The sequence below is a fragment of the Halomonas daqiaonensis genome (genome assembly GCF_900109725.1).
GTDB classification, from domain to species: Bacteria; Pseudomonadota; Gammaproteobacteria; order Pseudomonadales; family Halomonadaceae; genus Halomonas; species Halomonas daqiaonensis.
This window is the reverse complement of sequence record NZ_FOBC01000005.1, coordinates 154233-210736: the sequence shown is the minus strand read 5'-3', so window position 1 is coordinate 210736 and position 56504 is coordinate 154233. Positions and strand designations below refer to the sequence as shown.

At 65.0% G+C, this 56504-nt stretch carries 50 protein-coding genes (2 of these 50 cut by a window edge); 27 read left to right on the top strand and 23 right to left on the bottom strand.

Going from position 1 to position 56504, the window contains the following annotated elements; translation table 11 throughout:
- From sdhA to BMY30_RS05885, 8 genes are all read left to right on the top strand, one after another.
- Positions 1-347 carry the 3' portion of a succinate dehydrogenase flavoprotein subunit gene (gene sdhA / locus BMY30_RS05925; RefSeq protein ID WP_089711553.1) on the top strand. The gene continues 1426 nt to the left of window position 1, outside the view, so only the last 347 of its 1773 coding nucleotides appear in the window; the start codon falls outside the window, past its left edge; its stop codon occupies positions 345-347.
- A gap of 12 nt (positions 348-359) precedes the next feature.
- Positions 360-1070: a succinate dehydrogenase iron-sulfur subunit gene (locus BMY30_RS05920; RefSeq protein ID WP_089711551.1), complete on the top strand. Its 711-nt coding sequence runs from the start codon at positions 360-362 to the stop codon at positions 1068-1070.
- A 222-nt stretch (positions 1071-1292) separates the two neighbouring features.
- A complete protein-coding gene (locus BMY30_RS05910; protein ID WP_089711548.1) occupies positions 1293-4121 on the top strand; it encodes a 2-oxoglutarate dehydrogenase E1 component in 2829 nt (942 codons plus the stop codon).
- A gap of 39 nt (positions 4122-4160) precedes the next feature.
- Positions 4161-5786, top strand: a complete 1626-nt coding sequence (gene odhB / locus BMY30_RS05905) for a 2-oxoglutarate dehydrogenase complex dihydrolipoyllysine-residue succinyltransferase (RefSeq protein WP_089711546.1) — start codon at positions 4161-4163, stop codon at positions 5784-5786.
- A gap of 49 nt (positions 5787-5835) precedes the next feature.
- Positions 5836-7272 (top strand): dihydrolipoyl dehydrogenase, encoded by a 1437-nt coding sequence (gene lpdA, locus BMY30_RS05900; protein WP_089711544.1) that lies wholly within the window; start codon positions 5836-5838, stop codon positions 7270-7272.
- A 139-nt stretch (positions 7273-7411) separates the two neighbouring features.
- Complete coding sequence (gene sucC / locus BMY30_RS05895) at positions 7412-8578, top strand: ADP-forming succinate--CoA ligase subunit beta (RefSeq protein WP_089711542.1); 1167 nt, start codon at positions 7412-7414, stop codon at positions 8576-8578.
- Positions 8578-9450: a succinate--CoA ligase subunit alpha gene (gene sucD / locus BMY30_RS05890; protein ID WP_089711540.1), complete on the top strand. Its 873-nt coding sequence runs from the start codon at positions 8578-8580 to the stop codon at positions 9448-9450. Before sucC ends, sucD begins: the two co-directional genes overlap by 1 nt.
- 93 nt (positions 9451-9543) lie before the next feature.
- Entirely contained in the window at positions 9544-10434 is an 891-nt protein-coding gene (locus BMY30_RS05885; RefSeq protein ID WP_089711538.1) for an urea carboxylase-associated family protein, read from the top strand.
- A 68-nt stretch (positions 10435-10502) separates the two neighbouring features.
- Here BMY30_RS05885 and BMY30_RS05880 read toward each other — a convergent pair whose 3' ends face one another.
- The 5 genes from BMY30_RS05880 to BMY30_RS05860 form a co-directional block, all read right to left on the bottom strand.
- Positions 10503-12443, bottom strand: a complete 1941-nt coding sequence (locus tag BMY30_RS05880; protein WP_089711536.1) for an exoribonuclease II — start codon at positions 12441-12443, stop codon at positions 10503-10505.
- A gap of 191 nt (positions 12444-12634) precedes the next feature.
- Positions 12635-13075: a universal stress protein gene (locus tag BMY30_RS05875; RefSeq protein ID WP_089711534.1), complete on the bottom strand. Its 441-nt coding sequence runs from the start codon at positions 13073-13075 to the stop codon at positions 12635-12637.
- A gap of 80 nt (positions 13076-13155) precedes the next feature.
- A complete protein-coding gene (locus BMY30_RS05870; protein WP_089711532.1) occupies positions 13156-14226 on the bottom strand; it encodes a YcjF family protein in 1071 nt (356 codons plus the stop codon).
- Positions 14223-15617: a YcjX family GTP-binding protein gene (locus BMY30_RS05865; RefSeq protein WP_089711530.1), complete on the bottom strand. Its 1395-nt coding sequence runs from the start codon at positions 15615-15617 to the stop codon at positions 14223-14225. Before BMY30_RS05865 ends, BMY30_RS05870 begins: the two co-directional genes overlap by 4 nt.
- A gap of 272 nt (positions 15618-15889) precedes the next feature.
- Positions 15890-16108: a hypothetical protein gene (locus BMY30_RS05860; protein ID WP_089711528.1), complete on the bottom strand. Its 219-nt coding sequence runs from the start codon at positions 16106-16108 to the stop codon at positions 15890-15892.
- 87 nt (positions 16109-16195) lie between these two features.
- Between BMY30_RS05860 and BMY30_RS05855 the strand changes: the two genes are divergently transcribed.
- The 3 genes from BMY30_RS05855 to BMY30_RS05845 all read left to right on the top strand — a co-directional run bounded on the left by BMY30_RS05855 (position 16196) and on the right by BMY30_RS05845 (position 17394).
- The gene (locus BMY30_RS05855) at positions 16196-16744 is read left to right on the top strand and encodes a DUF924 family protein (protein ID WP_089711526.1); all 549 of its coding nucleotides are present in this window, start codon (positions 16196-16198) and stop codon (positions 16742-16744) included.
- Positions 16745-16827: 83 nt separating this feature from the next.
- Positions 16828-17070 (top strand): GlsB/YeaQ/YmgE family stress response membrane protein, encoded by a 243-nt coding sequence (locus tag BMY30_RS05850; protein ID WP_089711523.1) that lies wholly within the window; start codon positions 16828-16830, stop codon positions 17068-17070.
- 99 nt (positions 17071-17169) lie between these two features.
- On the top strand, positions 17170-17394 hold the full coding sequence (locus tag BMY30_RS05845) for a hypothetical protein (protein WP_089711521.1): 225 nt from the start codon (positions 17170-17172) through the stop codon (positions 17392-17394).
- On the opposite strand, the gene BMY30_RS05840 is transcribed toward BMY30_RS05845, so the two are convergent.
- A complete protein-coding gene (locus BMY30_RS05840; protein WP_089711519.1) occupies positions 17391-18005 on the bottom strand; it encodes a hypothetical protein in 615 nt (204 codons plus the stop codon). The genes BMY30_RS05845 and BMY30_RS05840 overlap by 4 nt on opposite strands.
- A gap of 249 nt (positions 18006-18254) precedes the next feature.
- Between BMY30_RS05840 and BMY30_RS05835 the strand changes: the two genes are divergently transcribed.
- Genes BMY30_RS05835 through BMY30_RS05810 form a run of 6 tightly spaced genes read left to right on the top strand, consistent with a single transcriptional unit; the run spans position 18255 to position 25040 of the window.
- On the top strand, positions 18255-19196 hold the full coding sequence (locus tag BMY30_RS05835; protein WP_089711517.1) for a TAXI family TRAP transporter solute-binding subunit: 942 nt from the start codon (positions 18255-18257) through the stop codon (positions 19194-19196).
- Positions 19193-20158 (top strand): TAXI family TRAP transporter solute-binding subunit, encoded by a 966-nt coding sequence (locus tag BMY30_RS05830; protein WP_089711515.1) that lies wholly within the window; start codon positions 19193-19195, stop codon positions 20156-20158. The genes BMY30_RS05835 and BMY30_RS05830 overlap by 4 nt, the downstream gene beginning before the upstream one ends.
- Positions 20159-20169: 11 nt before the next feature.
- Positions 20170-20559 (top strand): DUF1850 domain-containing protein, encoded by a 390-nt coding sequence (locus tag BMY30_RS05825; RefSeq protein ID WP_089711591.1) that lies wholly within the window; start codon positions 20170-20172, stop codon positions 20557-20559.
- A gap of 22 nt (positions 20560-20581) precedes the next feature.
- On the top strand, positions 20582-22189 hold the full coding sequence (locus BMY30_RS05820) for a HAMP domain-containing sensor histidine kinase (protein ID WP_089711514.1): 1608 nt from the start codon (positions 20582-20584) through the stop codon (positions 22187-22189).
- A complete protein-coding gene (locus tag BMY30_RS05815) occupies positions 22186-22572 on the top strand; it encodes a response regulator transcription factor (protein ID WP_089711510.1) in 387 nt (128 codons plus the stop codon). The genes BMY30_RS05820 and BMY30_RS05815 overlap by 4 nt, the downstream gene beginning before the upstream one ends.
- A complete protein-coding gene (locus BMY30_RS05810; RefSeq protein WP_089711508.1) occupies positions 22569-25040 on the top strand; it encodes a solute carrier family 23 protein in 2472 nt (823 codons plus the stop codon). The genes BMY30_RS05815 and BMY30_RS05810 overlap by 4 nt, the downstream gene beginning before the upstream one ends.
- Before the next feature lie 60 nt (positions 25041-25100).
- Here BMY30_RS05810 and gabT read toward each other — a convergent pair whose 3' ends face one another.
- Together gabT and BMY30_RS05800 are read right to left on the bottom strand one after the other, a co-directional pair.
- The gene (gene gabT / locus BMY30_RS05805) at positions 25101-26399 is read right to left on the bottom strand and encodes a 4-aminobutyrate--2-oxoglutarate transaminase (protein WP_089711506.1); all 1299 of its coding nucleotides are present in this window, start codon (positions 26397-26399) and stop codon (positions 25101-25103) included.
- Between the two features lie 34 nt (positions 26400-26433).
- On the bottom strand, positions 26434-27879 hold the full coding sequence (locus BMY30_RS05800; protein WP_089711505.1) for an NAD-dependent succinate-semialdehyde dehydrogenase: 1446 nt from the start codon (positions 27877-27879) through the stop codon (positions 26434-26436).
- A 207-nt stretch (positions 27880-28086) separates the two neighbouring features.
- Here BMY30_RS05800 and BMY30_RS05795 point away from each other — a divergent pair, with 207 nt between their 5' ends.
- The 3 genes from BMY30_RS05795 to BMY30_RS05785 all read left to right on the top strand — a co-directional run bounded on the left by BMY30_RS05795 (position 28087) and on the right by BMY30_RS05785 (position 32768).
- The gene (locus BMY30_RS05795; RefSeq protein WP_089711503.1) at positions 28087-30552 is read left to right on the top strand and encodes a DUF1266 domain-containing protein; all 2466 of its coding nucleotides are present in this window, start codon (positions 28087-28089) and stop codon (positions 30550-30552) included.
- Between the two features lie 219 nt (positions 30553-30771).
- A complete protein-coding gene (locus BMY30_RS05790) occupies positions 30772-31389 on the top strand; it encodes a C40 family peptidase (RefSeq protein WP_244516130.1) in 618 nt (205 codons plus the stop codon).
- A gap of 119 nt (positions 31390-31508) precedes the next feature.
- Positions 31509-32768 (top strand): MFS transporter, encoded by a 1260-nt coding sequence (locus BMY30_RS05785; RefSeq protein ID WP_089711501.1) that lies wholly within the window; start codon positions 31509-31511, stop codon positions 32766-32768.
- On the opposite strand, the gene msrA is transcribed toward BMY30_RS05785, so the two are convergent.
- Positions 32690-33322 carry a peptide-methionine (S)-S-oxide reductase MsrA gene (gene msrA, locus BMY30_RS05780; RefSeq protein WP_089711500.1) on the bottom strand — a complete coding sequence of 211 codons (633 nt, stop codon included), beginning with the start codon at positions 33320-33322 and terminating at the stop codon, positions 32690-32692. The genes BMY30_RS05785 and msrA overlap by 79 nt on opposite strands.
- A 182-nt stretch (positions 33323-33504) precedes the next feature.
- Here msrA and BMY30_RS05775 point away from each other — a divergent pair, with 182 nt between their 5' ends.
- Positions 33505-35697 (top strand): FAD-dependent oxidoreductase, encoded by a 2193-nt coding sequence (locus BMY30_RS05775; protein WP_089711498.1) that lies wholly within the window; start codon positions 33505-33507, stop codon positions 35695-35697.
- A 98-nt stretch (positions 35698-35795) separates the two neighbouring features.
- Here the strand turns inward: BMY30_RS05775 and BMY30_RS05770 are convergent, their stop codons facing one another.
- Complete coding sequence (locus BMY30_RS05770; RefSeq protein ID WP_089711496.1) at positions 35796-36278, bottom strand: FKBP-type peptidyl-prolyl cis-trans isomerase; 483 nt, start codon at positions 36276-36278, stop codon at positions 35796-35798.
- Between the two features lie 235 nt (positions 36279-36513).
- Between BMY30_RS05770 and BMY30_RS05765 the strand changes: the two genes are divergently transcribed.
- The gene (locus tag BMY30_RS05765; RefSeq protein ID WP_089711494.1) at positions 36514-36795 is read left to right on the top strand and encodes a hypothetical protein; all 282 of its coding nucleotides are present in this window, start codon (positions 36514-36516) and stop codon (positions 36793-36795) included.
- 157 nt (positions 36796-36952) lie between these two features.
- Here BMY30_RS05765 and BMY30_RS05760 read toward each other — a convergent pair whose 3' ends face one another.
- The 9 genes from BMY30_RS05760 to BMY30_RS05720 form a co-directional block, all read right to left on the bottom strand.
- Positions 36953-37420: an outer membrane lipoprotein gene (locus tag BMY30_RS05760; protein WP_089711492.1), complete on the bottom strand. Its 468-nt coding sequence runs from the start codon at positions 37418-37420 to the stop codon at positions 36953-36955.
- A gap of 215 nt (positions 37421-37635) precedes the next feature.
- Entirely contained in the window at positions 37636-39234 is a 1599-nt protein-coding gene (locus BMY30_RS05755; protein WP_089711490.1) for an isocitrate lyase, read from the bottom strand.
- A 385-nt stretch (positions 39235-39619) separates the two neighbouring features.
- Positions 39620-40051, bottom strand: a complete 432-nt coding sequence (locus BMY30_RS05750) for a GNAT family N-acetyltransferase (RefSeq protein ID WP_089711488.1) — start codon at positions 40049-40051, stop codon at positions 39620-39622.
- Positions 40052-40055: 4 nt separating this feature from the next.
- The gene (locus BMY30_RS05745; protein WP_089711486.1) at positions 40056-41234 is read right to left on the bottom strand and encodes a cupin domain-containing protein; all 1179 of its coding nucleotides are present in this window, start codon (positions 41232-41234) and stop codon (positions 40056-40058) included.
- Complete coding sequence (purB, locus tag BMY30_RS05740) at positions 41231-42595, bottom strand: adenylosuccinate lyase (RefSeq protein ID WP_089711587.1); 1365 nt, start codon at positions 42593-42595, stop codon at positions 41231-41233. The genes BMY30_RS05745 and purB overlap by 4 nt, the downstream gene beginning before the upstream one ends.
- Before the next feature lie 47 nt (positions 42596-42642).
- Positions 42643-43284 (bottom strand): high frequency lysogenization protein HflD, encoded by a 642-nt coding sequence (gene hflD, locus BMY30_RS05735; protein WP_089711485.1) that lies wholly within the window; start codon positions 43282-43284, stop codon positions 42643-42645.
- The gene (gene mnmA, locus BMY30_RS05730; RefSeq protein WP_089711482.1) at positions 43281-44393 is read right to left on the bottom strand and encodes a tRNA 2-thiouridine(34) synthase MnmA; all 1113 of its coding nucleotides are present in this window, start codon (positions 44391-44393) and stop codon (positions 43281-43283) included. The genes hflD and mnmA overlap by 4 nt, the downstream gene beginning before the upstream one ends.
- 151 nt (positions 44394-44544) lie before the next feature.
- Positions 44545-44994: an NUDIX domain-containing protein gene (locus BMY30_RS05725; RefSeq protein WP_089711480.1), complete on the bottom strand. Its 450-nt coding sequence runs from the start codon at positions 44992-44994 to the stop codon at positions 44545-44547.
- On the bottom strand, positions 44991-45605 hold the full coding sequence (locus BMY30_RS05720) for a pseudouridine synthase (RefSeq protein WP_089711478.1): 615 nt from the start codon (positions 45603-45605) through the stop codon (positions 44991-44993). Before BMY30_RS05720 ends, BMY30_RS05725 begins: the two co-directional genes overlap by 4 nt.
- A 118-nt stretch (positions 45606-45723) precedes the next feature.
- Here BMY30_RS05720 and icd point away from each other — a divergent pair, with 118 nt between their 5' ends.
- The 3 genes from icd (at position 45724) to clpA (ending at position 49950) form a co-directional block, all read left to right on the top strand.
- A complete protein-coding gene (gene icd / locus BMY30_RS05715; RefSeq protein ID WP_089711476.1) occupies positions 45724-46980 on the top strand; it encodes an NADP-dependent isocitrate dehydrogenase in 1257 nt (418 codons plus the stop codon).
- Between the two features lie 229 nt (positions 46981-47209).
- On the top strand, positions 47210-47536 hold the full coding sequence (clpS, locus tag BMY30_RS05710) for an ATP-dependent Clp protease adapter ClpS (protein WP_089711585.1): 327 nt from the start codon (positions 47210-47212) through the stop codon (positions 47534-47536).
- A gap of 137 nt (positions 47537-47673) precedes the next feature.
- The gene (gene clpA / locus BMY30_RS05705; protein ID WP_089711474.1) at positions 47674-49950 is read left to right on the top strand and encodes an ATP-dependent Clp protease ATP-binding subunit ClpA; all 2277 of its coding nucleotides are present in this window, start codon (positions 47674-47676) and stop codon (positions 49948-49950) included.
- Between the two features lie 147 nt (positions 49951-50097).
- Here the strand turns inward: clpA and infA are convergent, their stop codons facing one another.
- The 3 genes from infA to aat all read right to left on the bottom strand — a co-directional run bounded on the left by infA (position 50098) and on the right by aat (position 51955).
- Positions 50098-50316: a translation initiation factor IF-1 gene (infA, locus tag BMY30_RS05700; protein ID WP_040185975.1), complete on the bottom strand. Its 219-nt coding sequence runs from the start codon at positions 50314-50316 to the stop codon at positions 50098-50100.
- 134 nt (positions 50317-50450) lie between these two features.
- Entirely contained in the window at positions 50451-51188 is a 738-nt protein-coding gene (locus tag BMY30_RS05695; RefSeq protein ID WP_089711583.1) for an arginyltransferase, read from the bottom strand.
- A 32-nt stretch (positions 51189-51220) separates the two neighbouring features.
- A complete protein-coding gene (aat, locus tag BMY30_RS05690) occupies positions 51221-51955 on the bottom strand; it encodes a leucyl/phenylalanyl-tRNA--protein transferase (RefSeq protein ID WP_089711472.1) in 735 nt (244 codons plus the stop codon).
- A 151-nt stretch (positions 51956-52106) separates the two neighbouring features.
- Between aat and BMY30_RS05685 the strand changes: the two genes are divergently transcribed.
- Both BMY30_RS05685 and lolA read left to right on the top strand, forming a co-directional pair.
- Positions 52107-55121 (top strand): DNA translocase FtsK, encoded by a 3015-nt coding sequence (locus BMY30_RS05685; protein ID WP_244516129.1) that lies wholly within the window; start codon positions 52107-52109, stop codon positions 55119-55121.
- A 114-nt stretch (positions 55122-55235) separates the two neighbouring features.
- Entirely contained in the window at positions 55236-55865 is a 630-nt protein-coding gene (gene lolA / locus BMY30_RS05680; RefSeq protein WP_089711580.1) for an outer membrane lipoprotein periplasmic chaperone LolA, read from the top strand.
- 183 nt (positions 55866-56048) lie between these two features.
- Here the strand turns inward: lolA and BMY30_RS05675 are convergent, their stop codons facing one another.
- On the bottom strand, positions 56049-56504 hold the 3' portion of the coding sequence (locus BMY30_RS05675; protein WP_089711470.1) for a replication-associated recombination protein A. The gene runs 885 nt beyond the window's last position; 456 of the gene's 1341 nt are visible here — the last part of the coding sequence; the start codon falls outside the window, past its right edge; it ends in the stop codon at positions 56049-56051.

The following is a 56504-nucleotide window of genomic DNA, read 5'->3' as shown; positions in this document are numbered from 1 at the left end:
TCCGCGAAGAGAAGAACATGGTCGAGGGCGTCAAGCGCCTCGAGGAGCTGCGCGAGCGCATCGCCAATGCCTACCTGCCGGACAAGTCCAACACCTTCAACACTGCGCGCGTCGAGGCGCTGGAGCTGGATAACCTGATGGAAGTGGCCGAGGCCACCGCCATCGCGGCCCTGGAGCGCAAGGAAAGCCGTGGCGCGCATTCCCGCTACGACTACCCCGACCGCGACGACGTCAACTGGCTGAAGCACTCGCTCTACTTCCCGGCCGAGAAGCGACTGGGCAAGCGCGATGTGAACTTCGCACCCAAGACCGTCGACACGTTCGAGCCGAAAGTCCGCACCTATTAAGGGGGAGTCACGATGTCCAAGCTTCAGGTATCCCTATACCGCTACAACCCGGAAACCGACTCCGCGCCCTATATGCAGGAGTTCCAGGTCGACACCCAGGGCCGCGACCTGATGGTGCTCGACGTCCTGCATCTGGCCAAGGAACAGGACAATGGCCTGGCCTTTCGCCGCAGCTGTCGCGAGGGCGTGTGCGGCTCCGACGGCATGAACATGAACGGCAAGAACGGCCTGGCCTGTATCACTCCGCTCTCCGAAGTGGTGAAGAGCAACAAGCTGACCTTGCGTCCGCTGCCGGGCCTGCCGGTGATCCGCGACCTGGTGGTCGACATGGGGCTGTTCTACCAGCAGTACGAGCGCATCCAGCCGTACCTGCAGAACGACGAGCCGGCGCCGGCCATCGAGCGCCTGCAGTCGCCGGAGGAGCGTGACAAGCTCGACGGCCTCTATGAATGCATCCTGTGTGCCTGCTGCTCGACCGCCTGTCCCTCGTTCTGGTGGAACCCCGACAAGTTCGTCGGTCCGGCCGGCCTGCTGCAGTCCTACCGGTTCCTCGCCGACTCCCGGGATACGGCTACCCGCGACCGCCTGGCGGAGCTCGAGGACCCGTTCTCCGTGTTCCGTTGCCGCGGGATCATGAACTGCGTCGCTGTCTGCCCGAAGGGACTCAATCCGACGCGGGCGATCGGCAAGATTCGCGAGATGCTGCTGGCTGATGCCACTTAAATCGTGGCGTCCAGCTTGTTATCATGTTCCTGGCTCTCGGGCTGCGGCAAGAGGCCGCAGACGAGTCCGGTGCGGCGCATGATGCCTGGAGCCGGTGCCTTGGGCACCGGCTCTTGACCATGGAATTCACGATGCCCTCGCTCCGGCAGGGCATCAGCGATGTCGATGCGGTCGAGTCGTGTCGGCGCCGATACCACCCCATCAGTGCAGGGTGACCAAGCGATGCAACAAGGAATAATGGAGTTGATGTGGCGCTCCTCCCACGTGAGTGGAGGCAATGCCCACTATGTGGAAGCGCTCTACGAACAGTACCTCGATGATCCTTCCGCCGTTCCCGACGAATGGCGCCAGTACTTCGACCAGTTGCCGCGACCCGAGGGTGGGGCCAGCCACGATGTCCCCCTTGAGCCGATTCGCGAGCAGTTCTACCAGCTGGGTCGCCATCCGCGCACTGCCCGCGCCGTTGCCGACAGTGGCGAGAACAAGAAGCAGGTCAAGGTTCTCCAGCTGATCAATGCCTACCGCTTCCGCGGGCATCAGAAGGCCGATATCGACCCGCTCGGCCTGCGAAGCCCCTCTCCCGTTCCCGATCTCGACCTCTCCTTCCACCAGCTTTCGAAGGCCGACCTGGACACCGAGTTCCAGACCGGCTCCTTCTTCCTGGGCATGGACAAGGCGCCACTCAAGGAGATCGTCAGCGCTCTGGAGCAGACCTACTGCCGCTCCATCGGCTGCGAGATCATGCATATCGTCGACACCGAGGAGAAGCGCTGGCTGCAGCAGCGCTTCGAATCGGTGCGCTCGGCACCCAGTTTCAGCCCGGAGGTGCGCAAGCACGTACTGGAGCGGCTGACGGCCGCCGAGGGCCTGGAAAGTTACCTGGCCTCCAAGTACCCGGGGACCAAGCGCTTCGGCCTCGAGGGTGGCGAGGTCTTCATCCCGATGATGGATGAGCTGATCCAGCGTGCCGGCGGCTACGGCACCAAGGAAGTGGTGATCGGCATGGCCCACCGCGGTCGCCTCAACATGCTGGTCAATATTCTGGGCAAGAACCCCACGGATCTGATCGACGAGTTCGACGGCAAGAAGGTCATCGAGCGCGGTTCGGGTGACGTCAAGTACCACCAGGGTTTCAGCTCCAATGTCATGACACCGGGCGGCGAGGTGCACCTGGCACTGTCGTTCAACCCTTCCCATCTGGAGATCGTTGCCCCGGTGGTGGAGGGGTCGGTGCGGGCCCGTCAGGACCGCCGCGATGACCCGGTCGGCAACAAGGTGCTGCCGATCAACGTCCATGGCGACGCGGCCTTCGCCGGTCAGGGCGTGGTCATGGAGACCTTCCAGATGTCCCAGACCCGTGCCTACAAGACCGGCGGTACGGTGCATATCGTCATCAACAACCAGGTGGGGTTCACCACTTCCCACCCGGAAGACTCGCGCTCCACCGAGTACTGCACCGACATCGCCAAGATGGTCCAGGCGCCCATCTTCCACGTCAATGGCGACGATCCCGATGCCGTGCTGCATGCCACTCAGGTGGCTCTGGACTATCGCCAGCAGTTCAATCGCGACGTGGTCATCGATCTGGTTTGTTACCGCCGCCGCGGTCATAACGAGGCTGACGAGCCCTCCGGCACCCAGCCGATGATGTACAGCAAGATCAAGGACCACCCGTCCTCGAGGAGCCGCTACATCGAGCGGTTGGTCAGCGAAGGGCTGCTCACCGATGACGATGCCAAGGCCATGATGGAGAAGTACCGGGACGACCTCATGGCCGGCAATCACGTGGCCAACGCCTTGGTGCAGAAGCCCAACAAGTCGCTGTTCGTCGACTGGACCCCCTATCTGGGCCATGAGTGGACCGGCCATGCCGACACTACCGTGGACATGAAGCTGCTGCAGCGTCTTGCAGGGAAGATGTGCGAAGTCCCCGACGGGGTCGAGGTGCAGCGTCAGGTAGCCAAGATCTACGAGGATCGACGCAAGATGCAGGCTGGTGGCCTGGCGGCCAACTGGGGCTTCGCCGAGACCCTGGCCTACGCCACGCTTCTCGACGAAGGCCATCCGATACGCATCACCGGCCAGGATGTCGGTCGTGGCACCTTCTCCCATCGCCACGCGGTGGTGCACAACCAGAAGGATGGTAAGGCCTATGTGCCGCTTCAGCACATGGCCGACGGCCAGCCTCGCTTCACCATTCACGATTCCTTTCTCTCGGAAGAGGCGGTGCTGGCCTTCGAGTACGGCTACTCGACGACCGCTCCCAATGATCTGGTGATCTGGGAAGCCCAGTTCGGCGACTTCTTCAACGGTGCCCAGGTGGTGGTCGACCAGTTCATCTCCTCCGGCGAGACCAAGTGGGAGCGGCTGTGCGGGCTGACCATGCTGCTGCCCCATGGCTACGAAGGGCAGGGGCCCGAACACTCCTCGGCACGTCTCGAGCGCTTCCTGCAGATGTGTGCCGAGCACAACATGCAGGTCTGCGTGCCGACCACCCCGGCGCAGATATTCCATCTGCTGCGTCGCCAGGTGATCCGCTCGCTGAGGAAGCCACTGGTGGTAATGACGCCCAAGAGCTTGTTGCGCCACAAGTCGGCGATCTCGAGTCTCGAGGAGCTGGCCGATGGCAGCTTCCAGATGGTGCTGCCCGATCAGGGTAAGCTCGAGGTTGAGAAGGTCGAGCGCATCATCCTGTGCGCCGGCAAGGTCTACTATGACCTGGCCAACTGGCGTGAGGAGAACGCCCGCGAAGACACGGCGATCCTGCGCATCGAGCAGCTCTACCCCTTCCCCAAGGAAGAGCTGCTCGAGGCGGTCAAGGACTACGCCAACGTCACCGACGTGGTGTGGTGCCAGGAGGAGCCGCTCAACCAGGGCGCCTGGTATTCGAGTCAGCATCACATGCGGGCCGTGGCCGACATGCTGCATGACGGCCTGGGCGGCAAGCTCAAGTTTGCCGGTCGTCCGGCATCCGCGGCGCCCGCGGCGGGCTACATGTCCGTGCATACCGAACAGCAGCGCCAGCTGGTGGAAGACGCCTTCAACCTCTGAGGCGCCCACCGGGAAGAGAGAACAGACAAGGGAAACGACATGGCTACCGATATCAAGGCACCTACCTTTCCGGAATCCGTCGCCGAGGGCAGCGTGGCGGCCTGGCACAAGAAGCCCGGCGACAGCGTCGAGCGTGACGAGCTGATCGTCGAGATAGAGACCGACAAGGTAGTGCTCGAGGTTGTGGCTCCCGAAGCCGGCACCCTCAACGAGGTGCTGGTGGAAGAAGGCGACACCGTGGAATCCGAGCAGGTGCTGGGCAAGATCGGCGAGGGCAAGGCTTCCAGTGGCGACAAGCAGGACGCCAAGAAGGCCGACGAGAAGGATGACGCCAAGGCCGAGAAGGAGGATGACGCCAAGGCCAAGAAGGAGGATGACGCCAAGGCCAAGAAGGAGGATGGCGCCGAGTCCGAGAAGAAGGCCAAGCCGGCGGCCGGCGGCAAGAGCCACGAGGTCAAGGCACCGACCTTCCCCGAGTCGATCCAGGAAGGCACCGTGGCCAGCTGGAACAAGCAGGTCGGCGAAGCGGTCAAGCGCGATGAGGTGCTGGCCGAGATCGAGACCGACAAGGTCGTGCTCGAGGTCGTTGCCCCGGCCGACGGTGCGCTCTCCGAGGTCAAGGCCGAGGAGGGTAGCCAGGTCATTTCGGAGCAGGTGCTGGCGATCTTCACCGAAGGCGCCGGTGGCGATGGCGCTGCGGAGGTCGGTGAGGGCAAGGCCGCGGCCTCCGCCGATGACGGAGCGAGCGACGAGAAGGTAGGCGACAAGATCCTAGCACCGGCCGCGCGCAAGCTGGTGGCTGAGCATGACCTCGACGTGAATGCCATCGAGGGCACCGGCAAGGGTGGTCGCATTCTCAAGGAAGACGTGCAGCGAGCAGTGAAGGAAGGTTCCGCGAAGAAGTCGGCCAAGTCTGCCGGCGACGCTCAGGCTGCCGCAGCCGCGGCTCCGGCCGTGGAGGGCGAGCGCCCCGAGAAGCGCGTGCCGATGAGTCGCCTGCGCCAGACCATCGCCAAGCGCCTGGTCCAGGCCCAGCAGACCGCCGCCATGTTGACCACCTACAACGAGGTGGACATGGGGGCGGTGATGGATTTGCGCGCCCAGTACAAGGACACCTTCCTCAAGGCTCACGACACCAAGCTCGGCTTCATGGGCTTCTTCGTCAAGGCCGCCTCCGAGGCTCTCAAGCGCTTCCCGGACGTCAACGCCTCCATCGATGGAACCGACATCGTCTATCACGGCTACCAGGATATCGGTGTGGCGGTTTCCACCCCCCGTGGTCTGGTGGTGCCTGTTCTGCGTGATACCGACACCATGAAGATCGCCGACGTCGAGAAGAGCATCGTCGACTTCGGCAAGCGGGCCCGGGACGGCAAGTTGGGCATCGACGAGATGCAGGGGGGGACGTTTACCATCACCAACGGCGGCATCTTCGGCTCGCTGATGTCCACCCCGATCATCAACCCGCCGCAGACCGCGATCTTGGGCATGCACAAGATCCAGGAGCGCCCCATGGCGGTGAACGGCAAGGTCGAGATCCGTCCGATGATGTACTTGGCGGTCTCCTACGACCACCGCATGATCGATGGCAAGGATGCGGTCCAGTTCCTGGTCACCATCAAGGAGCTGCTCGAGGATCCGGCACGCCTGCTGCTGGACATCTGAGCCACGGGACACACTACGCTCTTCAGCGACAAGCAACGAAGGAGCCAATATGGCTGACAAGTTTGATGTGATCGTGATCGGTGCGGGCCCCGGGGGCTACGTTGCCGCCATCCGTGCCGCCCAGATGGGGCTGAAGGTTGCCTGCGTCGAGAAATGGATCGGCAAGGAAGGCAAGGTCGTTCACGGTGGTACCTGCCTGAACGTGGGCTGCATCCCCTCCAAGGCGCTGCTCGAGGCGTCCCACAAGTTCGTCGAGGCCCAGCACGACTTCGCCGACCTTGGCATAGAGACGGGCGACGTCAGCATGGACGTCAAGAAGATGATGGCCCGCAAGGACAAGATCGTTAAGAATCTGACCGGCGGCATTTCCGGTCTGTTCAAGGCCAATGGTGTCACGGCCATCGAGGGCACCGGCAAGGTGATCTCCTCCAAACAGGTCGAGGTGACCGACCAGGACGGCAAGGCGACCACCTATGACGCCGACAACATCGTCGTTGCAGCTGGCTCCGTGCCGGTAGAGATTCCCCCGACGCCGCTGAAGGAAGGCATGGTGGTCGATTCCACCGGTGCTCTGGAATTCCAGGAGACGCCGAAGCGTCTGGGCGTGATCGGCGCCGGTATCATCGGCCTCGAACTGGGCAGCGTGTGGAGCCGCCTGGGCAGTGAGGTCACCGTGCTCGAGGCCATGGACGACTTCCTGCCGATGGTCGATGGCGCCATCGCCAAGGAGACCCAGAAGCTGCTCAAGAAGCAGGGCCTGGATATTCGGCTGGGGGCAAGGGTCACCGGCTCCGAGATCAAGGGCGAAGAAGTGGTCGTCAAGTACTCCGACGCCAAGGGCGAGCAGGAAGCCACCTTCGACAAGTTGATCGTCTGTGTCGGTCGCAAGCCCTACACCAAGGGCGTGATTGCCGATGGCGTGGGCATCGAGACCGACGAGCGCGGCTTCATCCACGTCGACGATCAGTGCCGTACCAGCGTGCCGAGCGTCTATGCCATCGGTGATTGCGTGCGCGGCCCCATGCTAGCGCACAAGGCCTCGGAAGAAGGCATCATGGTTGCCGACATCATCGCCGGCCATAAGGCCGAGATGAACTACGATGCCATCCCCAACGTCGTCTATACCTTCCCGGAAGTGGCCTGGGTGGGCCTGACCGAGCAGGAGGCCAAGGCCAAGGGCATCGAGGTCAAGACGGGCTCCTTCCCCTTCGCCGCCAGCGGTCGTGCCATGGCCAACAATGCCACCGAGGGGCAGGCCAAGATTATCGCCGACGCGGAGACCGATCGCGTGCTGGGCGTGCATATCGTCGGCCAGCACGCCGGCGAGATGATCGCCCAGGGTGTGATTGCTCTGGAATTCGGCTCCAGCGCCGAGGACCTGGCGCTGACCTGCTATGCTCACCCGACCATGTCGGAAGCGGTGCACGAGGCAGCCCTGGCGGTGGAAGGCCATGCCATCCACATGGCCAACCGCAAGAAGAAGTAAGGACAACAAGCGCCACCGGCAGGTGGCGCATCGCTTCCGGCCAAGTATCGGAGGCGAACGGTGGTGACACGGCGATCGCTGCCCAGAGGCGGCGAGCCGTGTCATCGTTCGAGTCACATGCAACCAATGGCATGAATCGATGAACCTTCACGAGTATCAGAGCAAGCAGCTGTTTGCCGACTATGGCCTGCCGGTCTCCAAGGGCTTCGCCGTCGACACCCCCGAGGAGGCTGCGGAAGCCTGCAAGAAGATCGGTGGCGACAAGTGGGTGGTCAAGGCCCAGGTCCACGCCGGTGGGCGCGGCAAGGCCGGTGGCGTCAAGCTGATCAAGAGCCCGGAGGAGGCCCAGGCCTTCGCCGAATCCTGGCTGGGCAAGAACCTGGTGACCTTCCAGACCGACGAGAACGGTCAGCCGGTCACCAAGATCCTGGTCGAGACCTGCACCGATATCGCCAATGAGCTCTACCTCGGCGCCGTGGTCGATCGTGGCACACGGCGCGTGGTCTTCATGGCCTCCGTCGAGGGCGGTGTAGAAATCGAGAAGGTCGCGGAAGAGACGCCCGAGAAGATCCTCAAGGCCGAGATCGACCCGCTGGTCGGCGCGCAGCCGTTCCAGGCGCGCGAGCTCGCCTTCGCTCTGGGCCTCTCCGGCAACCAGGTGAAGCAGTTCACCAAGATCTTCCTGGGTCTGTCCAAGCTGTTCCATGACAAGGACCTGGCGCTTCTCGAGATCAACCCGCTGGTGGTGACCGACGACGGCAATCTCCATTGCCTCGATGCCAAGATCAATCTGGATGGCAACGCCCTGTATCGCCATCCGGACCTGCAGGCGATGCGTGACCCGTCTCAGGAAGACGAGCGCGAAGCCGAGGCGGCTGCCTGGGAACTCAACTATGTGGCCCTGGAAGGCAACATCGGCTGCATGGTCAATGGCGCCGGCCTGGCCATGGGCACCATGGACATCATCAAGCTCAACGGCGGCCAGCCGGCCAACTTCCTCGATGTGGGCGGCGGTGCCACCAAGGAACGCGTGGCCGAGGCCTTCAAGCTCATCCTCTCCGACGATTCCGTGAAGGCCGTCCTGGTCAATATCTTCGGCGGCATCGTGCGCTGCGACATGATCGCCGAGGGCATCATCGGTGCCGTCGAGCAGGTCGGTGTCAACGTGCCGGTGGTGGTGCGTCTGGAAGGTAACAACGCCGAGCTGGGTGCCGAGAAGCTGGCGTCCAGCGGTCTGAACATCATCGCTGCTACCAGTCTGACCGATGCGGCTCAGCAGGTCGTCAAGGCAGCGGAGGGCAAGTAATGAGCATCCTGATCGACAAGAACACCAAGGTCATCTGCCAGGGCTTCACCGGCGGCCAGGGTACCTTCCATTCCGAGCAGGCGATCGCCTACGGCACCCAGATGGTCGGCGGCGTGACCCCGGGCAAGGGCGGCCAGGAGCATCTGGGCCTGCCGGTGTTCAACACCGTCAAGGAGGCCGTGGAGAAGACCGGCGCCGAGGCCAGCGTGATCTACGTGCCGGCCGCGTTCTGCAAGGACTCCATCCTCGAGGCGGCCAATGCCGGGATCAAGCTGATCGTCTGCATCACCGAAGGCATTCCGACGCTGGACATGCTCGACGTCAAGGTGAAGTGCGACGAGTTGGGCGTGCAGTTGATCGGCCCCAACTGCCCCGGCGTGATCACCCCCGGCGAGACCAAGATCGGCATCATGCCGGGTCACATCCACAAGCCGGGCAAGGTCGGTATCGTGTCGCGTTCCGGCACACTGACCTATGAAGCCGTCAAGCAGACCACCGACCACGGCTTTGGCCAGTCCACCTGCGTGGGTATCGGCGGCGACCCGATCCCGGGTTCCAACTTCATCGACATCCTCGAGCTCTTCGAGAAGGACCCGGCGACCGAGGCGATCGTGATGATCGGCGAGATCGGTGGTACCGCCGAGGAAGAGGCAGCGGCCTACATCAAGGCCAACGTCTCCAAGCCGGTGGTCTCCTACATCGCCGGTGTCACCGCGCCTCCCGGGAAGCGCATGGGCCACGCCGGGGCGATCATCGCCGGTGGCAAGGGCACCGCGGACGAGAAGTTCGCTGCCCTGGAAGCCGCAGGCGTGAAGACCGTGCGTTCGCTGGCCGAGATCGGCGATGCACTGAAGGAGGCGACTGGCTGGTAAAAGCTTACGACTTGCCATCGCTTGAAGTGGAAGGGCACCCGTGGGTGCCCTTTCTGCTGTCGGATGCCGGCAAGATAATCAGGAGATAAGCTCATGTCCCGAGTGCCCGCCGCCTATCGCGCTACCCAAGGCTCCATTCTCGACGTGGACCGCGACTTCTATACCCGTCTGATAGCGCCTGAGGCGAGAACGCTCGTCAATCAACTGACCGTGCCGATTCGCGAGGGCCTGGCGTGGGAGGTGCCGGCGGGCCATGTCGTGCGCCTATCGACGCTGGATGGGCCGCAGGTGGGGGATTTCAACTTGTGGCATCGCCATAACCCGCGGGAGCGTTTCTGGGCCTCACGCACTCGCCAGCTGCAGCGCGCCCATGTGTCGACGTTCGATCGCTTGTGGTCGACGCTGCCGTATCTGCGCCCCATGGCAACGATCATCGACGATACTCTCGCCGGATACGGGCAGGACGAAGACGGCGGGCGTGTCCATGATCTGCTCGGCACCCGCTGTGATCCCTACGTCAACAAGCTGCTGACCGGCGAGGACTTCGATCACCACTGTCACTCGAACCTGGTGCGAGCGGTGGCTCCCTTCGGCCTCACCGAGTTCGACGTGCATGACGTGCTCAATGTCTTCCAATGCACGGGGCTCAACGAGGATGACCAGTACTTCATGAAGGCCTGTCCGGCCCGGAAGGGTGACTACATCGAGTTGTTCGCCGAAGTTGACCTGTTGTGCGCGCTGTCGTGTTGTCCTGGCGGCGATCTTTCGGTCGACCTCTGGGGCCCCGACGCCCGCGATCCGCTGGAAACCTGCCACCCCATCGGGGTCGAGGTCTTTCGGCTCACACCGGAGCTGCTGGATGGCTGGGAGCCGCCGACCTATGCGCCTTATCGTGGCGGGCACGGCATGTCAGCCCCGACCGTCGACTGGACGGCGGAGAAGCACAGGCGCTTCGGTTCGGGAAAACAAGGTAAGGAGACATGAAACGAGAAGCGCCCCGACTGGCGGTCGGGGCGCTCCTAACTTGCCCACTCTTGCCTCTCTGCGTGGCTTCAGTCGACCGGGCGTCCCACCAGTGAGCGGGTTTCCTCGCGGGCCTCGGTCAGCACTATCTGGATGACGTCGCCGAGCTTGAAGCGCTCCTCGCCCTCGATCTGGATGCGCCCCTCCTTGTCGTCGATCACCACCTTGGTACGGTCGCTGTGCATCAGCGGGGCCGGGATGAAGGCCGTGGCGCCATTGGCGGTCAGGCGAACCCGCATGCCACCGCGGTTGACGTTGATAACCTCGGCCTCGAATGTCTGCTGGGCCTCGGCGGCCGGGGTCAGGTAGCGCACGTAGAGCCAGTCCTTGACGTCGCGTTCGGCCATGCGGTTCAACCGGCGACGCTCGGTCAACTGCTCGGTGAGTTCCTGGCTGGCCTCGGCCGGGGCCTGCTCGCCCTTGAGGACGCGCTTGATCAGTCGATGGTTGACCATGTCGCCGTACTTGCGGATCGGCGAAGTCCAGGTGGCATAGGCGGCGAGCCCCAGGCCGAAGTGCGGGCCGGGTTGGGCGGACATGCTGGTGAAGCCCTGGAAGCGGCGCAGGCGGGCATCCATCCAGGCATCGTCGCGGCCCTCGAGCTCGCGCTTGAGCTCGGTGTAGCGGGGCAGTTCGGTGAGTTGCTCGCGCTCAACCTGGATGTCCTGGCTGGCCAGGAATTCCTGGGCAGCCTCGGCTTTCTCTGGCTCGAAGGCGCGGTGGACGTTGAAGATGCCATGACCGACATGCTCGGCGAGCAGGTGCGCGCAGCAGGCGTTGGCGGCGATCATCGACTCCTCGATCATGCGGTTGGCGATGCGCCGATGTTCGGTGCGGATGTCCAGGACATTGCCGGCTTCATCCAGGTCGAAGACGAAGTCGGGGCGGTCCTTGAACACCAGGGCGTGGGCCGCCCGCCAGGCGCTGCGCGCTTCGGTCATGGCCTCAAGGGCCTTGAGCTGCTCGCCGATCTCGTCGGTCGGTGCCCAGTTACCCTGACCCTCGAGCCAGTCGGAGACCCAGTCGTAGGCGAGCTTGGCATGGGAGCGCGCGGTGGCGGCGAAGAAACGGTAGTCGCCGAGGCTGCCGTCGGCGCCCACCTCTAGGGTGCAGGCCAGTACCGGGCGGTTTTTGTCCTCCCACAGCGAACAGAGGTCATCGGCCAGCTGTTCGGGCAGCATGGTGACATTCTGACCCGGCAGGTAGACGGTGAAGGCGCGTGTGCGGGCCTCCAGATCGGCGGCATGCCCCTCCTCCACGTAGGCGGTGGGGTCGGCGATGGCCACGGTCAGCGACCAGCCGCCATCCTCGCGGGACTGGATACGCAAGGCGTCATCCATGTCGCGGGTCTTCTCGCTATCGATGGTGAAGAAGGGCTCGGCTGTCAGGTCCTCACGCTCGAGGCCCTCATCGAGTAGCGGCCAGTCGTCACCGGCGTCCGGGCACTCCTGCTCCAGGGCATGGCGGGCCAGGGTCACGCGCCATGGCACGGCCGGGTCGTCGGTCTTGGCCACCAGCTCGTCGATCTGGGTGAAGAAAGCGCGATCATCGGGTTTGAGGGGGTGACGCACCAGGCGGGCTACCACCCAGTCGCCATCGGCGATGCTCGCTTCATCGAGGCTGCGCTTGATACGGGCCTTGAGCGCATTCTTCATCACCGGGTGGTCGGGAATCACGGCGAGACGCCCCTCGCGGAGCTGAACTCTGGCGATGAAGCGCTGCATGCCGGTTTCGATCAGCTTTTCCGGCTCGACCGATTTCTTATCGCCCTCCTCGTGGACGACCGCCTCGACGCGGTCGCCATGCAGCACCAGCTTCATGGCGGGGGGCGGGACGAAGTAGGACTCGCCGTCGTCGGTCTCGAGGAAGCCGAAGCCTCTGTCGGTGGCCTTAATCACGCCCTCGACGCGAGGGGTGTTGGAACGGATCTGTTGCTTGAGTTGAGCAAGCGCCGAATTGTTCTGCAGCATGGTCACGATCGGTTGGCGGATAAGGGGGCCACTATACGGATTCGCATCCTCGGCGCCAAATGGCGTGCCGGGGTGCCAAGGGGAATCAATCGCTTGCGATGGCGCCTCAACCAGAGATGAGCCGCCGTCCGGTCGAGAAAGCCCTTTCGCGATCGTTGGTGGGTGGCCAAGGGCCGACTCGTCGTCTGAGGTCAGTGCACCGTGATCACGGTGCAGTCGGCGGCGTGGCTGACCTTGTGGGAGACGCTGCCGACCACCAGCCCCTTGAGGTCGCTCAGCCCCCGGCTGCCCATGACGATGGCGTCGACCTTGCAGAGGCGGGCCTCGCTGATGATGGTGCGGGCCGGGTCACCTTGGCGGATCATCGTCTCGATGTCGCTGGCACCGAGTTCACGGGCCGCTTGTTCGGCCCGATCCACGACCTGCTTGCCGGCCGCTTCGCGCTCCTCCCGTGAGGCTTCGACGGCAATGGCGCCGATGCCCCAGACCAGGGTGGTCTCGTGGGCGAGTTCCTCGGGAATGTGCAGCAGATGCAGAGTCGCGCTCTCCTGCTGGGCCAACTGGCAGGCCACCAACAGGGCTTTCTTGGCATGTTCGGAGCCGTCGACTGGAACCAGGATGGACTGGTACATGGTGGGCCTCCTTCAAAGCTGATGGCGGGGGTATCTACCCAGGAGCCTAGTCACCTGATGGCGCAGTGTCATGATCTTGATCAAGGTTGGCGCGCCTTAGTCTTCTCTTCGCCAGCCTCCAGGCGGCGCAATTGCTGCCAGAGGTCGCGGCGCAGGTCGGCCATGTGCGGCGCCTCGTCCGTTGCGAAATCCAACGGCCGGGCCAGGCGCTGGGTACGCAGGCCGAGGCGTGCGCCCAAAAGCCCGACGCCGAGGCCCTGTGCGGCTCGGGTCGAGAGCTTTCCGGCCAGGTCCATCGACAACATCTGCATACTCGCCTCGCTGGCAATCTCGCTGACCCCGGCAAAGGCCATCTGGTAGAGCACGCTGCGCAGTAGTCGCAGGCGGGCCGCGTAGCCCAGCTCCAGTCCATAGAGCCGGCATAGGCGATCGACCATCGCCAGGTGGCGCCAGGCGACCAGCGCCATGTCGACCAGGGTCAGGGGGCTCACCGCCACCATCACCGCCGTCTCGCCGGACATCCGCGAGATCAGCCGGCGGGCCTCACGATCCCGAGGGGCGAGCAGGTGATGGATGAGCAGGGAGCGGATGTCACGTCCGTCATGGTGGGGCTCGTGCGCCATCAGGAAGGCCTGCCAGTGGGGGTGGTCGTCGTCCAGGTCGAGGTCGCGGCGCAGCTGGCCGGCCAGCGACATCGCCCGGGCCGGGGTAGCCTCGGGCAGGGCGGCGAGATGCTCGCGGAGCTGAGCATGGCGAGACAGGCGGCGCAGGCGCCAGAGTTCATGCAGGATGGCCGAGCCGCCGAGTCCCAGCGCCAGCAGCAGCAGCAGGCTCCAGCCGCCGGCCAGCCAGTCACTGCCGAGACTGGCGGCCTGCAGGGTCCGGGCGGCCTCTGCCGCCCCCAGACCCAGACTGCCGCCGAGCAGGGCGAGCAGCCCCCAGCGCCGCTTGCGTGGGCGCATCAGGTCATCCCCCAGCGCCTGTTCGCCGGGGGCCGCATCGGTCTGAGGGTCGACCAGGGGCTGGCTCGGCAGCCCGGCATCGTAGTGCTGTCCTGGGCGGGGGTCCCGGGCATCGGCATCTCGAGCGGTGGTGTCATCGAGGGTGAAGCGTTTGCCCGGGCGCGGATCCTGTTCGTGGTTAGGGCTCATGACAGCTTGTCTCCGATCAGCCAGTCCAGGGCGGCATCCATGCGGATGTGTGGCAATGGCGTTCCCTTGTCGCGGGGCAAGGGGCGAAAGGCCGTGAAATCGAAGCCCTGGCGGGACCAGAAGTCCGCCGCTGGCAGACGGTCGGGGACCTCGCCGGGAAACATCAGTAGCGACTCGCCAGCCAGGGTGGTGCCCTGCAGGGCCGGGGAGCGGCGCCCCTGCTGGTTCACTTCTCGGCTCTGCGTTGCGCGAATCGCCGCCAGCGACAGGGCCCGGACCGGCACATCGGCGAAGCGCAGGTCCTTGAGCGGGTCGGCGAGCAGGGCCTCGAGCAGGGCGACCAGCCGGCCGTGCTGCTCGGGGGTGACATGGTCGGCCTTGGTGGCGGCGATGGCCAGGCGGTCGATGCGCGGGGCGAACAGCCGCGTCAGCAGGCTGCGCCGGCCGTAATCGAAGCTCTGCATCAAATTCGACAGGGCGCGGGAAAGGTCCTCGAAGCGCTCCGGCCCGGCATTGAGCGCCCCGAGCACGTCGACCAGCACGATCTGGCGGTCGAAGCGACGAAAGTGCTCGCGATAGAAGGGCTTGACGATGTGTTGCTGGTAGTGGCGAAAGCGCCGGGCGAGAGTGGCATAGAGGCTCTCGGCCGGCAGGGCGGCAAGCTCCCCGCGATCGGCTTCGGCGATGCCCGGCAGGGGAAAGAACTGCAGCACCGGGGCCCCCTCGAGTTCGCCGGGCAGCAGGAAGCGCCCCGGCTGCAGGTCGGCAAAGCCGGCCTCCCGCGCGGCGCGCAGTCCCTTCGCATACTGCTCGGCGATCTCGGCCAGGCGTGCCTCGTCGACCTCCTCGGCCGGGTCGAGATCGGCCACCGCCCGGTGCCAGTCGGTGAATAGGGCGGCCCGTTCACCGTCGCCGTCATGTCGCTGGGCGCGGCTCCAGCTCAGGTAATCATGGTCCAGCAACGGCAGGTCGAGCAGCCACTCCCCGGGGTAGTCGAAGAGGTCCAGGGTAAGCTGGCGTGTCTCGACGCCGAGCAGGCCACGCCGGGCCGGCCGGTAGCGGATCGCCAGGCGCAGTTCGCTGATACCGCGAGTCGCCTCGGGCCACCGCGGTGGTTGGTCGTCCAGTGCCAGCATCGCCTGGTCGTAGGGGAAGCGAGGGACGCCCAGGTCCTGCTGCTGTATCCGCCGGGCCCCCAGCAGTCGCCCCTCGCGGGCGGCCGGCAGCAGGTCGAGTCGCGCCTCGAGGCCGGCATGGCGTAGCTGGTTGACCAGCGAAGTGAGAAAGGCCGTCTTGCCCGAGCGCGACAGGCCGGTCACCGCCAGGCGCAGCTGGCGGTCACGGCCGCGCTCGAGCAGGTCATGGAGTTCACGGGTCAGCGGGGTGCGCATGGGCAATCCTTGCAGGGACGTAGGCTAGGAGCCTGTCGGACTTAACGCTGATCTACTACGAGAGCCGGTCTTTCGGCCAATCTCATTCGATCTGATTCGTTAAATAGCGGGCTATTCGCCTCATCAGATCGATAAACTTGTCTCAAAATCCGACTTTCTCGCGACGATCGGTCAAATCCGACAGGCTCCTGAGCTAATGTGCGGGTCGGTCGCGTGCCTGACAAGGTGCAGGGTCATGAAACGATGCGGCTCCGCCCGTGGTGGCATATTCACTAGCGTGTCGGCGGGGCACTCACCGGCACGGGTTCGACCAGTCCGAAGAGCTGGACCAGCATGGGAGTCGCGGCGATCATGAATCCCAATACCGCCAGGCTGCCGCCGAGCAGGCGACGGTCGGTGCGGTGGGCCAGTGTCAGGCCGCCGATGCAGACCAGCAGGCCGAGGATGTTGAAGACGTAACCCAACATCTGCAGCAGTGCGTAAGGGGTCATGGAGCTTCCTTCGGTGGTGGACAGGGGAAATGAGGCGGCTAACCTGTGATGTTATCAGCTCCAGCCCGGGACGATCAGGAGACCATCATGGAAGAGCGTCGCCCGCAGGCAGTGATCGACTTCTGGTTCAGGGAACTCACGCCCGCCCAGTGGTTTCGCAAGGATCCGGCCCTGGATGCCGAGATCGCTCGGCGTTTCGGTGACTGGCTCGAGGCCGCGGGACGGGGAGAGCTCTGGCAGTGGCGAGAGTGCGCCCGCGGCCGTCTAGCCGAAGTGATCGTGCTCGACCAGTTTCCACGCAATATCCATCGGGGCTCGTCCCGTGCCTTCGCCTGGGACCCGGTGGCCCTGGTGCTGGCCCAGGAGGCAGTCGCCCAGCGTGCTGACCGGCTGCTGGAGGTGCCATGGCGTGCCTTCCTGTTCATGCCCTACATGCACAGCGAATCGTTGGCGATCCATGACGAGGCCATGCGCCTGTTCGCCCAGCCGGGGCTGGAGGAGAACCTGCGCCATGAGCAGCGCCACCGCGACGTGATCAAGCGATTCGGCCGCTACCCTCATCGTAATGCCGACCTCGGACGGGCCTCCACCCGCGAGGAGCGGGCCTTTCTCTCCCAGCCCGGTTCCGCCTTCTGAGGCTTTTCTCACGGCGCCTGGCCAGGCACTATCGAGATCCCTTCATCTCTTCACGTCTTAACCAACGAAAAGGAGCACATAGCATGGGAATCATTGCCTGGTTGATCATCGGTGGCCTGGCGGGCTGGATCGCCGGCCATATCATGCGCGGTGGTGGCTTCGGCATCCTCGGCAACATTGGCGTCGGCGTCGTGGGCGCGGTCATCGGCGGCTTCCTGTTCAGTCTGCTGGGTTTGCAGTCCGGCGGCTTCGTCGGCTCGCTGGTGACCGCCATCGTTGGCGCAGTGGTGCTGCTGTGGGTGATCGCCAAGGTCAAGAAGGCCTGACGGACTGCAGTGACGTGAAACGCCTTCGCCCCGGCACAGCGCCGGGGCGAAGGCGTTTCATCTGACTTCGTGCCTGGCTGGCCGCATCTAGGAAAACGCATGTATGTACTGAGACGTCTCGGCGCGGTGCTGGTCCGCGGCGTGGCCGACATGGGCTGGGGAGTGCTTGGCCTGCTGCTGCTTGCCTATCTGTTGCTCGCCTGGCTCGGCCTGACATTGACCGGCGAGAGGGCCCTGGTCGACTCGCCGACCACCTTCCTTATTGCCGGGCGTCGGATCCCGCCCGAGGAGATGGTAAGCCACCTGACCACAGCAATGGATTAGCGCCTTGCTGTCGGCAGGATGCGCCGATAGCGATCCAGGCAGTTGTCTAGCCAGGTACCGTTCGGCGCGCCTTCGGGAGGTGAAGCAGGCACCTTGACGGTCAACAGGAAGAGGCCATGGCGCTCGGCAGCGCCGTCGGACAGGTAGTGGCCGAGCTGCCGGGTGAGGTCGGGCGCCAAGGTGCCTGGGCGCCGCCAGCTAAGCCGCAGGGCCTGCTGATCGAGCAGGTACTGGAAGCGTGCCGCGTCCTTCAGCACCGCCATGCCGCCCTGCACCAGTCCTTGAGAGAGGCTCTCCAGTTTGCGGTAGCCCGGCGCGCCCGCTGCCCGGCAGGCGTGGGTCCCTTCCACGAAACAGCGCTCTCTTTCGTCGGGGGCCTCCGGCCAACGGCCCCCGCGACGCCGCCCTGGGGTGGCCACGAAGGGCAGCACCACCGAGACGGCGGGAGTGCCGTCAGCCAGCGAGGTGTGTCGCGAGCCGAGCATACCCTGGCCCAGCTGGCGCCGCAGCCATCGATAGTCACAAGCCTGCTGGATCCTGGCCTGCGCATCGCTGACCGTGTGATGAGCGCCCTGCAGGGAGCGCAGAAGGGCAAGAGTGCGGAAGATCATGGCGTTCTGGCCGGAATGAAGGTTGGTTCGGTTTGCCGTGGCCCGAATAGTGGGGTAACCCACGACCATTGGCAAACCCAGCGTCGGCAGGGAAGTGAGAGGGACCAAGGCATCCTTTCACGAGCATTGGTGACAACCCTCCAGATTGGCACTAAGTTCATACTAGATCTCGATCAGATGTACTGTGCCGCTCGGCAGCCCGCCCGAGCTGAGCCGAGGTTCTGGCGGCACCCATCGCCGAGGTAGACAATGAGAACAACAACAAGCCTGCTTGGCCTGATTTGCGGTGCCTTGATGTCGCTGGGAGCCATGGCGGATCACTACGCGATCCTGACCGGCGGCACCTCCGGGGTCTACTATCCCGTCGGGCTGGCCCTCAAGGGAGTACTTGACGAGGAACTGCCGGAGCACACCTTCAGCGTTGTCTCGACCCAGGCCTCGGTCGAGAATCTCAACCTGCTGCAGAAGGGTGAGGGGATCATCGCCCTGGCCCAGGGTGATATTCTTTCCGATGCTTGGGAAGGCAATCCTGTTGCCGGTTTCCCCAGTTCGCGTACCCGCATTCGACTGGTCGGGGCCGCCTACCCCAACTTCATCCATCTACTCGCCAGAGCAGACGCCGGTATTGACTCCCTGGATGATCTGGCGGGCAAGCGGGTCTCGGTGGGTGCCGCACGCAGCGGCAACGAGCTCAACGCTCGGGCGCTGCTCGGGGCCGCGGGTCTCAGCTATGCGGATCTGACCCTGGTCGAGTACCTGCACTATGGCGAAAGCGTCGAGCTGCTGGTAAGGGGGGAGCTCGATGCGGTAATTATCTCGGCCGGGCTGGGGGTGGCGGCCGTCATCGAGGCCAGCCAGCGGGCCCAGGTAGTGCTTGTGCCCATCGCTCCCGACTTTATCGAGCGCCGGGCGGGCATGTTCATGTCCAGCGTCATTCCGGCAGATAGCTATCCTGACCAGGCGGAGCCGGTGCCCACCGCGGCGCTAAGCAACTTTTTCGTTACCACCTCAGATGCCTCCGATACCCTGGTCTATCGGATTACCCGGGCGATCTTCGACAACCTGAAGCAAATCCATGCCGCCCATCCGGCGGCTGAGGTGATCTCCCGCGATACCGCCATGGCGATTCGCCCGATAGAGGTGCATCCGGGCGCCATCCGCTACTTCCGCGAGGTGGGGGTTATGCCATGAGAGGGGCGGAAGGAGCCCTCCTGTGGCGCGCCAGGGCCCTGTTGGCGGGAGTGCTGCTGTGCCTGGCCCCCATCATTTCGGCGAGCGAGTTGGCGATCCTCACCGGCGGTACCTCCGGCGTCTATTACCCCATCGGTCAGCAGCTGGAGGTGCTCCTCGAAGAGGCCATTCCCGAGCATCGCTTCCGCGTGGTTTCCACCCAGGCCAGCGTAGAGAACCTCAATCTCTTGCAGCGTGGGGCCGGCGTGCTGGCACTGGCCCAAGGCGATACCCTGGCGGACGCCTGGGCAGGCAGGCAGGAGGCGGGCTTCGCTGCTGCGCGGCACAGGATCCGGCTGGTGGGGGCGGCCTACCCGGACTTCATCCACCTGCTGGCGCGGAAGGATTCGGGCATCGCGGCACTCGAAGACCTGGCGGGCAAGCGTGTCTCGGTCGGCGCCTCGCGCAGCGGTACCGAGATATCGGCCCGTGCGATCCTGGGCGCAGCTGGCCTGAGCTATGCTGACCTGCTTCAGGTCGAGTATCTGCACTACGGCGAGAGTGTCGAGCAGCTGGTAAGCGGAGAGCTCGATGCGGTGATCATCTCGGCGGGCCTCGGTGTGGCCGCAGTGGGCGAGGCGGCGAGACGCACCGCGGTGCTTTTCGTGCCCATTCCACCGAACATCATGACAGCCAGTACCCGGTTCCAGCCCATTGCCATCCCGCCGGGCAGCTATCCCGGCCAGGTGGTGGCGGTTCCCACCGCGGCGCTCAACAACTTCTTCGTTACCAGCGCTGATCTCTCCGAGGCGCTGGTCTATCGCATTACCCGGGCAATCTACGACAACCTGGACCGGATCCATGTCGTTCATCCCGCGGCCCGCGCGATCAGCCTGGAGCGTGCCCTGGCCATTCGCCCCGTCGAGGTTCACCCGGGGGCGCTGCGCTACTTCCGCGAGCTTGGTTTGGCGGAGTCGCCCTGATGGAGGTGCATATGGCGCTTGGCTGTCTGGGACTCGTCACCGCTGTTGCGGCCCTGGTGCTGCCGTCGGCCACCCTGACCCTGGGCTGGCGCCACAGCGTCGAGGGTAGCTGGTGGGAGGAGGACTACCAGGCGGTGGCCGGCGGTGTGCTGATCACCGAGGCGAGGATCGAGTCGATCGGCGCCGGCATGGAGCCGCCCGCGACGGCCGTGCGCATGGGTCGCTGGTGGCACTATCACCCCGGCCTGGGTCCGCTGCCCGCCGTGCACCTGGCGAATTCCGATCGGGTAGGGGGGTACACCCTGTGCTGGGCGGGGCGCTGCCGCCCGCTGGACGCAATGGTGCCCAGAGGTCAGGCGGTCTCCATCGTGGCGACGAGTTGTTCGGCCGGCGGGTCCTGACCGCGAACCGGGAGGCCCAGCCATGACGCTGACAGGTAACTGGTCGATCAAGGCACAGGTCTTTATCGCACCCGGTATCATCATCCTGCTGATGCTGACGGCCATCCTGGCATTCGACCAGGTGCTGAGGCGTCAGCACGCTGCCTTCCTCGAGGTGGTGCATGGCCCCCTGGCCCGAGCCACGACCTCCACCACCCAGCTACTGCTGAGTGTCTCCGAAGTGCAGGCCGATGTGCTGCGCTACGCCCAGCGTCGCGAGCGCCTCCCCGAAGATGATCTGGTGCTGGTCGAGATCCGGCGATCGATCCTGCAGCGCTATTCGCGTATCGAGGCGACCTTCGAGGCGCTCAGGCGTGACGTCGAGGGAACCGGAGAATCGGACGTGATCGTCAATATCGAGGATTTCCTGACCATCCATCGGGCCGTCTCGGAGCGCCTGATCGACGGTCCGCCGATCGACAGCGTGGCATTGAGCAGCATCATGGCCCACTACCAGCAGCTTCAGAGCTACATCACCGAGCTGGCCGAGCGGTCGTTGGAATCTGCGCAGCAAACCGCCGACCAGGCCGAACAGCATGTCGGGCGCCTGGCCGCGGTGCTGATGGCCGGTTCGGCGATCAGCATCGCCTTCGCGGTGTTGATCACCCTCTACATCGGACGTGCCATCTCGCTGCCGATCACCCGGCTGATCGGCATCATGACCTCGGTGGCCGAGGGCCGGCCAGTGGTCGAGGTGCCCGGCCAGTCACGTCGCGACGAGATAGGCGAGATGGCGCGTGCCGTGGGGGTGTTCGACCAGGTCACCCGAGAGTCGCGCCGTCGTGAGAAGCTGCTCGAGGAGGCGCGCCGAACGGCCGAGCAGGCCAATGTGGCCAAGTCGGTGTTCTTGGCCAACGTCAGCCACGAGCTGCGCACCCCGCTGACTTCAATCCTCGGCTTCACACGTATCATCCAGCGCCGCCTGGAGCGCTATGTGTGGCCCCAGGTCGACGTCCGTGAAACGAAGGTGGGGGAGGCCATGACCCAGGTGAGTGACAACATCGAGATCATTCTCACCGAGGGGGTGCGGCTCACGACGCTCATCAACAACCTGCTCGATCTCGAGAAGATCGAGGCGGGCAAGATGTGCTGGCACCTCGAGGCGGTCGAGCCGCATACGCTGATGGCGCTTGCCGCCGATGCCACCGCCGCCCTGCATGCTCAGCAGGGACTGCACTTCGAGATGGCCCTGCCTGAGACGCTGCCTCGGGTCATTGCCGATCGTGACCGGGTAGTGCAAGTGCTGATCAACCTGATCTCGAATGCAGTCAAGTTCACGCCGCGGGGGCGGATCCGCTGCAGTGCCACCGACCTCGGGGATGGCAGTGTCGAACTGACCGTCAGCGACACGGGGCGGGGGATCACGCCCGAGGATCAGCGGCGGATCTTCGAGAAGTTCCAGCAGGTGGGTGACACCCTGACGGAGAAGCCGACTGGAACCGGCCTGGGACTGGCGATCTGCCGCGAGATCGTGGAGCACCTGGGCGGTGAAATACGCGTACAGAGCGAGCCGGGGAAGGGTAGCTGTTTCGCCTTCACGTTACCGGTCGCCGATTCGGGCCCGACCACCGACATGGAGGAGTCTCCATGAGAGCCAAGATCCTGATCTGCGACGATGAACCCCATATCCGCCGCCTCATCCAGCAGAGCCTGGAGGAGCTAGAGGACGAGGGGGTGACGCTCTTTTCTGCCGGTGACGGCGAAGAGGCCCTGGCCGTAATCCGCGACCAGCGTCCGGACATGGTGATCCTGGATATCATGATGCCGGGCAGGAACGGCTTCGACGTCTGCGCCGAAGTCAAGGCCGATGCCTCGCTTCGCTCGGCCTACGTCGTGCTGCTGACCGCCAAGGGCCAGGAATACGATCGCCAGCATGGTGATCGGGTGGGGGCCGACTGCTACATGACCAAGCCCTTCGATCCCGACGAGCTCCTGGCAATGTCGCGCCGGGTCATCGAGCCACGGACGACATGACTCCGAAGGGGCTGGCTGAACCGGCGCTCGTGGATGGGTCCTCCGACGACGGCACTATCCTGCGCCGCCTGCTGGGCCAGCCCGCACTGCGTGAACTGACTGCGACACCACCCTTCGACTCGGCGGTGATCACGGATCCCGGCGGTCAGGGACTGCTGGGCGACCCGCGGTATCGCACCGGGTTGCCACAGCCGATCCGGGCCGGCGGCATCCTCATCGGCCAGGTCGAGGGCGAACGGGCCGACGAGTTGGCCGCCTTCCTGGCCGCCTGTGCCGAGCTCAATGAAGAGAACCGCGCCCTGGCCTCTGAGTCGCTGGCCAAGTACCGTGAGCTGTCGATGCTTTACCAGGTCACCGACCGGCTATTGGCTGCTCCCGATGACGGTGAAGTGATGGCCCTGCTGGTCGAGGAGGCGAAACGCTTCCTGCTGTGCGACAGCGCTTGCGTGTTCCTGCTCAACGAGGAGACGGGCAGCCTGGAACGATTCCGGTGCAGCGGCATTCCCTTCCATTCACGCGCGACCCTCGAGGTCGGCGATGATCCGCTGGGGACGGTGCTGCAAACCGGTGTAGGCGAGATCGTCAACGACGTGCAGGCAGATCCTCGTCCGGTGCTCGCCGACGGGGGCCTGCGTTCGATCATCTGCAGTCCCATCAAGTCGCGCAACCGGCTGATCGGCGTGGTCGTGGTCGGCAGCGAGTCGCCGCGTCACTTCAATGCTGCAGACCTTCAACTGCTCAACAACCTGGCCGCCCAAGGGGGAATTGCCATCGAGGTGGCACGCCTCTATGTAGCGCTCAGGCGCGACTCGTCCACTCCCGCAGACCTTATATACGGACTGGAGGACCGTCCTCCGGCCGTCGCGCTGTTGGTGCTGGGGGCGCAGCACGTGCTGATTGCCTTCATGTACCTGGCCGTGCCTGTGCTGATCGGCCTGGAAGGGGGGCTGGCGCCACGAGAGATTGCCTCCCTCGTGAGCATGTCGCTGATCGCCATGGGGCTGACTACCCTGCTGCAGTTCCGCCAGCTGGGTCCAGTCGGTTGTGGCTACCTGGCGCCCGGGATCACCTCGGTCATCTACCTGCCGCCACTGTTGCTGGCGGTGAATCTCGGCGGGATTTCCCTCGTCTTCGGGATGACCCTGATGATCGGCCTGTTCGGGCTGGTCTTCGCCCAGGTACTGGGCCGGCTGCGGCGGCTTTTCCCGCCGGAGGTGTGCGGGGTGGTGGTGCTGATGACTGGCCTGTCGATCATCAGGGTTGCGCTACCGATGCTTCTGGGGCTGGGCGACGAGGGCATGGTCGATCCCGATACCCTGATGGTGGGGCTCGTCACCCTTGCCTCGATGGTGATCCTCACCATCTCACGGTTCGGTAGGGTGCGACTCTATGCGAACCTGCTGGGACTGTTGGCCGGCTATGCATCGAGCCTGTGGTTAGGCGTCGTCGATCACTCGCTGCTCGACCAACTGGTGGCCCAGCCCTGGTTCGGTCTGCCTGCGGTGCCCTCCCTGGAGTTCTCGTTCAGCCCGCTGCTCGTCGTGCCATTCGTGATCGCGAGCCTGGCGGCCAACATCAAGGTGCTGGGCCTGGTCACCAGCGCCCAGAAGACCAACGACGTCCTTTGGAAAAGGCCTGACATGCGCTCGATACGGGGTGGGATTGCCGCCGACTCGGTCGGCAACCTGGCCTCCGGCGTGCTAGGGGGCGTCGGTATCTCCATGAGCGCCGGCAACATCGGACTTACCGCCGCCACGGGCGCTACCTCCCGGCATATCGCCATGGTCGTCGGCAGCATGTTCATCGCCCTGGCCTTCGTACCCAAGCTGTCGGCGGCGATCACCCTGATGCCGGCTCCGGTGATGGGGGCGGGGCTGCTCTACATCGCCTGTTTTCTGGTCATCTCCGGGCTGGAGATGATCGTTTCGCGACTGTTCGACTCGCGGCGGACCTTCGTGGTGGGACTCGCCCTTATCGCCGGACTGGGGCTGGAACTGGTGCCGGGGGCCGCCGCCCAGGCACCGCCTTGGGCGGCGGCCTTCCTGACCAGTCCGCTGGCCTTTGCCACGACCCTGGCCGTTTGCCTGCACCTGCTGATGGGGTTCGGCGTGTCACGGCGGGCACAGGCGTGCTGGAAGGGTCGCGTTGCCGGAGATGAGATATTCCGTTTCATGGAACGTCAAGGGGCCGCCTGGGGGGCCCGGCCGGACGTGATCCATCGAGCCAGCCCGGCGCTGGTGGAGCTGTGCGAGGAGGTATGGAGTCAGGGGGCAGAGGTCGAGCTGGCCGTGACACTCATCTATGATGAATTGCACCTGACGATGGAGGTTCGTTGGCACTCGGGGCCGCAGGAAGCGCGCGTCCGGCTAGAGCGCCTGATTGGACACCTGCAGCGTCGCTACGACGGCCAGGCGCGATTTCAGGCCGGAAGTGACGGTTGGCTTGTTCGCTTCGTATTCGAAAACTGAAACGCCCGGCTGTTTCCAGCCGGGCGGTAGGGTCGTGCGTCGTCTTCCGGTCGTACCCTATCAGGCGGTGGCGGCGCTCTTGCTTCCGATCAGCTCCTTGAGGGACTCTTCAATGATGGCGAGCCCTTCCTCGAGGATCTCATCCTCGATGGTGACCGGCATCAAAAAGCGGATGGTGTTGCCGTAGAGGCCGCAGGAGAGCAGGATCAGCCCCTTTTCGCGGGCCTTCTTGCACAGCGCACCGGCCAGGTCGGCGTCCGGGGTGTGGTTGGCCTTGTCGGAGACCAGGTCGACGGCGGCCATGGCACCCATGTTGCGGCCGTTGTCGATGCAGTCGTAGGTCTGCTGCCACTGCTCGAAGCGCTTGGCCAGCTTGTCGCCGAGTGCCTGGCTCTTCTCGAGGATGTTCTCCTGCTCGAAGACCTCCAGCACGGCCAGGGTGGCGGCACAGGAGACCGGGCTGCCGGTGTAGGTGCCGCCCAGGGAGTTGGCGCCGGAGGCGTCCATGTGCTTGTCGGTGCCCACGACAGCGGAGATCGGCATGCCGTCGGCCATGCTCTTGGCCATGGTGATGATGTCGGGCTCGATGCCGCTGTGTTCGATGGCGAACATCTTGCCGGTACGCCCGAAGCCGGACTGGACCTCGTCGACGATCATCAGCATGCCGTGCTCGTCGCAGATCTCGCGGATCGCCTTCAGGAAGCTCGCCGGCGCCGGATAGAAGCCGCCTTCACCCAGCACCGGCTCCAGCACGATGGCCGCGGTATCCTTGGGGTTGGCATCGGTCTTGAGCGCCATCTTCAGGCCGCGCAGGGCCTCGTCCTCGCTGACCCCGTGGTAGGGCACCGGGTAAGGGGCGCGGAAGACGTTGCCCGGCATGGAGCCGAAGTCCGTGGAGTAGGGGGCGACCTTGCCGTTCATGGCCATGGTCATGAAGGTACGACCGTGATAGCCGCCGTCAAAGCAGATCACGTTGTTCTTGCCGGTGGCGGCACGTGCGACCTTGACGGCGTTCTCCAGTGCCTCGGCCCCGGAGTTGGCCAGCATTACCTTGGCATGGCCGCGCACCGGGGTGACCTGGCTGAGCTTCTCGGCAACCTTCACGTAGCCCTCATAGGGCATCACGGTCTGGCAGGTGTGCATCACCTTGTCGAGCTGGTCCTTGACCGCCTGCACCACCTTGGGGTGGCGGTGACCGACGTTAAGCACGCCGATGCCGCCGGCGAAATCGATGATGCGATTGCCGTCGGCGTCCCACACCAGAGCGTTCTCGGCGCGGTCGGCAAACTGGGTGGCCGGGCTGGCGGCGCCGTTGGCCACATAGCGCTGCTTGAGTTCGTTGAGCTGTGCGTTGTTCATGAATCTTGCCTCCTTGTTGAGACGTTGCGGGCGATCAGAGGCCGCCGACACAGACGTATTTTAGTTCAGTGTACTCATCCAGGCCGTGGCGCGACCCTTCGCGTCCCAGCCCTGATTCCTTGACCCCACCGAAGGGAGCCAACTCGGTGGAGAGGATGCCTTCGTTCACTGCCACCATGCCATATTCCAGCCCTTCCATGACATGCCAGATACGGCGATAGTCGCGAGCATAGAAGTAGGCGGCGAGGCCGAACTCGGTGGCATTGGCCATGGCGATGGCCTCTTCATCGGTCTCGAAGCGGAACACCGGCGCCAGGGGCCCGAAGGTCTCCTCAGTGGCGACCTTCATCTCGGGGGTCACGTCGGCAATGATAGTCGGCTGGAAGAAGGTACCGCCCAGCGCATGGGGCTCGCCGCCGCAGACCAGCCTGCCGCCCTTTTCGAGGGCATCGGCGATATGCGATTCGACCTTCTCCACGGCGGCCTGGTTGATCAGGGGGCCCTGGACAACGCCCTCATCGAGGCCGTTGCCGACCTCGAGCTGGGTGACTCGGGCGGCCAGCTTCTCCAGGAAGGCGTCGTAGACACCCGCCTGGACCAGCACGCGGTTGGTGCAGACGCAGGTCTGGCCGGAGTTGCGGTACTTGGAAGCCACCGCCCCCTCGACGGCGGCATCGAGGTCGGCGTCGTCGAAGACGATGAAGGGGGCGTTGCCGCCCAGCTCCATGGAGGCCTTCTTGACGGTGCCGGCACACTGGGTCAGCAGCTTCTTGCCCACCGGGGTGGAGCCGGTGAAGGAGATCTTGCGCACCAGCGGGTCGGTGGTCAGTACCTCGCCGATCTCGGCCGGGCGTGAGGCGGTGACGATGTTGATGACCCCGGCGGGGAAGCCGACCTCTTCGGCGAGCTTCACCAGGGCCAGGGCGGTCAGCGGAGTGGCCTCGGCGGGCTTGATGACCACTGGACAGCCGGCGGCCAGGGCCGGGGCGCACTTGCGAGTGATCATTGCCAGCGGGAAATTCCAGGGGGTGATGGCCGCCACTACACCGATCGGCTCGCGGAATACCAGAATGCGCTTGTCCACGCCGTGGCTGGGCAGCGTCTCGCCGGCGACGCGTTTGGCTTCCTCGGCGTAGTACTCCACGAAGGAGGCACCGTAAGCCACCTCGCCGCGAGACTCGGCAAGCGGCTTGCCCTGTTCCAGGGTCATCAGCCGTGCCAGGGCCTCCTGGTTGGCCATGATGGCGTCGAACCAGGCGCGCAGCAGGTTGGCGCGTTCCTTGGCGGTGCGCCGCCGCCATGCTGGCCAGGCATCTGCCGCGGCGGAGATGGCCTCTCGGGCATCCTCGGCGCCGAGGTCGGGAATCTCCGCCAGGGTCTCGCCGGTCGCGGGGTTGGTCACGGCGAAGCGGCGCTCGCCATCGCGCCATTGGCCGGCCACATAGGCCTTGTCGATCAGCAGCTGGGGTTCCGCGGACATGGGGATTCCTCGTTGGTTTTGATCATCTTGTTGGACGAGTGTGCATTATTTAAAACAAGCCGCCAAGCCCCGATTCCCTCCGGTTTTTCACGGCCCGTGGCCACTCGGCCATCGGCGCCGGCAATGCTTTCCGCTACACTATGGCGCCGACTTGCTGCGCTGCGCCGCACGGCATGTTCCAGTTTCGTTTTTATCGCGAGGTGAGCCTTGGTCGATCCCTTGAACGCCTGGTGGGCCCAGCAACTGGTGCTGTGTGATTGGGCTTTCACGCCCGATCCCCTGACGGTGCCGGCGGAGGCGGCCGTCGAACGACTGGCCGCCCTCGGGGTGACCGACCGAGGCGAGCTGGGCTGGTGCCTGCTGGAGGCCCTGGGAACCGGCGGCTCCAGCGTCGATCCGGCCAGGCTGCTGGCTGGCCTGGAGATCCTCGCCCTGGGCGGCGCGGCGAGCTGGATTGGTGAAACGCGTGCCCGCGCCTGGGCCCAACGGCTGGCCGAGGAGGTCAGTGCCCATCATTCGACCCTCGATGCCTGGCTGGAGGCGTTGCGGCATGCCCGCAGCGCCGAGGGGTGGGTGCGTGGCGACGACGGCTTCTTTGATGCCTGCGAGGCCCTCTCGGCCCTGGAGCACGACGGGGATGGCGTGACCTGGGACATGCTGCGGGAGTGGCTCGCCACCCATGCCACACCGCTCGAGCTCTGGCCGACCGCGCCCGAGGATCAGGTCTGGCGGCTGCGCGCCGCCTTCTCGCCGGTCGTCGAGCTGCCCGCCGGCCCGCAGGACTGGCAGGGGCTGGAGGCCTGGCTGGAAGAGGACTGGCAGATCCGCAACCGCGAGGATCTGGTGCGCAGCCTCCTGTGGCTGGCCTCCCAGGGCGACCGTCAGGCCTGGGACCTGGATGCCGGTCGGCTGGTAGAAGCGGACGGCGCGACGCGCCGTCAGTGGTGGGAGGCGCTGGAAGGGGGCGAGCGTGACTATGGCCGGGTGCTGCAGGGCTTCCTCGATCAGGGCGAACCCTTGGAGTGGGCCGCCTGGGACTGGCTACGGTTGATCGACATGGCCTGGGCGGGTGCCTGCCTGGGCTGGCTCGAGACACAAGAGGCCCGAGACTTTGCTGCCCACGGGGCCGATCTGGTGCTGCGTCGCTACAGTGACTGGGCGGCACTGGCACGGGCCTTCCAGCGCGGGCGCAGCCTCTTCGAGGGCCGCAATCTGCTGCCTTCCCTCGAGGCGGACTGGCTGTTGCTGTTGCACTCGCCGGTGAGCCCCTGGCGCCCGGCCCTGCAGGGGCTGATCCTGGAGGAACTCCTCGAGGCTTCGCGCGTCGCCCTGCGGGCCTGGCGTGGTGATCCTCGCCACTGGATCCTGGCGCTGGCCGCGGTACGCGAGCCCGAGTTCGGCGCCCGCCAGGGCCCGCTTCCCGACCTGCCGGCCGCGCGTCGCGAGGAGGCGCGCGGCTACCTTGTCGAGACCCTCGATCTGCATGCCGACGAAGGCGTCGAGGCGCTCTCCCGCTATTGGCTGCCGGCCCAGGCCCATCATCTCAATCAGCTGGCGGCGGATGCTGCCCATGGTGCCCTGCCGCCGGCCGAGACGCCCTTCGGTCACCCGATCGCGGACGAGTTGGCGAGCCGCGATGCCCTCAGGCAAGCAAGCCGCCATGCTGCCACCATTCATATGGCCGAGAAGTTCGCCTTCCATCTGCAGATGGCCATGGACAGCGGGGACTTCGATGCTGGTCGCCTGGCGAGGCTGGCCGAGGCGCTGCAGGGCTCGCTGTGCCGCTTCTATCCCGATGCGCGTCGCCTGCTGCAGGCCTGGGCCCACTGGGAAAGTCTGCTGCCCGAGCCCGAACAGCCGCCGATGGTCGCCGAGATTCGCTGGCACCTGGAGGACCCCGGCAGCCTCTTCCATTGGCTCGACTGGCGGGGCGGGGCCTGGCTCGAGCCCGGACCGCGGCCGACGCTCGCCCACTTCACCGCCATGGCCCTGGTCGGGCCGCTCAATAGTCCGGCCTGGAGCCTGCCGCAGCCGGAGAGCGAGCGCGAATGCGCGGCCATCCATGACTGGGTCGATGGGCATTATGCCCTCCATGGGGAGTCGGAGCTTGGCGAGTTCCTCGAGTACCTGATCGAGGTCGGCGATCGCCAGGAGTACCAGATCAACTATGCGCCCTACACGCTCAACCACGGGCGGCTGGCCTCGGAGATCGCCACCCTGGAGAGTGGCGAGTGCAGCGAGGAGGAGGGGGCTCACCTGCTGCGCCTGCAGCGTGTCAGGGACAACGAGGACGGCTGCAACGAGGTCGATCTGGCCGCCTGGGACATCGCCCAGGCCGTTGACCTGGCCATTGCCGGCCGCCAGCTGGGATGGCTCGGCGAGGTGGCGTTCCTGAAGCTGCTCGAGCGTGCCCATGGGCTAGCTGGTAAGCACTATGCGGGCTGGGAGGAGTTTGCACGCGGCCTGTACGCCGGCTTCTCGTTCTTCATGGGCGAGACCCCGGAGCGCGAGAGCTTCCTGGCCGGTTTCCGCCAGGCGCTGGTGGCCTGGCTCTCGGGCGCACCACCACTGGCGGGGGCCTGGGCCAGCATTGACTTTCCCGGGGCACGGCCGCGGCACTGGGCGCCGCTGCACATCGATACTCTGCCCGGCGACAGTCGTACCCTCCACTGAGCGCTCGCCTTGATAATAAACTCTGGTTTATAGTCACCGCTGTTGATGACATGGCTCCTCCTGTCGGGAGCCTTCACCAGGCAGCGAGCCGTTGACAGGCCGCTCTGGCAGTGATCCCGGGCCTTTCCGGCAGCACTCCCACAGCGACAATACCCGGGGACCGAAAGACGCAGGGCGTCGACGGGACGGGTGCGGCTCAGGGAATGAGGTCGTCGCCGGATGCTGGTCAAACGCGTGTGTCGTATCACCGTCATGGGGGCAACCCTGACGCTGCTGGCAGGTTGTGCCACGTCGAGTGGCATCGAGGAAGAGGTCACCGATGACTATTTTGCCCGGGACCTGCCGGGGATTTCCGCCGACCCTCTGATGTCTCCCGTGGATAACCCCATCCTGGAGGCCCGCAGTCTTCACAACCCGCCGCCGACACTGATCCGCCGGGCCTTGTTGGCCCAGCATGAGCGCTGGGTCGGTACACCCTACCGGCTGGGTGGCAGCAGCTTCCGCGGGGTGGACTGTTCGGCCCTGGTGCAGAACGTCTTCAGCGATACTTTCCGCTTCGAGCTGCCGCGCACCACCGAGGAACAGGTGCACGCTGGCCAAGAGGTCGATCCGGATGCTCTGCGTCCCGGTGACTTAGTGTTCTTCCGTCCTCCCGGGGTCTACCGCCATGTGGGCATCTATGTCGGCGAGGGCCGCTTCCTGCATGCCTCCACCTCCCGGGGCGTGATGATCTCCAAGCTCGACAACCGTTACTGGCAACGCCACTTCTGGCAGGCGAGGCGGACCCTGGAGCCGACCCAACTGGCCCAGCGGCTGGGCGACTCCGGCGAGGGCTAGAATCTCCAAGGCGCCTAACGATAGGCCATCACGAGGTCTTGCAAGTTCTACTCAGCCGAGACGCTCGGCTGTCGGGCGAAGTGAGAGCCCCACGGTGTTTCGGTGAGCCGGAGAACACCATGATCGCTCCACATACACATTCCTGGTGGCGCGCGACCCTGGCCCTGTGCCTGGGCTCCTTTCTGGTCTTCATCAATCTCTATGCCCCACAGCCGCTGCTGCCGGCGCTGCGCGAGACCTATGAAGTCTCGACCCTGGGGATCAGCCTGGTGATGTCGGTGGCGACTCTCGCGCTGGCCGGCTCGCTGCTGGTATTCGGCCCGCTTTCGGATGCCATCGGTCGCGACGCCATCATGCGCCTGACCCTGCTGGCGGCTGGCCTGCTCTCGTTGGGGCTGGCATTCGCGCCGAACTTTGAGACGCTGCTGGTGATGCGCGCCCTGCAGGGTTTCATGCTGGGCGGGTTGCCGGCGGTGGCGATCGCCTGGATGGGGGACGAGTTCGAACGACCGGCCCTGCTCTCGGCGGTGGGGCTGTATATCGGTGCCAATTCCCTGGGTGGCATCAGTGGCCGGGTGGTGGGTGGCACCGTAGCCGAAATCGGCGGGGCGCCGGGCAGCTTCCTGGCGGTCGGGACCATGACGCTGGTCGGGCTAGTGCTGTTCTGGAAGCTGTTACCCGCCGCCCGCGCCTTCACGCCTCGGCGCTTCGAGCTGGGCGTTGCCCTGGCAGACCTCGGAGGCCATCTGCGCAATCCGCTACTGCTCGGCGCCTACCTGCTCGGCGGGCTCAATTTCCTGATCTTCATCAACCAGTACAGCTACATCACCTTCCGGCTCGCCGAGGCTCCCTTCGGGTTGGGTACCCGGGTGCTCGGGCTGATCTTCCTGACCTACCTGGGTGGCACCCTGGGTTCGTCGCTTTCGGGCCGGCTGGCCGGGCGCTGGTCACAGCCAGTGTGCATGATGCTGGGGATCCTGATCCTGATTGGCGGTACGGCGGTGACCCTGGCCGAGTCGCTGGGGTGGATCATCGTCGGGTTGACCCTCAACGCCTTCGGCTTCTTCCTGGCTCACTCCATGGCCTCGAGCTGGGTGGGGCGTCGGGCCCGTTCGGCGCGGGGCAGTGCCTCGGCTCTCTACCTGGTGTTCTACTACACCGGCGCCAGCCTGGGTGGCTTCTGGCTGGAGCCGTTCTGGCAGACCGCTGGCTGGAACGGTGTAGCGCTGGCCTCCTGGCTGATGCTGGCAGTGACCCTGGGTCTCGCTGCCTGGCTGTTGCGGCGCGAACGCCGCGAGCATCAGGAAGCCGAGGTGGCGCTGGCCTCTTCACCCCAGACTTCCTCGAGCCGCTCGACGCGGCCGCAAGCCGACTTGTAGAAGCGATAGCGTACCGGATTCTCGATGTAGTAATCCTGGTGATACGCCTCGGCCGGATAGAAGGCCTCGAAGTCGTTGATCTCGGTGGCGATGGGCTGGTCGAAGCGCTCGGCAACACTTTCCTTGCTGGCCTCGGCCAACTCGCGCTGTTCCGCATCCATGGGGAATAGGGCGCTGCGGTACGAACTGCCCTTGTCACAGAACTGGCGGTCCACCGCGAAGGGGTCGATGTTGCGCCAGAAGACATGCAAGAGGGTCTCGTAATCCACCTGGTCGGGGTCATAGTCGACCTTGACCACTTCGGCATGGCCAGTATCGCCACCCGTGACCTGCTCGTAGGTCGGGTCCTCGGTGTTACCGCCGCTGTAGCCGGAGGTGGTGGCCTTTACTCCCTCGACCTGGTCGTAGGCTTCCTCGATGCACCAGAAGCAGCCGCCGGCGAAAACGGCACTGGCGGTCTCGTCATCGGCCTGGGTGGTGCCGGCGATGGCAAACGCGGTCGGCAGGGCAAGTAGTACGACATGGCGCAAGGTGGGGCGGGTCAACAGGTTCATGGGGTGTCTCCGTCGGTCAAGGGTGGTAGGTTGGAGGCTCTTTCCGGCCTTGGGTTCCGTACAACCCCTGTTCAATAATATTGCTACTGTAAGGGACTTCGCCTCGTCACGACAGAGCCGCGTTTTTCCTCATAGCAAGACGTTCACCATTTACCCCTTCCCTTCACCACCGGAGCCCTCCCTTGACCCGACGACGCCTGATACTCGCGGCCGTGATCGCCCTGCTGGTCGCGGCCTATTTTCTCAGTGGGGCCGACCAGGTCCTGACCCTGTCCAACCTGCAGGCCGAACAGGACCGCTTCCAGGCCTGGCTGGCCGCCGACCCGCTGACGGTCGCCGGCGGCTTCTTCCTTGCCTACGTGGCCATCACCGCCGTCTCGCTACCTGGTGCCACGCTGCTGACCCTGCTCGGGGGGGCGCTGTTCGGTTTCGGCTGGGGGCTACTGCTGATCTCCTTCGCCAGCGCGCTTGGAGCCACGCTGGCCGCGCTGATCGCCCGTACTCTGGCACGCGCCCCCTTGGAGCGGCGTTTCGCCAAGCAACTCGCCCGTATCAATGCGGGCATCGATCGAGAGGGGGCCTTCTATCTCTTTACCCTGCGACTGATCCCGCTCTTTCCCTTTTTCGTCATCAACCTGGTGATGGGGCTGACCCGCATGCGGCTGTGGACCTTCTACTGGGTCAGTCAGGTCGGCATGCTGCCTGGCACGGCGGTGTACGTGAATGCGGGGCGGGAACTTGGTGATCTGGAATCGCTCTCCGGGGTCCTCTCCCCGGGGCTGATCGGCTCCTTCGTGCTGATCGGCCTCTTTCCCTGGCTGGCCCGTGCCCTGGTAGCCCTGGGCAAGCGGCGGCAACTGGCCCGCCGTTTCGACCGCCCGCGCCACTTCGATCAGGATATCGTGGTGATCGGTGGGGGATCGGCCGGGCTGGTTGCGAGCTATATCGCCTCGGCCGTGAAGGCTCGAGTCGCGCTGGTGGAGCGCGACCGCCTGGGGGGTGACTGCCTCAACACCGGCTGCGTTCCCTCCAAGGCACTGATCCGCGCCGCGCGTGTCGCCAGCGAGATCCGCGAAGCCCCGCGCTACGGGGTCAGCGCCGGAGAGCCCGAGGTGGACTTCGCTGCGGTGATGGGACACGTCCAGCGTGCCATCCGCGAGGTGGAACCCCACGACAGCCGCGAGCGCTATGAGAGCCTGGGTGTCGATGTGATCGCCGGGGATGCTGTCCTCGAGGACCCCTGGCGAGTGCGCATCCATGAGGCAGCGGGCGAGCGGGTGCTGACCACGCGCCATGTGATCATCGCCAGCGGGGCGCGACCACGGGTGCCGCCGCTGCCGGGCCTTGACGATATCGAGGTGCTCACCTCCGATAACCTCTGGCAACTCGAGACCCTCCCAGACCGCCTGGTGGTGCTGGGCGGTGGCCCTGTCGGCTGCGAGCTGGGGCAGAGCTTCGCCCGGCTGGGCAGCCGGGTGGCGCTGGTTGAGATGGGCGGCCAGCTGCTGCCCCGGGAAGACCTGGACGTGGCCAGCGAGGTCGAAGGCCGGTTGTGCGAGGAGGGCCTGGCGGTCCACCTCGGCACCCGGGCGCTGCGGGTGGTGGCCGAGGAGGGCGGTGGCCATGCGCTGGAGGTCGAGCGGCACGACGCCCAGGGCGAGGCGCTGATCGAGCAGCTGCCCTTCTCGCACCTGCTGGTGGCGGTAGGGCGCCAGGCCAGTGTCGAGGGATTGGGTCTGGAGGGCCTCGGCGTCGAGACGCGCCCCGATGGCACCCTGGCCGTGGATGAGTCCCTGCAGAGCGTGCTGCCCAATGTCTGGGCCTGCGGCGATGTGGCGGGCCCCTACCAGCTGACCCATGCCAGTGCCCACCAGGCCTGGCATGCCACGGTGAATGCGCTGTTCGGCGAGCTCAAGCGGTTTCGGGTGAGTTATCGTGCCCTGCCAGCGGTCACCTTTACCGACCCAGAGGTCGCTCGGGTCGGGCTTAACGAGCGGGAGGCCCTCGAGGCGGGCACCAAGGTCGAGGTCACACGCTACGCGTTGAGCGAGCTGGATCGCGCCATCGCCGAGGGCAGTACTCGCGGCTTCGTGAAGGTGCTGACCGTGCCCGGCCGAGACCGGATTCTGGGGGCCACCATCGTCGGCCAGGGAGCCGGGGAGATGCTCGCCGAGTTCACCCTGGCGATGACCCGCGGCATCGGGCTTAACAAGCTGCTGGGCACCATCCATCCCTATCCGACCCACAGCGAGGCGGTCAAGGCCACGGCCGGGGTCTGGAAGAATGCTCACAAGCCGGAGCGCCTGCTGGGCTGGTTGGCACGCTACTTTGCCTGGCGGCGGGGTGGTGATGAGACCGATGAGACAAGTAAATGACTCGATCGCATGAACCCTGCCCCTGAACGACGAAGGGGCAGCCCTTGGCTGCCCCTTGGCGATTCCAGACTCGCCGCTTCGGCGGTCGGCACCTTCGTTCAGTGCTCGTGGCCGCCCTCGCCGTGCACGTGGCCGTGCTCGACTTCTTCATCGCTGGCCTCGCGGACTTCGGCGATCTCCACGTCGAAGTTCAGCGGCTGGCCGGCGAGCGGATGATTGCCGTCGACGGTGACGGTGTCGCCCTCGATCTTGGTCACGGTGACCATCAGCGGGCCGCCTTCGGTCTGGGCCTGGAACTGCATGCCCGGCTCGACGTTGTCGACGCCCTGGAAGGCGTCACGCGGCACTTCCTGCACGAGCTGCGGCTGAACTTCGCCATAGCCTTCTTCGGGGGAAACCTTGGCCTGGAGCTTGTCGCCGGTGGCGTGGCCTTCCAGTTCTTTCTCGAGGCCCGGAATGATGTTGCCGGCGCCGTGGAGGTAGGTCAGCGGCTCACGGCCTTCCGAGCTGTCCAGCACCTCACCTTCGTCGTTGGTCAGGGTGTAATGGAACGCGACAACGGAATTCTGCGCAATCTGCATTGATGAACCTTTCGGTGAGTGCATGTAGCACGACATGGTAACGCGGCAGTCAAGCAGCTGTCAGGGGCATGGAAGAAATTCAGGATGTGATGGCCGAGCCTGAGTCACATTCACGCCTCACGGGGGCCTGTGGTCGGGGACCTTCGTACGGTTGCGTGGCCTGACGGGCAGGGATACCCTTGCGGGACATCGAATATCCGCTTCCCTTCTACCGACCCCCTCCATGGAGTGTGCCATGACCTTGACCCTTATCTGGCTGATCGCCTTCGCCTTGCTGTTGTTTCTCTTCCTCAAGCGCTGGGAGGCCTCCGTCAGCGGCATTCTCGACGCGCTGCTGCCTGCCGTGCTGCATAGCGAGGATGATCGCTGGATATGGTGTCCGGCCCTCGCGGTGCTCGGCGCCACCTTCATCGTGCGCCCCGTGGACATGCTCTTCACTGTGATCGTGCTTGCCCTGGTGGCTCTGATCGGCACCAAGCTGGCCGGCTGGGTCAAGAACAAGGTCGATATGCACTGAGTAATGAAGGTGGCCCGGTCTCAGCCGGATGTCCCGACCTGAACGAGCAAGAGCTGAACAAGAAAGGCCCGCGGATCGCTCCGCGGGCCTTTCTTGTTGATTGCCAGTGTGGATGGTTGGCCGCTCCTCTTTCAGACCGGGGCGGCCGTCCGCGCCCTCAGTAAGGGGCCACGCTGACGTTTCTGCCGCTACCGATCAGGCGAACGCGCTGACCAACCTGGAAGTTCTGGTCCGCTTTCTGCACGACGACTACGTTCTGGCCATTGTCCTGACGGATCTCCATTTCCCAGGCGGTGATGCGGTTTGTCGCCTCCTCGACCTTGGTGCCGGCCACGGCGCCGCCGATGGCGCCGGCCACGGTAGCTAGCTGGCGTCCGCTGCCGCCGCCCACCTGATTGCCGAGCAGGCCGCCGATCACGGCACCACCGCCGGAGCCGAGCAGGCCACCGGCACGGCTGTCGGCCTGGATCTGCACCTGGCGCAGGGCGGTGATGGTGCCGAAGGTCACGTTCTGGGCCGTCTTGGCCTGATTACCGCTGTAGACGTTGCCCGAATAGGGGGCGGTATTGGCGCAGCCGGCCAGGGTCAGGATGCTGATGGCCAGAATAGGAAGAAGGCGTTTCATGCAGAATCTCCTTGATGTCCGTGACGAACACTCGGTCCGAAGGGGTGATAACAGGTTAGTGGACAGTGTTCCTGCCGAGTCTATCCATCGCGAACCGGATTGGCCAGCACGCTGGAATTCCTGCCAATGAGTGTAGCGCCATAGGACGAGTCACAATATGAAAAAAGGGAGGCCAATCGGCCTCCCTATGGGTCCTGTCGTTACCGCCAGTGGCCTCAGCCGAACTGGTTCATGGTGTTGTCCTTGCCGCCGGCCTTGAGTGCCGCCTCGCCGTGGAAGAACTCCTTGTGGTCATCACCGATGTTGGAGCCGGCCATGTCCTGGTGCTTGACGGTAGCGATGCCTTCGCGGATCTCCTTGCGCTGCACCCCGGCCACATAGGCCAGCATGCCTTCGTCGCCGAAGTAACCCTTGGCCAGGTTGTCGGTGGACAGGGCCGCGGTATGGTAGGTCGGCAGGGTGATCAGGTGGTGGAAGATCCCGGCCTCGCGGGCGCCGTCGCGCTGGAAGTTGCGAGTCCACTCGTCGGCCAGCTGGCCTAGCTCGGTGTCATCGTACTTTGCGTTCATGAGATCGGCGCGATCGTAGCCGGAGACATCCTTGCCTTCCTTCTCCCAGGCGTCGAACACCTGCTGGCGGAAGTTCAGGGTCCAGTTGAAGGAGGGCGAGTTGTTGTAGACCAGCTTGGCATCCGGGCAGACTTCGCGAATGCGGTTGACCATGCCAGCGATCTGGCCGACGTGGGGCTTCTCGGTCTCGATCCACAACAGATCGGCACCGTTCTGCAGGCTGGTGATGCAATCCAGCACCACGCGATCCTCGCCGGTGCCCGGCTTGAATTCGTAGAGGCCAGACGCCAGGCGCTTGGGCTTGACCAGCTTGCCATTCTGCTTGATTACGACATCGCCGTTGTTGATGTCTTCGGCCTTCTCGATCTCGTCGCCGTCCAGATAGCTGTTGTACTGGTCGCCGAGGTCGCCGGGCTCGTTGGTCACGGCGATCTTCTGGGTCAGGCCGGCGCCCAGGGAGTCGGTGCGGGCGACGATGACGCCATCCTCCACGCCCAGTTCCAGGAAGGCATAGCGCACGGCGTTGATCTTGGCGATGAAGTCTTCGTGGGGCACCGTGACCTTGCCGGCCTGGTGGCCGCACTGCTTCTCGTCGGAGACCTGGTTCTCGATCTGGATGCAGCAGGCCCCGGCCTCGATCATCTTCTTGGCCAGCAGGTAGGTGGCCTCGGCGTTGCCGAAGCCGGCATCGATATCGGCAATGATCGGCACGATGTGTGTTTCGAAGCCGTCGATCTTGGCCATGATCCCCTCGGCCTTCACCTGGTCCCCGGCTTTCCTGGCTTCTTCCAGGTCACGGAAGAGGTGGTTGAGCTCCCATGCATCGGCCTGACGCAGGAAGGTGTAGAGCTCCTCGATCAGGCTCGGCACGCTGGTCTTCTCGTGCATGGACTGATCGGGCAGAGGGCCGAACTCGGAGCGCAGGGCGGCAACCATCCAGCCTGAGAGGTAGAGATAGGAGCGCTTGGTGGTGCCGAAATGCTTCTTGATGGAGATCATCTTCTGCTGGCCGATGAAGCCGTGCCAGCAGCCCAGTGACTGGGTGTACTGAGATCCGTCGGCGTCATAGGCCGCCATGTCATCGCGCATGATCTTGGCGGTGTAACGGGCGATATCCAGGCCGGTCTGGAAGCGGTTCTGCACACGCATGCGGGCGGCATGCTCGGGGTTGATGTTGTCCCACTTGCCCTGCTGGGCTTCGCGCAGTTGAGCCAGAGCCTTGAGTTCGTCTTTGAATGTCGTCATGGGGCCATCCTTCGGGTCAGAAGTGGAATCGCGTTAATGCGATGTCGGAAAAACGCTGTCGCGGCCGCTGGGATCGCCTGCTGCATTATTCGGGAATGCGTTATGCTGCATCTGCGAAGTGATGTCAGGGTCGACCAGTTGCCGGGGCTTGTCTTTACGACTTTGGTCGAATGTCGAGGGAGGTCATGCCAGCTGCCGTTCCAGAGCCCTCGGTCCGTTGGCAAACAACTGTTTCACTCTCACCATGGATGCCACTATGGCCCCAGGTGACGGGCTTTAGCAATTGACCCTTGGGGGAAGAGGACGTTGTAACTCGACTACACAAAGGGGCGGGACGGGGCATTTCCTGTAGTCGGGCTTCCGCAGAAACGACGTGGAACCCGACTCAGCCGTCCAGGGCGAGATGCATATTGCGGTGCGGAATTCCGGCGTCTAGGAACTCGTCGCCATAGGCCAGGAATCCCAGAAGCTCGTAGAAGGCCAGGGCGTGGGTCTGGGCGGCGAGCTCTACTCTGGCATGGCCGTCGCGACGGGCGGCTTCGATGGCGGCTCGCATCAGGGCCACGCCGATCCCTAGGCCACGGGCCTCGGCAAGCACGGCTACCCGGCCGATATGGGCATCGGGAAGCAGCCGAGCGGTGCCCACTGCCCGGCCATCGCTGAGGGCGAGAAAATGGCGACACTCGGGGTCGCGGCCGTCCCACTCTTCCTCTTGCGAGACCTGCTGCTCCTCGATAAAGACGATCCGGCGGATCTCGCCGGCGGCGTCGCCGAATGCCGTCCAGTCGCCTTCGCGTATTTCGATGGTGACGTCCATGGCTTCACTCCTCCGCGAAGTCCTCGGGCCAATCGAGACTGCCGATATCGAGCAGGCGGGCGAGCAGTATGTCGGCGCCGGGCAGCGCGAGCAGGCTCTCGTCCAGCGGGGCATCAGTGGCCAAGGCGAGGGCCAGCGGACGGGCACAGTTCAGCCCATCTCCATCGACGAAGAGGGTCGCACGGTCGTCATCGAGGGCCCGCCAGGCGAAGCGCGAACCGGGGCTTCGTACCAGCGCCTCGCCCTCCTGTAGTGCTGCAACAAGTTCGCCGGGATCGGTGGGATGCTCGGCGGGGACGAGCTGGTCGGCGTACTTGGGCTGTGTCATTACGCGGCCGAACCACTGGGCCAGCTGGGCCGGGTCGTCCAGGGTGTCCAGTATCAGGTGGCGCATGCGCGCCACAGCAGCATCGTCGAGTTCGGCCGGGTCCTCGGGCGGCGCCATGCCGGCATCAGCGTAGCGCCTCGATGCCGGCAGCTGCTCACCGAGGTAGTCGGCAAAGGAGGTGATGGCCTCGTCCGCGGACGGAGCACGGAAGCCGACCGAGAGCGTCAGGCAGTCGTCGGATTGGCTGATGCCATGGTGGGCCCAGGCGGGCGGCAGGTAGAGCATGTCGCCCGGCTCCAGCACCCAGTCATCTTCCGGCGATACCCCGAAGTGTTCGAGGATGCGAAGGTCGATGCCGTCGAGGATGGGGGCGTCGTCGCCGACCTTGCCACCCAGCTGCCAGCGGCGCTGACCTCTGCCCTGCAGCAAGAAGACGTCGTACTGGTCGACATGCGGGCCGACGCTGCCGCCCGGCGGGGCATAGCTGATCATGATGTCGTCGAGTCGCCAGCGGGGCAGGAAGGTGAAGGCCTCGAGCAGCTCGGCCACCTCCGGCACGTAGTGGTCCACGGCCTGCACCAGCAGGGTCCAGTCGCGCTCGGGCAGTTCGGCGAATACGGCCTCGTCGAAGGGGCCGTGGCTGACCTGCCAGGGGCCGTCGGTACCGTGCTCCTCCACCAGCCGTGCCTCGACCCCTTCTTCGCAGGCGAGCCCTGCCAGCTCGTCGGGATCCAGCGGGCACTGGAAGTCGGGAAAGGCGCCGCGGATCAACAGCGGCTTCTGTTGCCAGACGTCGCGCAGGAACTCGGCGGCGGTCAGCCCACCAAGCATGGGCAGCGGAGTATCGGGACTCATAGGTTTCTCGCCTGGGCTTCGGCGTTGCCGATATAGGTTGCCGGGCTTAGCGCCTTCAGTTCGGTCTTGACTGAATCAGGCAATTCCAGCGTGTCGATGAAGGCGGCGAAGCCAGTCTGGTCGATGCGCTTGCCGCGGGTCAGCTCCTTGAGCTTCTCGTAGGGCTTCTCGATGCCGTAGCGGCGCATCACGGTCTGGATCGGCTCGGCGAGCACTTCCCAGCTGGCGTCGAGGTCCTCGGCGATGCGCGCCGGGTTGGCCTCGAGCTTGCCGATACCCTTGAGCGACGCCTCGTAGGCGATCAGGCCGTAGGCCAGGCCGACACCGAGGTTGCGCAGCACCGTGGAGTCGGTGAGGTCGCGCTGCCAGCGGGAGATCGGCAGTTTCTGGGCCAGATGGCCGAGGATGGCGCTGGAAAGCCCCAGATTGCCCTCGGAATTCTCGAAGTCGATGGGATTGACCTTGTGGGGCATGGTTGAGGAGCCGATCTCGCCCTCCACCGTCTTCTGCTTGAAGTAGCCAAGCGAGATGTAACCCCAGATGTCCCGATCGAAGTCGATGAGAATGGTGTTGAAGCGGCAAATCGCGTCGAACAGCTCGGCGATGTAGTCGTGGGGCTCGATCTGGGTGGTATAGGGGTTGAAGGTCAGCCCCAGCCCCTCGACGAAGCTGCGGGCGTTGGCTTCCCAGTCCACCTCCGGGTAGGTGGCGAGATGCGCATTGTAGTTGCCCACCGCGCCGTTGATCTTGCCAAGGATTTCGACGCCCTCGATCTGCGCGAGCTGGCGGCGCAGGCGATAGGCGACGTTGGCCATCTCTTTGCCCAGGGTGGTGGGGGTCGCCGTTTGACCATGGGTTCGCGAGAGCATCGGCTGGGCGGCGTGCGCATGGGCCAGCCTGGCGACCTCGTCCGCCACCCTGTGCATCACCGGCAGCAGGCTCTTCAGGCCGTCGGTCAGCATCACCCCGTGGGAGAGATTGTTGATGTCTTCGCTGGTGCAGGCGAAATGCACGAATTCGCTGACGGCATGTAGCTCCGGCTGAGCGGCGATCTTTTCCTTGATGAAGTACTCCACTGCCTTGACGTCATGATTGGTGGTGCGCTCGATGGTCTTGATGCGTTCGGCATCCTCTAGGGAAAAGTCACGCAGCAGAGCCTCGAGGAAGGCGGTGGCCTCGGCGGAGAGGCGCGGTACCTCGGTGATCTGCGGATGCTCGGCGAGACGCTGGAGCCAACGTACCTCGACGATGACTCGGGCGCGGATCAGACCGAACTCGCTGAAGTGCTCGCGCAGGGACTCGGCCTTGCTGGCGTAACGGCCATCGACCGGGGAGAGAGCGGTCAGGACGGAGAGGGGCAGGGAAGCGGCTTGCATTGTCGGGTTCCGGTCAAGGGAGGTGGAGGGGCTCAGCCTAACTGGTCCAGGCTCTTCTTCAGGGCGCCGCGCTGGAAGACCAGTTTCCAGCGTCGGCCACCCTGCTGGTGCCAGAGCAGGGCGAAACGGATGCCGGCGAGCAGGATGGCGCGGACCCGCTCGGGCATCATGCGACTCTGCAGCAGTGACGGGTCGCCCTGGACGACGATGCGGGTCTTGAGGGTCGAGAGGGTTTCCTGATAGGCCTCGCCGAGGCTGGCGATGACGTTCTCGTGGGTCTCGCCGAAGTGTTCGGCCTGGCCCTGGATACGGGTCAGGCGTGTGCCGAGCTCATCCATCATGGCATCGTTGCCGCGCAGCTTGCTCATCAGCATCAGCAGCGAGAAGCCGTAGCGCAGCACCACGGGGTTGGCCTGCTTTCGGCCGACAACGCCCTCGAGCACCTCCAGGCCGCGGCGCAGGTTGTTGGGATGGCCGCCGTAAATCGCCTCGAAGCTCTCGGGGTTGGTATCCAGGGTGGCGCGGATCAGGGTCTCCCAGGCGCGCGACTCGACCTGGCCGGTGCGGGCGAGCTCATCGACCAGGCTGGCGGCCTGGAAGACCCCGGCGAGAGCCAGGGCCTGGCGGGCCGTTGGGGTGTCCGGGGCGCGGTGGATCGGGGTTGAGGCGGTCATATGGCAGGCTCCATGGCATTCCAGGTCTCGCGAATCACGCCGCCGCCGAGACAGATCTCGCCATCGTAGAGGACCAGCGACTGGCCGGGGGTGACGGCGCGCTGAGCCTCATCGAAGCGCACCTCCACCCCGCCGTCGGCGATGACATGCATTCGGCAGGGCACGTCGGCCTGGCGGTAGCGGGTCTTGGCGGTGTAGCGGCCTGCGGCGGCCGGTGGCGTGCCGGCCACCCAATCCATGGCCTCGGTGGCCAGACTATCGGTATAGAGCAGGGGGTGGTGCTTGCCCTGCACGGCGATGAGCACGTTGCGCTCGAGGTTCTTGGCGGCGACGTACCAGGGGGCATCCGGATGGTCGGCGAGCCCGCCGATGCCCAGGCCCTGACGCTGGCCGAGGGTGTAGTACATCAGCCCCATGTGCTCGCCGATCACTTCGCCCTCGGGAGTCTCGATCACGCCGGGCTGGGCGGGCAGGTACTGTTTGAGGAAGTCACGGAAGCGGCGCTCGCCGATGAAGCAGATGCCCGTCGAGTCCTTCTTGCGCGCGGTGACCAGGTCATGGCGCTCGGCGATTGTGCGCACCTCGGGTTTCTCGAGCTCGCCTACCGGGAAGAGGGTACTGGCAATGGCCGCTTCGGGGACGGCGTGCAGGAAGTAGCTCTGGTCCTTGTTGGGATCGAGCCCCTTGAGCAGTCGCGGCCGGCCGTCACGGATGCCTTGACGAACATAGTGGCCGGTGCCGATCTTCTCGGCACCCAGCATCTCGGCGTACTCCAGGAACACCTTGAACTTGATCTCGCGGTTGCAGAGGATATCCGGGTTCGGCGTGCGCCCCGCCTGGTACTCGGCGAGAAAGTGTTCGAAGACGTTGTCCCAGTACTCGGCGGCGAAGTTGGCGGTGTGCAGCTTGATGCCGAGTTTCTCGCACACGGCCTGGGCGTCGGCCAGGTCGGCCTTGGCGGTGCAGTACTCGGTGCCGTCGTCCTCGTCCCAGTTCTTCATGAACAGGCCTTCGACGTCGTAGCCCTGTTCCAGCAGCAGCAGGGCGGACACGGAGGAGTCGACGCCGCCGGACATGCCGACGATCACCTTGCCTGGGGTGGCGGTCATGGGCGCTCTCGAATCGGGTGTGGCTCAAATGGGCGGGGATTATACACGATGTCAGCGCCGAGCGCCGAGCGCCGAGCGCCGAGCCGCCAAGTTCCAAGAAGCAAGGGGGCTCGTTACTTTTTACTTTCTACTTGAACCTCCGCTTGGCCGCTCAGCGCTCGTGAATCACGTCCATGGGGTAGAAGCGGCTTGCCAGGGCGTCGCGGACGCGCCGCAGCACCAAGGGGCTGCGCAGGCGGTCTGCCCGGTCCAGCGCCTCGAGCTCCTCCAGGGTCAGCCAGTGCGCGGCGAGGATAGCCGGGTCCAAGTCATTGCCGAGATGGGCCAGTGCCATGCCGAAGAAGCCGTGGCTATGGAAGGTCAGTCCATCCGGTGTGCGGTAGACGTACATGCCTAGGTAGTCGGTGATGCCGACCTGCCAGGCGGTTTCCTCGCGCAATTCCCTTAAGGCGGCCTCCTTGATACGTTCGCCGGGCTCCAGATGGCCGGCGGGCTGGTTGAAGAGGGTCTCGGCCCCGCCACCGTCCTCTTCCACCATCAGGAAGCGCCCGGCCCGTTCCACCACAGTGGCCACGCTGATATAGGGCTGCCAGCGGCTCATCGGCGGCCTCCTCTTGCTTGGCCCCGGCGCGCGCCTGCTGGCGGCTGGCGCGGGGCGTGAAGGGTTTCCCGCCGCCACTGCCCGGGGGCAAGGCCATCCAGGCGCCAGGGACCGATGGCTACTCGGACCAGCCTCAGGGTAGGGTGGCCGACATGGGCGGTCATGCGGCGGACCTGGCGATTGCGCCCCTCGGTGATGGTCAGCTCCAGCCAAGTGGTGAGCGGATGGCGTTTCGTGTCCAATGGCGGGTCGCGTTCAGGCAGGTCGCTGGATGTCAGGCGTTGTACCTTTGCGGGGCGGGTCTTGCCGTCCTTCAGCGTGACGCCCTCACGCAGCGCCTGCAGGGCGGCGTTATCGGGTTCGCCCTCTACTTGCGCCCGGTAGGTCTTGGGCTGCTTGTGGCGGGGGTCGCTGATGCGGTGGATCAACACACCGTCGTCACTGAGCAGTAGCAGCCCCTCGGAGTCATGATCGAGCCGACCCGCCGGGTAGATGCCGGGCACATCGATGATGTCGGCCAGGGTCGCGCGACGCTCTCCGTCCGGGGTCTGCCGGTCGGTGAACTGGGAGAGCATGCGATAAGGCTTGTGCAACAGGTAAAGGGCGCTCATTCGACCAAGGTCTTGCTACCATGGATTGTCGACAAATCTGACCTCAAGCCTACTCCGTTCCGGCGGGTGAATGCTATACTCTGCGCTGCACTGAACAGACCAGACAAGGGAGTTCTCAATGGGGTTTCAGAAAATCGTCCTGCCCGAGGGCGGCCAGAAGATCACCGTCAACGCCGACAACAGCCTGAACGTGCCGAATGAGCCGGTCATCCCGTTCATCGAGGGTGACGGTATCGGTGTCGATGTGACGCCGGCGATGAAGATCGCCATCGATTCTGCCGTACAGAAGGCCTACAACGGCGAGCGCAAGATCCACTGGATGGAAGTCTACGCAGGCGAGAAGGCCACCCAGGTCTATGATGCCGACACCTGGCTACCTGAAGAGACTCTGGAGGCGGTCAAGGACTATGTGGTCTCCATCAAGGGACCGCTGACCACGCCGGTGGGCGGTGGCATCCGCTCCCTGAACGTCGCCCTGCGCCAGAAGCTCGACCTCTATGTCTGCCTGCGTCCGGTTCGCTGGTTCGAGGGCGTGCCGAGCCCGGTCAAGAAGCCTGCCGACGTGGACATGGTCATCTTCCGCGAGAACTCCGAGGACATCTACGCCGGTATCGAGTGGAAGGCCGGTACCCCGGAGGCCGACAAGGTCATCAAGTTCCTGCGCGAGGAGATGGGTGTCCAGAACATCCGCTTCCCGGAGAACTGCGGCATCGGCGTCAAGCCGGTTTCCATCGAGGGCACCAAGCGTCTGGTACGCCAGGCCCTGCAGTACACCATCGACAACGACCGCGAGTCGCTGACCCTGGTGCACAAGGGCAACATCATGAAGTTCACCGAGGGGGCCTTCAAGGACTGGGGCTATGAGCTCGCCAAGGAGGAGTTCGGTGCCGAGCTGCTCGACGGCGGCCCCTGGATGACCATGAAGAACCCCAATACCGGCAAGGAAATCGTCATCAAGGACGTCATCGCCGACGCCATGCTGCAACAGATCCTGCTGCGTCCGGCCGAGTACGACGTCATTGCTACCCTGAACCTCAACGGTGACTACCTCTCCGACGCCCTGGCGGCCGAGGTAGGGGGTATCGGCATTGCGCCGGGTGCCAACCTCTCCGATGCCGTGGGCATGTTCGAAGCCACCCATGGCACGGCGCCGAAGTACGCCGGCCAGGACAAGGTCAACCCGGGCTCGCTGATCCTCTCCGCGGAGATGATGCTGCGTCACATGGGCTGGGTCGAGGCAGCCGACCTGGTGCTCAAGGGCATGGAGAAAGCCATCTCCAAGGGCGAGGTCACCTATGACTTCCATCGCCTGATGGACGATGCCAAGCTTCTCAAGTGCTCCGAGTTCGGTCAGGCCGTCGCCGACAACATGTAAATCGCGTCGCTGGACCGGGGCCCCCGTCCGCCACCCGGCGGACGGGGGCCCTTTGCGTTGCGGCATACTGGTATCGAACAGAGACAGTGAACCCTGCCGGTGCGGTGGCGTCCAATCACGGTTGAGATGATCGACGGCATCCGGCTTGTCGAGATGGATAGTGGCCCTTATGTTCAGTAGAGACGATGAGGTGGCACGGCAAGTGGCCACGGTGTCCCCGCTGGGGGGCATGACCCGGCCGCCGGGCCCCGAGGAGGATGACGACGACCTGGCGGTGCAGCATGCCGACCCGGAAGTGGCACGTCCTTCCATGTACAAGGTGGTGCTGCACAACGATGACTTCACTCCCATGGAATTCGTGGTCGAGGTGCTGCAGACCTTCTTCCACATGGACAGCGAGACCGCGGTACAGGTGATGCTGACCGTGCACACCCGGGGCAAGGCCACCTGTGGTGTCTTCACCCGCGATATTGCGGAAACCAAAAGCCATCAAGTCAATCAATATGCGAGAGAGTGTCAGCATCCGCTGTTGTGCGACATCGAGGCGGCGGACTGAGCGGCATGGTCGAGAAGGGACAGCGACGGTCCTGCGTTGAAGGGAGACTTGCAACGGCGCCGTTTGTACCCGATGTTGATGATGCCGGACCATGAATGATCCGACGCTAAGCCCTGGGCGGCGAGAAGGGGACTGCCATGCTGAGTAAAGAACTTGAACTGACCCTGAACACGGCCTTCACCGTGGCCCGCTCCAAGCGCCACGAGTTCATGACCGTGGAGCACCTGCTGCTGGCGCTGCTCGACAACGCGTCGGCGGCAGATGTGTTGCGTGCCTGTGGGGCTAACCTCGACAAGCTGCGTTCCGACCTGCAGGATTTCATCAATTCCACCACGCCGCTGATCCCCGAGGACCAATCGGATCGGGAGACACAGCCTACATTGGGATTCCAGCGCGTGCTTCAGCGTGCTGTCTTTCACGTCCAGTCCTCCGGCAAGAGTGAGGTCACCGGCGCCAACGTGCTGGTGGCGATCTTCTCCGAACAGGAGAGCCAGGCGGTCTATTTCCTCAAGCAGCAGAACGTCGCTCGGGTCGATGCCGTCAACTACATTGCCCACGGCATCTCCAAGGTGGCCGGTCACGGCCAGAGCCAGTCATCTCCCTCGCCGGAGGCCGAGGAGGCCGAGGACGGCGCTGCCGAATCCGGTTCCAACCCGCTCACCAGTTATGCCACAAACCTCAACGAGCAGGCACGGCTGGGCAAGATCGATCCGCTGATCGGCCGCGATCACGAGCTTGAGCGGGTGGTGCAGATCCTGGCTCGTCGACGCAAGAACAACCCGCTGCTGGTCGGCGAGGCCGGCGTGGGCAAGACCGCCATCGCCGAGGGACTGGCCAAGCGCATCGTCGAGGAGGACGTGCCCGAGGTCATCAGCGATGCGGTGGTCTACTCCCTGGACATGGGCGCCCTGCTGGCCGGTACCAAGTATCGTGGCGATTTCGAGAAGCGCCTCAAGAACCTGCTGGCCGAACTGCGCAAGCAATCCAACGCTATCCTGTTCATCGACGAGGTCCATACCGTGATCGGTGCCGGTGCCGCCTCCGGCGGGGTAATGGATGCTTCCAACCTGCTCAAGCCGTTGCTCTCCTCCGGTGAGCTGCGTTGCATCGGCTCCACCACCTTCCAGGAGTACCGCGGTATCTTCGAGAAGGATCGTGCCCTGGCGCGCCGTTTCCAGAAGGTCGACGTCATGGCGCCCTCGGTTGAGGACACCACTCGTATCCTCAAGGGCTTGCGTTCGCGCTTCGAGGAGCACCATCAGTTGAAGTACACAGATGCGGCTCTGGAGAGTGCGGCCCGGCTGTCGGATCGCTACATCAACGATCGCCATCTGCCCGACAAGGCCATCGATGTGATCGACGAGGCGGGGGCCCATCAGCGGCTGCTGCCACCGGAGGTGCGTGTCGATACCATCGATGTCGACCAGGTCGAGGCAGTGGTGGCTTCGATCGCACGGATCCCGCCGAAGAGCGTTTCGAGCTCCGACCGCAAGCTGCTGGCTAACATCGATCGCGACCTGAAGATGCTGGTGTTCGGCCAGGACGAGGCCATCGACAGCCTGTCGGCGGCGATCAAGCTTTCCCGGGCCGGGCTCAAGTCGCCGGACAAGCCAGTGGGCAGCTTCCTGTTCGCTGGACCGACCGGGGTGGGCAAGACCGAGGTGGCTCGGCAGCTCTCCCATATCATGGGTATCGAGCTGGTGCGCTTCGACATGTCCGAGTACATGGAGCGCCACACGGTATCACGTCTGATCGGCGCGCCTCCGGGCTACGTCGGCTATGACCAGGGAGGCCTGCTGACCGAGGCGATCACCAAGCAGCCCCACTGCGTGCTGCTGCTCGACGAGATCGAGAAGGCGCATCCCGAGGTCTTCAACCTGCTGCTGCAGGTGATGGATCATGGCCGCCTGACCGATAACAATGGCCGCGAGGCGGACTTCCGCCACGTGATCCTGATCATGACCTCCAACGCCGGGGTCGAGCAGGCCACGCGGCGCTCCATCGGTTTCCAGACCCAGGACCACTCCACGGACGCCATGGAGGTGATCCGCAAGACCTTCTCGCCGGAGTTCCGCAACCGCCTGGACGGCATCATCCAGTTCCATGCCCTGCCGACTTCGGTAGTGCGCAACGTCGTGGACAAGTTCCTGGTCGAGCTGCAGGCGCAGCTTGATGAGAAGCGGGTCCAGCTCGACGTGGACGAGGCCGCCCGGGAGTGGCTGGCCGAGAAGGGCTATGACCCTGACATGGGTGCCCGTCCGATGGCTCGCTTGATCCAGGAGAAGCTCAAGAAGCCGCTGGCCGAGCTGATCCTGTTTGGCGAACTGTCCGAGCACGGGGGCGTGGTACACGTCAGTGTGGAGGAGGGCGAGCTCCAGCTCTCCACGGAGTCGGAGCTGGCCGACGCGCCCTGAGAAGGGGAAAGCGCGAGAGGTTCAGGCGGCCACCATCGCACAGCGCCCTGTCTACGGACGGGGCGTTGTTCGTTCAGGCGTGACAGCGGGGGGAAACGGCCGGCGCTCGAACGGAGTATCGGGCGTTGCGGCTTGTCTGGCCGGCGCTCAGCGAGCGCGGTAGACGATGCGGCCCTTGGACAGGTCGTAAGGGGTCAGCTCGACCTTGACCTTGTCACCGGTGAGGATGCGGATGTAGTGCTTGCGCATCTTGCCGGAAATGTGGGCTGTGACCACGTGGCCGTTTTCCAACTCGACGCGGAACATGGTGTTGGGAAGGGTATCGACGACGACGCCTTCCATTTCGATATGGTCTTCACGTGCCATATAGGCGGTTCCTCGCGGATGATGACGAAAGAAAGCGGCACGGTCTCGCGGCTTCGCCGTCCGTGCCCACAAGATAGCGCGATATTGTGCCGCATGCCGCTCGCCAAGGCAAAGAAAGCCGCTCTCCGACGCCCCTAGAGGGCAATCATGCGTCGCCAGTGGCGGCCGTCGAGCATCTCCAGCGGCCGGAAGGATTGCTTGTAGTTCATCTTGCGGCACTCGCGGATCCAGTAGCCCAGATAGACATGCGGCAGGCCCTGGTCCAAGGCCCGCTGGATCAGCGAGAGCACCGCGAAGGTGCCGAGCGAGCGACGATCAAGTTCTGGCGTCGGATCGAAGAAGGTGTAGATGGCCGAGAGGCCGTGCTCGAGCTGGTCGAAGGCCGATACGGCTACCAGCCGGCCGTCGAGTCGTAATTCCAGCAGCCGGGCGTAGGCCTGATCGAGTGTCAGGAAGGTTCGGTACTGCTCGTGACTGGGCGGGTACATGTCGCCGTCGGCGTGGCGGGTCCGGACATAGCGGGCATACAGTGCATAGTGCTCGGCATCGAAGAGGGCGGGACGCACATGCTGCGTCAGGTCGGCATTGCGATGGATCAGCTTGCGCTGGGTACGATTCGGCGAGAATTCGGCCACGGGGATACGTACCGAGATGCAGGCGTTGCAGGCGTCGCAGTGGGGGCGATAGAGATGGCGGCCGCTGCGGCGGAAGCCGAGCAGAGCCAGTGCGTCGTAGACCCCTTGACCCGGTGACTCCTGGGGGTCGAGGAACAGGGTGGTCGCCTCGCGGCCTTCCAGATAGCTGCAGGCATGGGGTACGGTCAGGAAGAAGCGCAGGTCCCTGACCGGCTGCCGGGGGGCATTGCTGCTCAAGGCTGCCATCTCCTCTGAATCGGTTGGACTCGTCATGCAAGGGTGTCGATTGCCCCGAAGGACCAGGTCGGTGCCAGCATGCCGTTGACCGCCTCTCGGTGGCCACTGCCGGCATTTCCCAGCCACTGTTCAAGATAGCCGATGAACTCGGTCCGGGCGATGTCCCGGGCCCCCAGGCTGGCCAGGTGCTCAGTATGCATCTGGCAATCGATCAGCCGGCCACCGCCGGCGGCCATGGCTCGGGCAAGCTGCACCAAGGCCACCTTCGAAGCGTCCGCCTGACGGGAGAACATCGATTCGCCGAAGAACACCGGCCCCATGGCCAGCCCGTAGAGGCCGCCTACCAGCTCGCCGGCTCGCCACACCTCCACCGAGTGGGCCGCGCCGAGACGATGCAGGCGCCCATAGGCCTCACGCATCTCCTCGGTGATCCAGGTGCCGGGTTCTCCGTCGCGTGGCGCCGCACATTCTGCCATCACGCGTTCGAAGGCTGTATTGGCGGTGACCCGGAAACCGGCGTTGCGCAGTCGTTTGGCGAGGCTGCGCCGCACCCGAATCTCGTCCGGGAACAGCACCATGCGCGGGTCAGGGCTCCACCACAAGATCGGCTGGTCATCGCTGAACCAGGGAAAGATGCCGCGGCGGTAGGCAGCCAGCAACCATTCCGGGGTCAGGGCCCCGCCGACGGCTAGCAGGCCGTCGGGGTCGCACAGGGCAGACGCGACGGGCGGGAAGTCCACGGGTTTATCTGGTAGCCAGGGGAGCATGAATAGCGTCTTCCTCGTTGACGACCTGCTCAGTCTGCCGCGCGTCGGGATAGGGCTCAAGGCAGGCCCCTGTGATGCCGAGCCCTTGCTCGGTATGATTGAGCGCAATGAAATCCGGAAGACGCCATGGTGGCGCAAGGGGGATGGCCGCTTGAGTGTCAAGAAGAGGACCTCGTCACGTCGGGTGACGGCGGCGAATGCCAGGGAAACGGCGAAGCGCTTCGGGCTGCGGTTGCAGGGGTCGGCTCGTGAAGGCGTGGTGATCCTGCTGCTGGCTGCCTGTGTGTTCCTGCTGCTGGCACTTTACAGCTTCCATGCGCAGGACCCCGGTTGGTCGCGCAGCGGCCCCGAAACTGAAGTTGCCAACTGGATGGGGCCGATCGGGGCCTGGCTGGCCGATGTGCTCTACTCGCTGTTCGGGGTCAGTGCCCTGTGGTGGCCCGGCATGCTGGGATTCGCCGCCTGGTGGCTGATCCGCTCGCGGCAAGTGCGCTTCGAATGGGATGCCACTGCCCTGGCAGTGCGCTGCGGCGGACTGGTGTTGCTGCTGCTGGGCTCCACTACCCTCGGGGCGCTGCACTTCTACCGTCCCGATGGCTTCTTGCCTTACTCCACCGGGGGTATTCTTGGCGAGGGGCTGGTCGGGGCCTTGCTACCCCTGGTGGGATCGGGCGGCACCGGCCTGCTGGCCGTGGCTGCCATGCTCTGTGGCTTTCCCCTTTTTACCGGGCTCTCCTGGCTCACGGTGATGGATGAATTGGGTCATCGCACCCTGGTGCTGTGGCGCTGGGTGGCCGATCGTTTCGGTTTGGTGCGCGAACGCCGCGCCGAGCGGCGAGACCGGGCCCGGGAGGAGAGCGAGCCCGCGATTGTTGATGCCGATGAGCAAGACGCTGACGAGGCCTTGCTCGAGTCGGACCAACGCCCGCGTTGGTGGCAGCGTCTGGGGAGCGGCCGTCGTCGCGAGCCCGAGCCGGTACCGGCCACCGACGGGGTCTCCCGTCGCGAACCCGGTTTCGGCAACGACGGCGCGACCGACATTCCCTGGGAAGTGCCCGAGCGTACGCCGTCGGCCAAGAAGCCCGAGGCGGCCTACACTGCCCGGGCTTCGCGTAAGGCCGTGGAGCCCACGCTGGCAACTGACCGCGCCGCTGATGCGCCTCCTGTGCCTGGCGAGACATCGAACACTGGCGCTGGGGAGGTCAACGGGGAGAGCGCACGCCGGGTCCCGGAGACGGTGCCCGAGCCTGTGCTGCCGGACGACGATGAGGAAATGCCGGCCTGGCATGGCCCTGCCCTGCGGGCTGATCGTGATGAAGATCACTTCCAGGGGCATGTAGACGCTCCCGCCAGGGCCGGGGAGGAGTCCGGCGAGAAGGTCGACGAGGAACTCGATGCCGCGCCGCCCACCAGCACCCCATCGGGGGCGCCGCGGCCGGCAAGCGAAGACTTCATGAATGTCGAGGAGGAGTCGACCAGCCGGCGCGACGCGGGTGTTGCGCCGCCGGAGCCCACGCCAGAGCCAGCACTAGAGCCAGCGCCGCAGGTGGCGAGTGCCGAGCAGGCTCGCGAGGCCGCTGACGATCCGGAAGGGCCAGCACTGTGGACCGTCGAGCACCTGCAGAACCAGAGGCCGGTGCTCGACGGGCTGCCTGAGCCCGATGGCGACCTGCCCAGCCTGCGCCTGTTGACGCCGCCGCAGCCCCAGCAGCGCAACTACTCAGAGCAACAGTTGGCCGAGATGGCCGAACTGCTCGAGATGCGGCTGCGCGAATACGGTGTCAAGGCCGAAGTGGTCGACACATGGCCGGGACCGGTAATCACGCGCTTCGAGATCAAGCCGGCGGCTGGCGTGAAGGTCTCCAAGATCAGCAACCTGGCCAAGGACCTGGCGCGCTCGCTGATGGTCAAGAGCGTGCGGGTGGTCGAGGTGATCCCCGGCCGGCCGACCGTGGGTATCGAGATTCCCAATCCGCATCGCGCCATGATCCGCCTGCGCGAGGTTATCGACTCCGACCGCTACCAGCAGGAAGCCTCGGCGCTGACCCTGGCGCTGGGCCAGGACATCGGCGGCGGCCCGGTGGTGGCCAACCTCGGCAAGATGCCTCACCTGCTGGTGGCTGGCACCACCGGTTCGGGGAAGTCAGTGGGGGTCAATGGCATGCTCATCTCCATGCTGCTCAAGGCGACACCCGACGAGCTACGCATGATCATGGTCGACCCCAAGATGCTGGAGTTGTCGGTCTACGACGGCATTCCGCACCTGCTGGCGCCGGTCGTCACCGACATGAAGGAGGCAGCTAACGCGCTGCGCTGGTGCGTGGCCGAGATGGAGCGTCGCTACAAGCTGATGGCGGCCATGGGCGTGCGCAATATCGCCGGCTTCAACGGCAAGCTCGACGAGGCCGAACGGGCCGGCGCGCAGGTGGCCGACCCGCTCTGGGAGCCTCAGCCCTGGGAGATGCACCAGTCACCGCCGGTGCTAGAGAAGCTGCCCTACATCGTGGTGGTCATCGACGAGTTCGCCGACATGTTCATGATCGTCGGCAAGAAGGTCGAGGAACTGATCGCACGGCTAGCTCAGAAGGCCCGCGCCGCCGGCATCCACTTGATACTTGCCACCCAGCGTCCCTCCGTGGACGTGGTCACCGGGCTGATCAAGGCCAATATTCCCACCCGTATGGCCTTCCAGGTCTCCTCCAGGGTCGACTCGCGTACCATCCTCGACCAGGGGGGGGCCGAGAACCTGCTGGGCCACGGCGACATGCTCTATCTCCCCGCGGGTTCCGGCATGCCGACCCGCGTCCATGGTGCCTTCGTCGACGACGACGAGGTGCATCGGGTGGTCGAGGATTGGAAGCGGCGCGGCGAGCCGGAGTATATCGACGAGATCCTCTCCGGCGGCGTCTCCGCCGAGGCGCTGGTCGGGCTGGAGGCCGACGGCGGCGGTGACGACGGCGCCGAACAGGATGCCCTCTATGACGAGGCGGTGGCCTTCGTTACCGAGAGTCGTCGGGCCTCCATTTCGGCGGTGCAGCGCCGTTTCAAGATCGGCTACAACCGGGCCGCGCGGCTGGTCGAGTCCATGGAGATGGCCGGCGTGGTCTCCACCATGGGTACCAACGGCGCGCGTGAGGTGCTGGCCCCGCCGCCGGTTGGGGACTGACGCCTTGCAACCTTGCAGCAATGATGGAAGCCTCGGCCGGGATGCAACCCGCCGGGGTGCCCCGGGTCCGAGTGACAGGATGCCATGATGGACCCGTACAGGGAGAAAGAAATGATGACAGTAAAGAAGACCCTCGCCGCGCTGACCATGACTCTCGCCATGCCGATTTCGGCCCTGGCCAGCGAGGGCGCCGAGCGCCTGGCGGATATTCTCGAGCCTCTCGAGACCTATGTGGCGGACTTCGAGCAGCAGATCCTCGACGGCAGCGGCCAGCGCCTGCAAGAGGCCAGCGGCCGCATGTGGCTGTCGCGTCCCGGGAAGTTCCGCTGGGAGGTGAATGCCCCCTACGAGCAACTGGTGGTCTCCGCAGGTGAGGAGGTCACCCTCTACGACCCGGATCTGGAGCAGGCCACGGTGCAGGCGCTGGATCAGCGTGTGACCCATACTCCGGCACTGCTGCTGTCGGGCAGTGCCGACGAACTGACCGGCAGCTATGACGTCACTCGTCGGCAGCAGGGCAGCAGTGAGACCTTCATCCTGGTGCCCAAGGATCCCGATACGCTATTCGAAGAGCTGCGGATGACCTTTCGCGGAGAGGCGCTGAACCTTCTGCAGATGACCGACAGCACCGGCCAGCGAACCGCCATCGAGTTCGACAATGTGCGCATGAACCAGCCGGTAGACGACAGCCATTTCAACTTCGAGATCCCCGAAGGCACTGACGTGATCCGGGATACGCAATGAAGCGCCAAGCTGAAAGCGCCGAGCTGCCAAGCTGTTCGGAGGCGGGCGGCAGGTGGTGAGGCAATGAATGAGTGCCCCCCGTCGGATTTCAGGTCCGGTGGGCGTTCTTTTGGGCTAGGTTATCCTGCTTGGCCGCTTGGCCGCTTGGCCGCTTGGCCGCTTGGCCGCTTGGCCGCTTGGCCGCTACGCGCCAGCGTCGTCCGCCTCCTTGTCGAGCTGCTCCCGCCAGGCCATGAGCTGGCCGTAGCGCTTCTCCTGGCCGTATTCCGTGGGCGTGTAGAAGCGCTGGCGGGGGATGTCGGTTGGCCAGCAGTCATGGGCGCTTCCGGCCGGGTAGGCGTTAGGTTCCTTGTGCGCGTAGCGATAGCCCTGGCCATGTCCCAGGGATTCCATCAGCTTGGTCGGCGCATTACGCAGATAGCTCGGCACCTCCAGCTGCGGCTGCTGCGCCACGAAGGCCTTGGCCTGCTTCCAGGCCTGGTCGATGGCGTTGCTCTTGGGCGCCACGGCGAGATGGATAGCGGCGTGGGCGATAGCGCGCTGGCCCTCGTAGTCGCCCAGGCGCAGATAGGCGTCCCAGGCGGCCATCACCAGGGGCAGGGCGCGCGGGTCGGTATTGCCCACGTCTTCCGAGGCGAT

What these genes read in the sequence shown, in the direction of transcription:
- clpS (WP_089711585.1), top strand. Translation starts at nt 47,210, where the DNA reads ATGACCCGGCCGCCGGGCCCCGAGGAGGATGACGACGACCTGGCGGTG.
- BMY30_RS05865 (WP_089711530.1), bottom strand. Translation starts at nt 15,617, where the DNA reads ATGCGCACCCCGCTGACCCGTGAACTCCATGACCTGCTCGAGCGCGGC.
- BMY30_RS05830 (WP_089711515.1), top strand. Translation starts at nt 19,193, where the DNA reads ATGAGAGGGGCGGAAGGAGCCCTCCTGTGGCGCGCCAGGGCCCTGTTG.
- BMY30_RS05870 (WP_089711532.1), bottom strand. Translation starts at nt 14,226, where the DNA reads ATGAGCCCTAACCACGAACAGGATCCGCGCCCGGGCAAACGCTTCACC.
- BMY30_RS05800 (WP_089711505.1), bottom strand. Translation starts at nt 27,879, where the DNA reads ATGTCCGCGGAACCCCAGCTGCTGATCGACAAGGCCTATGTGGCCGGC.
- lolA (WP_089711580.1), top strand. Translation starts at nt 55,236, where the DNA reads ATGACAGTAAAGAAGACCCTCGCCGCGCTGACCATGACTCTCGCCATG.
- BMY30_RS05810 (WP_089711508.1), top strand. Translation starts at nt 22,569, where the DNA reads ATGACTCCGAAGGGGCTGGCTGAACCGGCGCTCGTGGATGGGTCCTCC.
- BMY30_RS05875 (WP_089711534.1), bottom strand. Translation starts at nt 13,075, where the DNA reads ATGTACCAGTCCATCCTGGTTCCAGTCGACGGCTCCGAACATGCCAAG.
- BMY30_RS05755 (WP_089711490.1), bottom strand. Translation starts at nt 39,234, where the DNA reads ATGACGACATTCAAAGACGAACTCAAGGCTCTGGCTCAACTGCGCGAA.
- lpdA (WP_089711544.1), top strand. Translation starts at nt 5,836, where the DNA reads ATGGCTGACAAGTTTGATGTGATCGTGATCGGTGCGGGCCCCGGGGGC.
- sucC (WP_089711542.1), top strand. Translation starts at nt 7,412, where the DNA reads ATGAACCTTCACGAGTATCAGAGCAAGCAGCTGTTTGCCGACTATGGC.
- BMY30_RS05920 (WP_089711551.1), top strand. Translation starts at nt 360, where the DNA reads ATGTCCAAGCTTCAGGTATCCCTATACCGCTACAACCCGGAAACCGAC.
- hflD (WP_089711485.1), bottom strand. Translation starts at nt 43,284, where the DNA reads ATGACCGCCTCAACCCCGATCCACCGCGCCCCGGACACCCCAACGGCC.
- BMY30_RS05885 (WP_089711538.1), top strand. Translation starts at nt 9,544, where the DNA reads ATGTCCCGAGTGCCCGCCGCCTATCGCGCTACCCAAGGCTCCATTCTC.
- BMY30_RS05760 (WP_089711492.1), bottom strand. Translation starts at nt 37,420, where the DNA reads ATGAAACGCCTTCTTCCTATTCTGGCCATCAGCATCCTGACCCTGGCC.
- BMY30_RS05880 (WP_089711536.1), bottom strand. Translation starts at nt 12,443, where the DNA reads ATGCTGCAGAACAATTCGGCGCTTGCTCAACTCAAGCAACAGATCCGT.
- aat (WP_089711472.1), bottom strand. Translation starts at nt 51,955, where the DNA reads ATGCTCCCCTGGCTACCAGATAAACCCGTGGACTTCCCGCCCGTCGCG.
- sucD (WP_089711540.1), top strand. Translation starts at nt 8,578, where the DNA reads ATGAGCATCCTGATCGACAAGAACACCAAGGTCATCTGCCAGGGCTTC.
- BMY30_RS05855 (WP_089711526.1), top strand. Translation starts at nt 16,196, where the DNA reads ATGGAAGAGCGTCGCCCGCAGGCAGTGATCGACTTCTGGTTCAGGGAA.
- BMY30_RS05785 (WP_089711501.1), top strand. Translation starts at nt 31,509, where the DNA reads ATGATCGCTCCACATACACATTCCTGGTGGCGCGCGACCCTGGCCCTG.
- clpA (WP_089711474.1), top strand. Translation starts at nt 47,674, where the DNA reads ATGCTGAGTAAAGAACTTGAACTGACCCTGAACACGGCCTTCACCGTG.
- BMY30_RS05725 (WP_089711480.1), bottom strand. Translation starts at nt 44,994, where the DNA reads ATGAGCCGCTGGCAGCCCTATATCAGCGTGGCCACTGTGGTGGAACGG.
- BMY30_RS05750 (WP_089711488.1), bottom strand. Translation starts at nt 40,051, where the DNA reads ATGGACGTCACCATCGAAATACGCGAAGGCGACTGGACGGCATTCGGC.
- infA (WP_040185975.1), bottom strand. Translation starts at nt 50,316, where the DNA reads ATGGCACGTGAAGACCATATCGAAATGGAAGGCGTCGTCGTCGATACC.
- BMY30_RS05815 (WP_089711510.1), top strand. Translation starts at nt 22,186, where the DNA reads ATGAGAGCCAAGATCCTGATCTGCGACGATGAACCCCATATCCGCCGC.
- gabT (WP_089711506.1), bottom strand. Translation starts at nt 26,399, where the DNA reads ATGAACAACGCACAGCTCAACGAACTCAAGCAGCGCTATGTGGCCAAC.
- BMY30_RS05845 (WP_089711521.1), top strand. Translation starts at nt 17,170, where the DNA reads ATGTATGTACTGAGACGTCTCGGCGCGGTGCTGGTCCGCGGCGTGGCC.
- msrA (WP_089711500.1), bottom strand. Translation starts at nt 33,322, where the DNA reads ATGAACCTGTTGACCCGCCCCACCTTGCGCCATGTCGTACTACTTGCC.
- BMY30_RS05850 (WP_089711523.1), top strand. Translation starts at nt 16,828, where the DNA reads ATGGGAATCATTGCCTGGTTGATCATCGGTGGCCTGGCGGGCTGGATC.
- BMY30_RS05910 (WP_089711548.1), top strand. Translation starts at nt 1,293, where the DNA reads ATGCAACAAGGAATAATGGAGTTGATGTGGCGCTCCTCCCACGTGAGT.
- BMY30_RS05790 (WP_244516130.1), top strand. Translation starts at nt 30,772, where the DNA reads ATGCTGGTCAAACGCGTGTGTCGTATCACCGTCATGGGGGCAACCCTG.
- BMY30_RS05860 (WP_089711528.1), bottom strand. Translation starts at nt 16,108, where the DNA reads ATGACCCCTTACGCACTGCTGCAGATGTTGGGTTACGTCTTCAACATC.
- BMY30_RS05770 (WP_089711496.1), bottom strand. Translation starts at nt 36,278, where the DNA reads ATGCAGATTGCGCAGAATTCCGTTGTCGCGTTCCATTACACCCTGACC.
- BMY30_RS05745 (WP_089711486.1), bottom strand. Translation starts at nt 41,234, where the DNA reads ATGAGTCCCGATACTCCGCTGCCCATGCTTGGTGGGCTGACCGCCGCC.
- mnmA (WP_089711482.1), bottom strand. Translation starts at nt 44,393, where the DNA reads ATGACCGCCACCCCAGGCAAGGTGATCGTCGGCATGTCCGGCGGCGTC.
- odhB (WP_089711546.1), top strand. Translation starts at nt 4,161, where the DNA reads ATGGCTACCGATATCAAGGCACCTACCTTTCCGGAATCCGTCGCCGAG.
- BMY30_RS05825 (WP_089711591.1), top strand. Translation starts at nt 20,170, where the DNA reads ATGGCGCTTGGCTGTCTGGGACTCGTCACCGCTGTTGCGGCCCTGGTG.
- BMY30_RS05835 (WP_089711517.1), top strand. Translation starts at nt 18,255, where the DNA reads ATGAGAACAACAACAAGCCTGCTTGGCCTGATTTGCGGTGCCTTGATG.
- BMY30_RS05720 (WP_089711478.1), bottom strand. Translation starts at nt 45,605, where the DNA reads ATGAGCGCCCTTTACCTGTTGCACAAGCCTTATCGCATGCTCTCCCAG.
- BMY30_RS05840 (WP_089711519.1), bottom strand. Translation starts at nt 18,005, where the DNA reads ATGATCTTCCGCACTCTTGCCCTTCTGCGCTCCCTGCAGGGCGCTCAT.
- BMY30_RS05820 (WP_089711514.1), top strand. Translation starts at nt 20,582, where the DNA reads ATGACGCTGACAGGTAACTGGTCGATCAAGGCACAGGTCTTTATCGCA.
- BMY30_RS05765 (WP_089711494.1), top strand. Translation starts at nt 36,514, where the DNA reads ATGACCTTGACCCTTATCTGGCTGATCGCCTTCGCCTTGCTGTTGTTT.
- icd (WP_089711476.1), top strand. Translation starts at nt 45,724, where the DNA reads ATGGGGTTTCAGAAAATCGTCCTGCCCGAGGGCGGCCAGAAGATCACC.